45 protein-coding genes and 1 pseudogene (1 of these 46 only partly in view) are annotated in these 45,476 nt (G+C 65.0%); 23 read left to right on the top strand and 23 right to left on the bottom strand.

The window, feature by feature from the left end:
* The coding region (locus NOV72_RS25205) for a citrate/2-methylcitrate synthase (RefSeq protein ID WP_281261824.1) at positions 1–197 on the bottom strand (197 nt) is incomplete at its 3' end.
* Positions 198–218: 21 nt separating this feature from the next.
* Positions 219–1,115, bottom strand: coding sequence for a methylisocitrate lyase (gene prpB / locus NOV72_RS25200; protein WP_106857271.1), 897 nt, complete (start codon positions 1,113–1,115; stop codon positions 219–221).
* Between the two features lie 189 nt (positions 1,116–1,304).
* Here prpB and prpR point away from each other — a divergent pair, with 189 nt between their 5' ends.
* Positions 1,305–3,251, top strand: coding sequence for a propionate catabolism operon regulatory protein PrpR (gene prpR, locus NOV72_RS25195; RefSeq protein ID WP_106857283.1), 1,947 nt, complete (start codon positions 1,305–1,307; stop codon positions 3,249–3,251).
* Here the strand turns inward: prpR and NOV72_RS25190 are convergent.
* The 3 genes from NOV72_RS25190 to NOV72_RS25180 all read right to left on the bottom strand — a co-directional run bounded on the left by NOV72_RS25190 (position 3,235) and on the right by NOV72_RS25180 (position 6,390).
* Positions 3,235–5,031 (bottom strand): ABC transporter transmembrane domain-containing protein, encoded by a 1,797-nt coding sequence (locus NOV72_RS25190; RefSeq protein ID WP_106857270.1) that lies wholly within the window; start codon positions 5,029–5,031, stop codon positions 3,235–3,237. The genes prpR and NOV72_RS25190 overlap by 17 nt on opposite strands.
* Positions 5,032–5,118: 87 nt before the next feature.
* The gene (locus NOV72_RS25185; RefSeq protein ID WP_106857269.1) at positions 5,119–5,388 is read right to left on the bottom strand and encodes a hypothetical protein; all 270 of its coding nucleotides are present in this window, start codon (positions 5,386–5,388) and stop codon (positions 5,119–5,121) included.
* A 105-nt stretch (positions 5,389–5,493) separates the two neighbouring features.
* Positions 5,494–6,390 (bottom strand): LysR family transcriptional regulator, encoded by an 897-nt coding sequence (locus NOV72_RS25180; protein WP_106857268.1) that lies wholly within the window; start codon positions 6,388–6,390, stop codon positions 5,494–5,496.
* Between the two features lie 132 nt (positions 6,391–6,522).
* Here NOV72_RS25180 and NOV72_RS32840 point away from each other — a divergent pair.
* Positions 6,523–6,642 (top strand): annotated as a pseudogene (locus NOV72_RS32840) (MFS transporter); the annotation flags it as partial.
* On the opposite strand, the gene NOV72_RS25175 reads toward NOV72_RS32840, so the two are convergent.
* Positions 6,596–6,955, bottom strand: coding sequence for a hypothetical protein (locus NOV72_RS25175; RefSeq protein ID WP_106857267.1), 360 nt, complete (start codon positions 6,953–6,955; stop codon positions 6,596–6,598). The pseudogene NOV72_RS32840 and the gene NOV72_RS25175 sit on opposite strands and share 47 nt — an antisense overlap.
* An 85-nt stretch (positions 6,956–7,040) precedes the next feature.
* On the opposite strand from NOV72_RS25175, the gene NOV72_RS25170 reads away from it, so the two are divergent.
* The 8 genes from NOV72_RS25170 (at position 7,041) to NOV72_RS25135 (ending at position 15,163) form a co-directional block, all read left to right on the top strand.
* Positions 7,041–7,670: a TetR/AcrR family transcriptional regulator gene (locus tag NOV72_RS25170; protein ID WP_106857266.1), complete on the top strand. Its 630-nt coding sequence runs from the start codon at positions 7,041–7,043 to the stop codon at positions 7,668–7,670.
* Positions 7,671–7,689: 19 nt separating this feature from the next.
* On the top strand, positions 7,690–8,601 hold the full coding sequence (locus NOV72_RS25165; protein ID WP_106857265.1) for a LysR family transcriptional regulator: 912 nt from the start codon (positions 7,690–7,692) through the stop codon (positions 8,599–8,601).
* Between the two features lie 231 nt (positions 8,602–8,832).
* Positions 8,833–10,014 carry an acetyl-CoA C-acyltransferase gene (locus NOV72_RS25160; protein ID WP_106857264.1) on the top strand — a complete coding sequence of 394 codons (1,182 nt, stop codon included), beginning with the start codon at positions 8,833–8,835 and terminating at the stop codon, positions 10,012–10,014.
* A gap of 33 nt (positions 10,015–10,047) precedes the next feature.
* Entirely contained in the window at positions 10,048–10,860 is an 813-nt protein-coding gene (locus NOV72_RS25155; RefSeq protein WP_106857263.1) for an oxepin-CoA hydrolase, alternative type, read from the top strand.
* Between the two features lie 12 nt (positions 10,861–10,872).
* Positions 10,873–12,081: a CaiB/BaiF CoA transferase family protein gene (locus NOV72_RS25150; protein WP_106857262.1), complete on the top strand. Its 1,209-nt coding sequence runs from the start codon at positions 10,873–10,875 to the stop codon at positions 12,079–12,081.
* 20 nt (positions 12,082–12,101) lie between these two features.
* Entirely contained in the window at positions 12,102–13,088 is a 987-nt protein-coding gene (locus tag NOV72_RS25145) for an NAD(P)H-dependent flavin oxidoreductase (RefSeq protein WP_106857261.1), read from the top strand.
* A 69-nt stretch (positions 13,089–13,157) separates the two neighbouring features.
* A complete protein-coding gene (locus NOV72_RS25140) occupies positions 13,158–13,475 on the top strand; it encodes a DUF485 domain-containing protein (protein ID WP_106857260.1) in 318 nt (105 codons plus the stop codon).
* Positions 13,476–13,477: 2 nt separating this feature from the next.
* Entirely contained in the window at positions 13,478–15,163 is a 1,686-nt protein-coding gene (locus NOV72_RS25135; RefSeq protein WP_106857259.1) for a cation acetate symporter, read from the top strand.
* On the opposite strand, the gene gcvA (NOV72_RS25130) is transcribed toward NOV72_RS25135, so the two are convergent.
* On the bottom strand, positions 15,144–16,061 hold the full coding sequence (gene gcvA, locus NOV72_RS25130) for a transcriptional regulator GcvA (protein WP_106857258.1): 918 nt from the start codon (positions 16,059–16,061) through the stop codon (positions 15,144–15,146). The genes NOV72_RS25135 and gcvA (NOV72_RS25130) overlap by 20 nt on opposite strands.
* A 174-nt stretch (positions 16,062–16,235) precedes the next feature.
* On the opposite strand from gcvA (NOV72_RS25130), the gene NOV72_RS25125 reads away from it, so the two are divergent.
* On the top strand, positions 16,236–17,474 hold the full coding sequence (locus NOV72_RS25125; protein WP_106857257.1) for a CaiB/BaiF CoA transferase family protein: 1,239 nt from the start codon (positions 16,236–16,238) through the stop codon (positions 17,472–17,474).
* Between the two features lie 9 nt (positions 17,475–17,483).
* On the opposite strand, the gene NOV72_RS25120 is transcribed toward NOV72_RS25125, so the two are convergent.
* Together NOV72_RS25120 and NOV72_RS25115 are read right to left on the bottom strand one after the other, a co-directional pair.
* Positions 17,484–17,933: a MaoC family dehydratase gene (locus NOV72_RS25120; protein WP_106857256.1), complete on the bottom strand. Its 450-nt coding sequence runs from the start codon at positions 17,931–17,933 to the stop codon at positions 17,484–17,486.
* Positions 17,934–18,008: 75 nt separating this feature from the next.
* On the bottom strand, positions 18,009–18,497 hold the full coding sequence (locus NOV72_RS25115) for a MarR family winged helix-turn-helix transcriptional regulator (RefSeq protein ID WP_106857255.1): 489 nt from the start codon (positions 18,495–18,497) through the stop codon (positions 18,009–18,011).
* 161 nt (positions 18,498–18,658) lie between these two features.
* Between NOV72_RS25115 and NOV72_RS25110 the strand changes: the two genes are divergently transcribed.
* Positions 18,659–19,060 carry a tautomerase family protein gene (locus NOV72_RS25110; protein ID WP_106857254.1) on the top strand — a complete coding sequence of 134 codons (402 nt, stop codon included), beginning with the start codon at positions 18,659–18,661 and terminating at the stop codon, positions 19,058–19,060.
* Positions 19,061–19,065: 5 nt separating this feature from the next.
* Here the strand turns inward: NOV72_RS25110 and NOV72_RS25105 are convergent, their stop codons facing one another.
* The gene (locus NOV72_RS25105) at positions 19,066–19,761 is read right to left on the bottom strand and encodes a TetR/AcrR family transcriptional regulator (protein WP_106857253.1); all 696 of its coding nucleotides are present in this window, start codon (positions 19,759–19,761) and stop codon (positions 19,066–19,068) included.
* Positions 19,762–20,046: 285 nt separating this feature from the next.
* Between NOV72_RS25105 and NOV72_RS25100 the strand changes: the two genes are divergently transcribed.
* The 6 genes from NOV72_RS25100 to pstS all read left to right on the top strand — a co-directional run bounded on the left by NOV72_RS25100 (position 20,047) and on the right by pstS (position 27,243).
* Positions 20,047–20,811, top strand: a complete 765-nt coding sequence (locus tag NOV72_RS25100; protein ID WP_106857252.1) for an enoyl-CoA hydratase/isomerase family protein — start codon at positions 20,047–20,049, stop codon at positions 20,809–20,811.
* Position 20,812: 1 nt separating this feature from the next.
* Positions 20,813–22,048 carry a CaiB/BaiF CoA transferase family protein gene (locus NOV72_RS25095; protein WP_106857251.1) on the top strand — a complete coding sequence of 412 codons (1,236 nt, stop codon included), beginning with the start codon at positions 20,813–20,815 and terminating at the stop codon, positions 22,046–22,048.
* Complete coding sequence (fahA, locus tag NOV72_RS25090) at positions 22,038–23,351, top strand: fumarylacetoacetase (protein WP_106857250.1); 1,314 nt, start codon at positions 22,038–22,040, stop codon at positions 23,349–23,351. Before NOV72_RS25095 ends, fahA begins: the two co-directional genes overlap by 11 nt.
* A gap of 46 nt (positions 23,352–23,397) precedes the next feature.
* Positions 23,398–24,762: an MFS transporter gene (locus NOV72_RS25085; protein WP_106857249.1), complete on the top strand. Its 1,365-nt coding sequence runs from the start codon at positions 23,398–23,400 to the stop codon at positions 24,760–24,762.
* Between the two features lie 75 nt (positions 24,763–24,837).
* Entirely contained in the window at positions 24,838–26,025 is a 1,188-nt protein-coding gene (locus tag NOV72_RS25080; protein WP_106857248.1) for a porin, read from the top strand.
* Positions 26,026–26,211: 186 nt separating this feature from the next.
* Complete coding sequence (gene pstS, locus NOV72_RS25075) at positions 26,212–27,243, top strand: phosphate ABC transporter substrate-binding protein PstS (protein ID WP_106857247.1); 1,032 nt, start codon at positions 26,212–26,214, stop codon at positions 27,241–27,243.
* A gap of 81 nt (positions 27,244–27,324) precedes the next feature.
* Here the strand turns inward: pstS and NOV72_RS25070 are convergent, their stop codons facing one another.
* The 9 genes from NOV72_RS25070 to NOV72_RS25030 form a co-directional block, all read right to left on the bottom strand.
* Positions 27,325–27,771, bottom strand: coding sequence for a YjjA family protein (locus NOV72_RS25070; protein WP_106857246.1), 447 nt, complete (start codon positions 27,769–27,771; stop codon positions 27,325–27,327).
* A 73-nt stretch (positions 27,772–27,844) separates the two neighbouring features.
* Positions 27,845–28,690, bottom strand: a complete 846-nt coding sequence (locus NOV72_RS25065) for an NAD(P)-dependent oxidoreductase (RefSeq protein WP_106857282.1) — start codon at positions 28,688–28,690, stop codon at positions 27,845–27,847.
* A gap of 19 nt (positions 28,691–28,709) precedes the next feature.
* Positions 28,710–29,666: a D-2-hydroxyacid dehydrogenase gene (locus NOV72_RS25060; RefSeq protein WP_106857281.1), complete on the bottom strand. Its 957-nt coding sequence runs from the start codon at positions 29,664–29,666 to the stop codon at positions 28,710–28,712.
* A 23-nt stretch (positions 29,667–29,689) separates the two neighbouring features.
* Positions 29,690–31,669 carry a transketolase gene (tkt, locus tag NOV72_RS25055; RefSeq protein WP_106857245.1) on the bottom strand — a complete coding sequence of 660 codons (1,980 nt, stop codon included), beginning with the start codon at positions 31,667–31,669 and terminating at the stop codon, positions 29,690–29,692.
* Between the two features lie 55 nt (positions 31,670–31,724).
* The gene (locus tag NOV72_RS25050; RefSeq protein WP_106857280.1) at positions 31,725–33,584 is read right to left on the bottom strand and encodes a TRAP transporter large permease; all 1,860 of its coding nucleotides are present in this window, start codon (positions 33,582–33,584) and stop codon (positions 31,725–31,727) included.
* A 5-nt stretch (positions 33,585–33,589) separates the two neighbouring features.
* Complete coding sequence (locus NOV72_RS25045) at positions 33,590–34,630, bottom strand: TRAP transporter substrate-binding protein (protein WP_106857244.1); 1,041 nt, start codon at positions 34,628–34,630, stop codon at positions 33,590–33,592.
* A gap of 85 nt (positions 34,631–34,715) precedes the next feature.
* A complete protein-coding gene (locus tag NOV72_RS25040) occupies positions 34,716–35,480 on the bottom strand; it encodes an SDR family NAD(P)-dependent oxidoreductase (protein ID WP_106857243.1) in 765 nt (254 codons plus the stop codon).
* A 45-nt stretch (positions 35,481–35,525) separates the two neighbouring features.
* Positions 35,526–36,524 carry a transketolase family protein gene (locus NOV72_RS25035; protein WP_106857242.1) on the bottom strand — a complete coding sequence of 333 codons (999 nt, stop codon included), beginning with the start codon at positions 36,522–36,524 and terminating at the stop codon, positions 35,526–35,528.
* Positions 36,521–37,291, bottom strand: coding sequence for a transketolase (locus NOV72_RS25030; RefSeq protein WP_245933146.1), 771 nt, complete (start codon positions 37,289–37,291; stop codon positions 36,521–36,523). Before NOV72_RS25030 ends, NOV72_RS25035 begins: the two co-directional genes overlap by 4 nt.
* Positions 37,292–37,513: 222 nt before the next feature.
* On the opposite strand from NOV72_RS25030, the gene gcvA (NOV72_RS25025) reads away from it, so the two are divergent.
* On the top strand, positions 37,514–38,407 hold the full coding sequence (gcvA, locus tag NOV72_RS25025; protein WP_106857240.1) for a transcriptional regulator GcvA: 894 nt from the start codon (positions 37,514–37,516) through the stop codon (positions 38,405–38,407).
* Here the strand turns inward: gcvA (NOV72_RS25025) and NOV72_RS25020 are convergent.
* The 4 genes from NOV72_RS25020 to NOV72_RS25005 all read right to left on the bottom strand — a co-directional run bounded on the left by NOV72_RS25020 (position 38,371) and on the right by NOV72_RS25005 (position 42,061).
* On the bottom strand, positions 38,371–38,595 hold the full coding sequence (locus tag NOV72_RS25020) for a cysteine hydrolase family protein (RefSeq protein WP_245933144.1): 225 nt from the start codon (positions 38,593–38,595) through the stop codon (positions 38,371–38,373). The genes gcvA (NOV72_RS25025) and NOV72_RS25020 overlap by 37 nt on opposite strands.
* Positions 38,596–38,665: 70 nt before the next feature.
* Positions 38,666–40,135, bottom strand: coding sequence for an aldehyde dehydrogenase family protein (locus tag NOV72_RS25015; protein WP_106857239.1), 1,470 nt, complete (start codon positions 40,133–40,135; stop codon positions 38,666–38,668).
* On the bottom strand, positions 40,132–41,103 hold the full coding sequence (speB, locus tag NOV72_RS25010) for an agmatinase (RefSeq protein ID WP_106857238.1): 972 nt from the start codon (positions 41,101–41,103) through the stop codon (positions 40,132–40,134). Before speB ends, NOV72_RS25015 begins: the two co-directional genes overlap by 4 nt.
* 112 nt (positions 41,104–41,215) lie before the next feature.
* On the bottom strand, positions 41,216–42,061 hold the full coding sequence (locus tag NOV72_RS25005; protein ID WP_106857237.1) for a helix-turn-helix domain-containing protein: 846 nt from the start codon (positions 42,059–42,061) through the stop codon (positions 41,216–41,218).
* Between the two features lie 201 nt (positions 42,062–42,262).
* On the opposite strand from NOV72_RS25005, the gene NOV72_RS25000 reads away from it, so the two are divergent.
* The 4 genes in view from NOV72_RS25000 to NOV72_RS24985 are tightly spaced (at most 59 nt apart) and all read left to right on the top strand, a layout consistent with a single transcriptional unit that may run on beyond the window.
* Complete coding sequence (locus tag NOV72_RS25000) at positions 42,263–42,607, top strand: cupin domain-containing protein (RefSeq protein ID WP_106857236.1); 345 nt, start codon at positions 42,263–42,265, stop codon at positions 42,605–42,607.
* A gap of 53 nt (positions 42,608–42,660) precedes the next feature.
* The gene (locus NOV72_RS24995) at positions 42,661–44,133 is read left to right on the top strand and encodes an NAD(P)/FAD-dependent oxidoreductase (protein WP_106857279.1); all 1,473 of its coding nucleotides are present in this window, start codon (positions 42,661–42,663) and stop codon (positions 44,131–44,133) included.
* Positions 44,134–44,148: 15 nt separating this feature from the next.
* Positions 44,149–45,102 (top strand): LysR family transcriptional regulator, encoded by a 954-nt coding sequence (locus tag NOV72_RS24990; protein ID WP_106857235.1) that lies wholly within the window; start codon positions 44,149–44,151, stop codon positions 45,100–45,102.
* A 59-nt stretch (positions 45,103–45,161) separates the two neighbouring features.
* Positions 45,162–45,476, top strand: the beginning of a protein-coding gene (locus NOV72_RS24985) for a purine-cytosine permease family protein (RefSeq protein WP_106857234.1). 1,194 nt of this gene lie beyond the right edge of the window; 315 of the gene's 1,509 nt are visible here — the first part of the coding sequence; the start codon lies at positions 45,162–45,164; its stop codon lies beyond the right edge, outside the window.

Raw genomic sequence — 45,476 nt, 5'->3', positions numbered from 1 at the left:
ACGAGCAGATACGCGATCTCTTCGAATTCGGAAGTGGTCGCGACATCGAGAATGTCGTAGCCGCGATAGTGCAGGTCATTGCCGGTCTTGCCGACCGTGCAGAGCGCGGTATTGCCCGCCGTCACGCCGGACAGCGCGACGGATTTCTTCGGCTTGAATGCGCCTGCGGATGCGTTGCTGTTGTCTGCTTCGCTCATCGATTTCGTCTCCTTCAAGGGTTATTTCTTTGCGGCAAAAAGCTGGTCGAGCTTGTCTTCGTAGGCGTGATAGCCGAGATACTTGTACAGGTCGGCGCGCGTCTGCATCGTTTCGACGGCGGCCTTTTGCGTGCCGTCGCGCTTCACGGTCTCGTAGAAGTTGAGCGCGGCCGCGTTCATCGCGCGATACGCGCCGCAGCAATACAACGCGATATCGACGTTCGCATCCTTCAGTTCGTCGACGGTGAAGAACGGCGTCGAGCCGAACTCGGTCAGATTCGCGAGGATCGGCACGCGCACGGCGGCCTTGAAGCGGCGATAGTCGTCGAGCGTCTTCATCGCTTCGGGGAAGATCATGTCGGCGCCCGCTTCCACATAAGCGATGGCGCGCTCGATCGCCGCATCGATGCCTTCCGCGGCGGCGGCGTCGGTGCGCGCCATGATGACGAACGTCTCGTCAGTGCGCGCATCGACGGCGGCCTTCACGCGATCGACCATTTCGCTCGCCGGCACGACTTCCTTGCCCGGCCGATGCCCGCAGCGCTTCTGCCCGACCTGATCTTCGATATGCACGGCCGCCACGCCCGCCTTGATGAACGAGCGGATCGTGCGCGCGATGTTGAAGGCGCCGCCCCAGCCCGTGTCGATATCGACCATCAGCGGCAGCGACGAGGCGTCGGTGATGCGGCGCGCGTCGATGAGCACGTCTTCCATCGTGCTGATGCCGAGGTCGGGCATGCCGAGCGAATTGGCGGCCACGCCGCCGCCTGACAGATAGAGCGCCTTGAAGCCGACGGCCTCGGCCATCTTCGCGGCGTACGCGGTGATCGCGCCGACGACCTGCAACGGCGATTCGTCGCGGACGGCCTGGCGGAACCGCGCGCCTGCGGTCTGTGCGGACTGGATTTCGGAACTCACGATTTCTCTCCTGATGAACTCGCCCCCTTGATGCAAGTTGCTTGCCAGGCCGATTTTCGGGCGTAAGTCCTTGATTTTGCAGAATCGCGAAAATGTGACCGAACGTCAGTGCTTTCACGGATGAAATCCCGAGTTTCGAACCTGAAACGGATGCTGCATACTCGACGCGTTCCCTCGGGTCAAAAAATCATGCAAACGGAAATCGCGTCTCGCCCGCGCATATGGGCCATCGGCATCAGCCGGCTCAGAGCGTTGTTCATCGACATCGCCGGCGCCTATGCCGATCGCGCCGAACTCGACGTCGTCCCGCTCGGCTACGAGGACGCCGCCAACAGCATCGAAGGCGCGCGCGACGAGCGGCCGGATGTCGTCGTCGCCGGCGGCTCGAATGGCGCGTATCTCAAGAATCGCGTGTCGGTGCCGGTCGTCGTGATCAGCCCGACCGGTTTCGACGTGATGCACGCGCTCACGAAAGCGCGGCGCGAGGGCGCGAGCGTCGCGCTCGTCACGCATGGCGACACGCCCGCGGAAATACGCCGGTTTCTCGCCGCATACGGCATCGACGTGATCTGCGAGTCGTATCGCTCGGCGCAGGACGCGGAGAGTCTCGTGCTGGATCTGCGCGATCGCGGCGTCGATGTCGTGGTCGGGCCCGGCCTCGTCGCGGATCTGGCGGCCGAGGCGGGCATGAGCTCGGTGTTTCTGTATTCGCGCACGTCGGTCGTCGCGGCGTTCGAGACCGCGCTGGAAGTCGCGCAGGCGACGCGCCGCGAAGTCGCGCGGCGCAACCGTCTCGACAACCTGTTGCAGCATCTTCGCGATGGCGTCGTCGCGGTCGATGCGGGCGGACGCATCGAAGCGATCAATCGGCGGCTCGCGTCCGCGCTCGGCATTCCCGATGCATCGCGCGCGGTCGGCCGGGCGCTGCTCGATGTCGCGCCCGAACTCGACGGCGTATTGCCCGTCGCCGACGGCGACATATTCGGCGCGGTGCGCGGCGTGAGCTACGCGATTCACCGCGGACCGCTGGCGAGCGACGGCGCATCGGGCGGCACGATCTTCACTTTCCAGGAATCGCGCGCCGTCGAGCGCCTCGACCGCACGCTGCGATCGCGGCAGGGCGCACAGGAATTCGTCGCGCGCTATCGGCTGGAGGATGTCGTCGGGGAATCGGAGCCGATCGAGCGCGTGAGAGCGCTCGTGCGCCGCTACGCCAAATCCGACGCCACCGTCCTGATTCTCGGCGAAAGCGGCACCGGCAAGGAAATGGTCGCGCAGAGCATGCATCGGCTGAGCCGTCGCAAGGACTTTCCGTTCGTCGCGATGAACTGCGGCGCGTTTCCCGAAGCGCTGCTCGAAAGCGAACTGTTCGGCTACGAGGAGGGCGCGTTCACGGGCGCGCGCAAGGGCGGCAAGGCCGGTTTGATCGAAGCGGCGCATCGCGGAACCTTGTTTCTCGATGAAATCGGCGAGATGCCGCCCTCGCTGCAAAGCCGTCTGTTGCGTGTGCTGCAGGAAAGGGAAGTGATACGCCTCGGATCGACGGAGCCGACGCGCGTCGATATCCGCGTGATCGCCGCGACGCATCGCTCGCTCGCGGAGGGCGTCGCCGATGGATCGTTTCGGGCCGACCTGTTTTATCGCATCAACATTCTGAGCGTCGCGTTGCCGCCGTTGCGCGCGCGATCCAGCGACATCCTGCCATTGGCGGCCGAACTGCTGATGCAGGCCGCGAGGCGCGACAAGGCGCTCGCGTTGCGCGTGCCCGGCCCCGACGATGCCGTGCGCTTGCTCGCGCCGCTCGCGCAGACGCTGCGGCGTTATCCGTGGCCGGGGAATGTCCGCGAGTTGCAGAACATCGTCGAGCGCATTGCCGTGGAGATTCCGGATATGGATGCCGGCAAGGATCGGGCCGCTGCGCTGACGCTGGACGACTTGCAGGCGATCGCGCCCGAACTGTCCGAGGTCGAGAGCGAAGCCGGCGCCGATCTCTCGCTGCGCGACCTGAGCCGTTCGGTGGAAGCCGATCAGGTGCGTGCATCGCTCGCCGCGTTCGGAGGCGATCGGGACGCCGTCTGCAAGGCGCTCGGCATCAGCAAGACGACCTTGTGGCGAAGGCTCAACGCGAAGCGTTGAAGTCGCGCAATGCGGCGATGGCCGGCTCGCCGAACTGCAGCGCCGCGAGCTGCGCATACAGCGGCGAGCTTCGCAGCAGCTCGGCGTGACGGCCTTGCGCGACGATCCGCCCCTGTTCCATCACGACGATGCGGTCGGCTTGCTGCACGGTCGCCAGCCGATGCGCGATGACCAGCGTCGTGCGATTCTGCGCGGCATTGTCAAGCGCCGTTTGCACGAGCCGTTCGCTCGCCGCGTCGAGCGCGCTGGTGGCTTCGTCGAGCAGGAGGATGGGCGGATCGCGCAGAATCGCCCGCGCAATCGCGATGCGCTGACGCTGCCCGCCCGACAGCCGCACGCCGCGCTCGCCGAGAAACGTGTCGTAGCCCTGCGGAAGCTGCTCGATGAAACCGGCGGCGGCGGCCATGTCGGCGGCGCGTTGCACTTGCGCGAGCGTCGCGTCGGGCATGCCGTAACGGATGTTGTCGAAGACGCTGCCTGAAAAAATCACCGAGTCCTGCAACACGACGCCGACCGCGCGGCGCAACGTGCCGAGCGACATGTGACGTGTCGCGACGCCGTTGATCGAAATGTTGCCGGACTGCGGGTCGTAGAACCGCAGCAGCAATTGAAACAGCGTGGTCTTGCCCGCTCCCGATGGCCCGACGAGCGCAACATGCTCGCCGGGACGCACATGCAGCGAGAAGCCGGAAAGCGTCGCGATGCCCTCGCGGGAAGGGTAGGAGAAGCTCACGTCGTCGAAGCGGATGCCTTCGCCGGCGGCGGGCATCGGCACCGTGGTCGCGGCCTCCGTGACGGGCGAGCGCGCGGACAGAAGCTGCATCAGCCGTTCGGTTGCGCCGGCGGCGCGCTGCAGATCGCCCCACACTTCCGCGAGCGCGCCGACGGCGCCCGCCGTGAACACCGCGTAGAGGATGAACTGCGACAACTGGCCCGCCGTCATCTGCTTCGCGAGCACGGCCTGCGCGCCGAGCCAGAGCACGAAGACGACGGCGGCGAACACGAACACGATGACCACGGCCGTCAACCCGGCGCGGGCGCGAATGCGCGTGAGCGCGGTATCGAAGGCGGATTCCACCGCCGCGCCGAAGCGCCGCGCCTCGAATGCTTCCTGTGTGTACGACTGCACCGTCGGCATGGCGTTGAGCACTTCGCCCGCGAGCGCGCTCGCATTGGCCACCTTGTCCTGGCTCGCGCGCGAAAGCCGCCGCACCCGCCGGCCGAAGATGACGATCGGCGCGACGACCACGATCAGCACGGCGATGATGTAGCCCGACAACACGGGGCTCGTCGTGATCAGCATCGCGATGCCGCCTATCGTCAGCAAGGCATTGCGCAAGCCGAGCGACAGGCTCGTGCCCACGACCGTCTGGATCAGCGTCGTGTCGGTGGTGAGACGCGAGAGGACTTCGCCTGTCTGTGTCGTTTCGAAGAACTGCGGGCTCATTCCGACGATGTGATCGTAGACCGCGCGACGCAGATCGGCCGTCACGCGCTCGCCGAGCCACGATACCCAGTAAAAGCGCAGCGCCGTCGCGCCCGCGAGGACGAGCGAGACGACGAAAAGCGCGATGAAATAGCGGTCGATATGCGTCCGATCGCCGCTGGCGAAACCGCGGTCGATCAGATATCGGAAGGCCATCGGCAGCGCCAGCGTCGCGCCCGCCGATGTCACCAGTGCGAGAAACGCGAGCGCCCAGCGCCCGGCATACGGGCGCAGGAAGGAAGCGAGGGAGAAGAGCAGGCCGACGCGCGGCAAGGGAGCTGCTGCAGAAGACATGGAATCCTGGCGGAGTGGAGAGCCAAGCCAGATTATCGTCTCGTGGCGGCGCTTCTTCCGGGAAGCGTGTTTTGTCGGGGCGGCGCGTCACCTGCGCGACGAACGCACGCGCTCCGGCGACCTGCCCGCGCAACGCAGCAGGCGCCGTGGCGAGTTCCCTCTCGATTCGCGAGGATGCAGCGATCCGGACGCCGACATGGCGTACGCGTTGGCGGCGAATTCCTCGCGCTCGAACCACGGGGGAATCGTGCAGGGCGGGACGTCATCGGAGGCGGACGGCTTGAAGTGGTGCGCGAGGATCGCATACACGCAGATCACGACCCACAACGCGCCGAAGGCAATCAGGAAATCGTCCATGACCACTCCTTTCTGTCAGATGCAAAGCGGCGTCACACGAAAGCATCGTATGGCCGGCGATCATTACAATCAAAAAATTGTCATGGTTACACTTCGCGGGCGCGTTCAGTGCGCCGTCAACGCATCGCGCAACGTCGAGCGGAATTTCTGCACGACCGGCGACAGATACGTTTTCCTGCGATAAAAAAGCCGGATCCTGCTCTCGAACAGTGCCGTTTCGTACGGCAGCGCGGCGAGATCGCGGCCCGCATAGGTCTTGAGCATCTGCTCGGTCAGGATCGTGATGAGGTCGCTGTTGCGCAGCAGGGACGTCAGCAGCGAGATCGATGCATCCGTTTCCACGACGGTCTGCGGCGGCGTGAGGCCATGATCGTCGAAATAGCGATCGACGATCTGCCGCAATCCGTGACCCGGCAGCGGCAGCAGCCATTTCGCCGCTTGCAGCATGCGCGGATCGGTTGGCGCATGGGCCAACCGATGGCCCTGGCGCGCGACGATCCGATAACGGTCGACGCCGATCTCGTCCGACTGGAGTTCTTCGTCGACGACGCTGTCTTGCATGAAGCAAAGCGCGAGGTCGAGTTGGCCGTCTTTCAGTTCGTCGAAGAGAAGCGCCGAAACCTGCACGGAAAGCCGGAAAGAAACGGCGCTCTCGCGCGCCGTATAGCGCGCGAGCGTCGGCAGCAGCGCGGATTCGAGCAGCGCCGGCACGACGCCGATGCGAATCTTCCCCGCCGACGCGGACTTCGCCGCCGCCATTTCCGCGTAGGTTTGCGCGACCGACGCGCCCACGTCGGCGGCACGCTCGACGAGCACGCGCCCCGCCGCGGTGAGCTCGACGCCGCGCCCTTTGCGATCGACGAGCCGCGTATCGAACTCGGCTTCGAGCCGCTGCAGGATCTTCGACACGGCCGATTGCGTGAGCCCGGTTTTCTGCGCAACGCGATGCAGATTTCGCGTCTCCGCGAGCACGGAGAAGACGCGCAAGTCTTCGATTCTCATCCTTTTCCCGCCAGCCGTTTTTTAATTCCAACTCTAGCGGAAATCGTTTCGCCGTTGCGCCGGTATTCCTCGCGGGAATCAAACGGCGCCGCGTTTTCCGAGCGGCGCGCCGAACAATGAAGACATCGGGAACCGTCCGTGTACGGCATCGCGGCGCGAGTGGCGCTCTGCGGAGCCGGTTTCGGCCTGTTCCAGTCGCCGAACATCAAGGCGCTGATGACGAGCGCGCCGCACGCGCGCAGCGGCGGCGCTCGCGCTGGCATGCGGCGCGATGTTCGCGGCTGCCGGATCGCTCGAAGTGAACTACCCGCGACCGATCCACGGCAATGTCAGCCGGCGATGAAACGGGCGTTGAATTCAGCGCGCATTTCGACCGATGGACCGACATGATCGATTCGCTTACTGCGGAAAGCGATGGCCGAACATCGGCAGTCCGCTGCGCGCTGTGCTGAATGTAGCCGGGCGACCAGAAGCGCCCGGCGGCGGCGTAGTCGCGCTGCTTGAAGAGCGTGTCGAAAGCCTCGAGCACGAGGCTCTTGTTGGCGGCTTCGGTGGATGTAGTCATGACGGCTTCCCAAGACGATGGTGATCGACATTGTATTTTTTTAAGGGCGCTATAATCGATCGATGAACGATGCGGAGCCTTGACGATGGGTGTCTCGAAACAGCAGGCGGCGGAGAATCGCAAGGCGATCATCGCGGCGTCGGAGAAGTTGTTCCGTGAACACGGCATCGACGGCGTCGGGCTGAGCGCGCTGATGAAAGCCGCAGGGTTTACCCAGGGCGGCTTCTACAACCACTTCGAATCGAAGGAAGCGCTGGCCGCCGCGGTCGTCGCGAATGCGATGGACAAGGCGAATCGCGACCTGAAGGAAGCCCTCGACGCACCGGTCGGGCGCGGCGGCAATCGCCTGAAACGGCAGGTGGACTTCTACCTGTCCGGCGCGCATTGCGGCGATATCGAGCAGGGTTGCGCGGTGGCCGGACTCACCGCCGACGTGCGCCGCCTCGGGCCCGAGGCGCAATCGCACTTCGCGAGCGGCTTCGAGACGATGATCGGCACGCTGACCGCGCTCATCGCCGAACAGCGCGGCGAAGGCGCGCAACACGACGAAGCCCGCCGCAAGGCGCTCGCGTTCTATAGCGAGATGGTCGGCGCGCTCATTCTGTCGCGGGCGACCGGCGGCGCGAATCCGGCGCTCGGCGAGGAAATACTGGCGGCGAGCCGGAAAACGCTGCTCGGGAACTTCGCGCTGGACGGACGGCGCCGCAAGCGCTGACCCTGAGAAAACGTTCCTCATGGACCTGAACCTCATCGGCCTGTTCGTCGAGATTGTCGATTCACGCAGCCTGAGCGCCGCCGCGCGCAAGCTCGGCATGACGCGCGCGAACATCAGTCAGCGGCTCAAGTTGCTGGAACGCGAAACGGGCGCGCAACTGCTGCGCCGCTCGACGCGCAACCTCGAACTCACGCAGGCCGGCCACACGCTCTACGATTGCGGCCTGCGCATGCTGGAAGATCTCAAGGCGGCGCGCGCATCGATCGACGATCTCGGGCAGTCGCTGACCGGGCGTGTGCGCGTGAGCGTGCCGACGGGCTTCGGCAGAATGTTCATCGGACCGAAGCTGCTCGAATTCGCGCACGCGCATCCGGGCATCACGCTGAACGTGACGTTCAACAACAGCATCGAGGATCTGATCGCATCGGAAGTCGACGTGGCGTTGCGGATCACGCGCACGCCGCCGCTGGACTGCGTGGCGCGCAATATCTGCTCGTTCGACTGGAGCCTGTACGCGTCGGCGGATTACGTCGAAAAACACGGGCCGATCGAATCGCCCGCCGATCTCGAAAGGCTCGCGCTCGTCGCGTCGCCGCATCCGGACCGGCGCATCACGATGACGCTCACGCATCGGCAGAACGAAGCCGACGTCCACGCCATCACGATGCAGCCCGCGCTGCAGTCGTCGGACTTTCCCTTTCTCGCGGAAGCGACGTGCGCCGGTATGGGCGTCGGCCTTCTGCCGGCCTATGTGCCGCATGCGCCTTCGAGCCGCGGGCTCGTGCGCCTCCTGCCGCAATACCGTGTCGCGGGACCGCTGAACACGCTTTATATCGTGACGCTGCCCAACCGCTTTCCGTCGCCCGCGACGCAGGCGCTGATCGACTTTCTGCGCACCGAAATCACGGCGCTCGCGCAGACCTGGTCCTGAGTTCGATCGGGCCGCGCGGCCGTCGATGTCAATTCTCAGTTAACAGTTCGTCAATTGCCACTTGGATTGGCAAGGCGAAATTCGCATTCCACAATCGCCTCACAGCAAATACACGGAGACAAGGGCGATGACCCCGGAAGCGATCCATCGCGCGGGAAGCCCGATTTTCTGAAAGCCTTCGCCTGATCCGTTCGAGTTTTATCTTTCGTTATCGACTTAGGATTACTACGCATGCGAGAAGCCGTCATCGTATCCACCGCGCGCACGCCGCTCACCAAAGCGCATCGCGGCGAATTCAACGTCACGCCCGGTCCCACGCTCGCTTCGTTCGCCGTGCGCGCCGCCGTGGAACGCTCGGGCGTCGATCCGGAGATGTTCGAGGACGCGATCCTCGGCTGTGGTTATCCGGAAGGCATCACGGGCCGCAATATCGCGCGCCAGACCGTGATCCGCGCGGGTTTGCCGCTGTCGATCGCGGGCACGACCATCACGCGCTTCTGCGCGTCCGGCCTGCAGGCGATCGCGATGGCGGCGGGCCGCATCGTCGTCGATGGCGCGCCGGCGATCATCGCCGGAGGCGTCGAAAGCATCTCCGGCCTGCGCACCCGCGAGGACGGCGTGAGCGGGCTCGATCCGTGGATCGTCGAGCACAAGCCCGAGGTCTATATGGCGATGATCGACACCGGCGATATCGTCGCGCGGCGCTACGGCATCAGCCGCGAAGCGCAGGATCGCTTCTCGGCGCAGAGCCAGCGCCGCACGGAGGAAGCCCAGCTCGCCGGACGTTACGCCGACGAGATCGTGCCCGTCACGACGACGATGGCCGTCACCGACAAGGAAACCGGTGCCGTCAAATACCGCGAGGTGACCGTATCCGGCGACACCTGCAACCGCCCCGGCACGACCTGCGAAGCGCTCGCTCATCTCGCGCCCGTCAAAGGCCCGGACAAGTTCGTCACGGCGGGCAACTCGTCGCAACTGTCCGACGGCGCATCCGCCTGCGTGATGATGGAAGCCAAAACCGCCGAGCGCGCGAACCTCACCGCGCTCGGCGCATTCCGCGGTTTCGCGGTGGCGGGCTGCGAGCCGGACGAAATGGGCATCGGTCCCGTGCTCGCGGTGCCGAAGCTGCTCGCACGCCACGGTCTCACGGTCGACGACATCGGCCTGTGGGAACTCAACGAAGCCTTCGCTTCGCAGGCGCTCTACTGTCAGCAGCGGCTCGAAATTCCGTCGGAACGTCTCAACGTGAATGGCGGCGCGATTTCCATCGGCCATCCGTTCGGCACGACCGGCGCGCGCCTCGCGGGACACGTGCTCATCGAAGGCCGTCGTCGCGGCGTGAAGTACGCCGTCGTCACGATGTGCATCGCCGGCGGCATGGGCGCCGCCGGGCTCTTCGAAATCTATTGAGCGCTTTCCATCAATTCGGCAGGAACTGAAGCCATGAACGAACCGATTCTTGCGCGCCGCGACGGCGCGGTGCAGGTGCTGTCCTTCAACAATCCGGCCGCGCGCAACGCGCTCACCGGCGAGACGTACAAGGCGCTTCCGGCGGCGCTCGACGCGGCGCAGCGCGATAGCGGCGTCGGCGCGATCGTGCTGACGGGCGTAGGCGCGACGTTCTGCGCGGGCGGCGATCTGAACCGCCTCGCGCAACGGCGCGCGATGACGCCGTCCGAGCGGCGCGAAGGCATCGAAAGTCTGCACGGCATGATCCGCGCGATCCGCGATTGCGGCAAGCCGGTGATCGCGGCCGTGGAAGGCGCGGCCGCCGGCGCGGGCCTTTCGATCGCGCTCGCGTGCGACATGCTGGTCGCGGCGCGCAACGCGTCGTTTTCGGTGGCGTACGTGAAGGTCGGACTGTCGCCCGATGGCGGCGCGACCGCGTTTCTGTCCGGGGTCGTGTCGCGGCAATTGCTCACCGAACTGTGCCTGACCGGCAAGCCCGTGACGGGCGAACGCATGCAGGCGCTGGGCGCGGTGAATCGCCTCGCGGAGCCGGGCGCCGCGCTCGCGGAAGCCCTCGGTTTCGCCCGGACGCTCGCGGCCGGTCCCGAGCGCGCGATCAGCCGGATCAAGGCGCTGTGCCGTCGCGCGGGCGAGAACTCCGTCGATGCGCAACTGGACCTCGAAGCGCGCTACATGGTGGAGTCGCTCGGCGACGACGAGGCCGCCGAAGGCATCAACGCCTTCTTCGGCAAACGGCCCGCCGATTTCGCCGCGTTGCGTCTCGGCGCCGTTGCGCAGTCCGACTGAGAGGAATTCGCCATGTCGAAAATGAATGCCGCTTTACCGCTCGCCGGCGTGCGCGTGCTCGACCTGTCGCGCGTGCTCGCGGGACCCTGGTGCGCGATGGTGCTCGGCGATCTCGGCGCCGAAGTCATCAAGGTGGAGCACCCGACGCGCGGTGACGACACGCGCGACTGGGGCCTGCGCGTCGGCGCGACGGAGACGACGTATTTCAACAGCGTCAATCGCAACAAGCGTTCGGTGTGCCTCGATCTGCAAACGGCGGAAGGTCAGCAAATCGCGCGGGACCTCGCCAGGCAAAGCGATGTCGTGCTGCAGAACTTCAAGTTCGGCGGCGCGGAAAAGCTCGGTCTCGGTTACGAGCAGCTCAGGGAAGGACGCGACGATCTCATCTATCTGTCGATCGCCGGATACGATCGCCACGGACCGGAAGCGGCGCGTCCCGGCTATGACATCGTGGTTCAGGGCGAGGCGGGACTGATGGCGATGAACGGCAACGCCGACCAGCCGCCGCTCAAATTCGGCATCGCCGCCGTCGATCTGTTCACCGGCATGTATTCCGCGCAAGCCGTGCTCGCCGCGCTTTTCGAGCGCCAGAAGACCGGCGCAGGACGTCACATCGAGATGGCGCTCTTCGATTGCGGACTGATGATCACGTCGTACTGCGGGCTGGAGTCGATGAAGCTCGACAGCGACCCGCCGCGCTACGGCAACGCGCATCCGTCGATCGTGCCGTACGGCGTGTTCGACGCGCAAGACGGGCCGCTCGTGATCGCGGTCGGCACCAATCGCCAGTACGAGCGCTTTTGCCGCGAGGTGATCGAACGCCCGGATCTCGTCGATGACGAGCGCTTTCGCACGAACATCGTCCGGGCCGCGAATCGCGACGTGCTCGTACCCGAGCTCAAGCGCGCGATCGGCATGCACGCGCGGCAAGTGCTGCTCGAGCGTCTGGTCGGCGCGGGCATTCCGTGCGGCGAAGTGCTCGGACTTCACGAGGCGCTCACGTCGAAACGCGCGTCGGAAGCCGGACTCGTGACGACCTACGCGCATCCCGAAGCCGGCGACACGCACGTGCTCGCGCCGCCGTATCGCTTCGACGGAGCGCGTCTGCCCGTGCGAAGCGGGCCGCCGCAACTCGGCGAAGGTACCGATGACGTTCTCCGGTCGCTGCTCGGGCTGTCCGAAGAACGACTGTCGCGACTGAAATCCGAAGGCGTCGTCTGAGCGTTCAAGGAGAACACACCATGAATCAGCCTGTTTTTTCGAACGCCGTCACCGAGCTTTTCGGCACACGCCTGCCGATCGTCGCGGGCGGCCTGATGTGGCTCGCCGACGCGGACTATGTCGCCGCTGCGTCGCGTGCGGGCATCATCGGCTTCATCACGGCGGCGAGCTTTCCCGAGCCGCAAGCGTTGCGCGACGAAATCCGCCGATGCCGCGATCTGTGCGAAGGCGGCCCGTTCGGCGTCAACGTGTCGATGCTGCCGAAGCTCGTGCCCGGCGAAAAGACGCAGGAAGTTTTCGAGCTGATCGTCGATGAAGGCGTGCGGTTCGTCGAAACGTCCGGCCGCAATCCGCATGAATTCATGCCGTTTCTGAAAAGCGCCGGCGTGAAGGTGCTGCACAAGGTGCCGTCGGTGCGATTCGCGGTGAAGGCGGCCTCGGTCGGTGTCGATGCGGTCGCGATCGTCGGCGCGGAATGCGGCGGGCATCCGGGGCTCGACATGGTCGGATCGTTCGTGAACGCGGCATGGGCCGAGAGCCATCTGGAGATTCCTTACCTCATCGGCGGCGGCATCGGCCGTGGCTCGCAACTCGCCGCCGCGCTCGCGATGGGCGCATCGGGCGTGGTCGTCGGCACGCGTTTCGCCGTGGCCGAAGAGATCTGGGCGCACGACGACTACAAGCGCCGGCTGGTGGAAGCCGGTCCCACCGACACCGATCTGTGCATGCATTCCGTGCGCAACACGGTGCGCTCGCTGCGCAACGAAACCACGGCCGCCGTGATCGAGATCGAGGCGCGCAATCCGAACGTGACCATTCAGGATTTGCTGCCGTTCGTCGCCGGGAAGATCGGCCGCGATGCCTACGTCACCGGCGACTGGTCGAAAGGCTTGCTGTCGGCGGGGCAATCGCTCGCGTTCGTCGATCGTATCGAACCGCTCGCGGACATCGTGAATCGCTTCGAGCGCGACATGCGGCAGGCATTGGCGCGGGTGGCGATCGGGTGAGCGGCGGTAAGGCAAAAAAATAATAATTCGATATCCGAAACATTATCAGAAAGCAGGAAGGAGACATCCATGCAGCAAATCCACATCGATCAGACGAAGGCGAGTTCCGCTTACAAGCGGCTCGTCGCCTCGCGCCGGCGCTTCAGCTTCATGCTGACCGCCCTGATGATTCTCACGTACTACAGCTTCATCCTGTTCGTCGCGCTGGCGCCGCATATGCTGGCGCGTCCGCTGTATGCGGGCGCCACGACGAGCATGGGCATCGTCGCGGGCGTCGGCGTGATTCTCATCGCCGTCAGCCTGACCGGCTGGTATGTTCTGCGCGCGAACCGCATCTTCGATCCGTCGATGCGCGCGCTGATCGCCGCCGCACCGCAAGGAGACTGACCATGAAATTCGGTCGCTTTCTTCAGGGCGCAACGCTCGCTTCGATGTCCGCGCTCGCTCATGCTTCATCCATCGAAGGTCCGGTGCCGGATCATGTCGATCTGAATCCCGTCGCGATCGGCACGTTCCTGCTGTTCGTGCTGGTCACGCTCGGCATCACGCGCTGGGCCGCGCGCAGGACGCGCACCACGAAGGATTTCTATAGCGCGGGCGGCGGTATCACGGGCTTTCAGAACGGACTTGCCATCGCCGGCGATTACATGTCGGCGGCGTCGTTCCTGGGCCTTTCCGGCATGGTGTTCCTGTTCGGTTTCGATGGGCTCATCTATTCGATCGGCTTTCTCGTCGGCTGGCCGTTCGTGATGTTTCTGCTCGCCGAACCCTTGCGCAATCTCGGCAAATTCACTTTCGTCGATGTCGTTGCGTATCGCTTCGAACAGGCGCCGATCCGTTTGTTGACCGCCAGCACATCGCTCGTCGTCGTGATCTTCTATCTCGTCGTGCAGATGGTCGGCGCGGGGAAGCTGATTCAGTTGCTGTTCGGCTTGCCGTACTGGATGGCCGAAGTCGCCGTCGGCGCGCTGATGGTGGTCTACGTGTTCTTCGGCGGCATGACCGCGACCACGTGGGTACAGATCATCAAGGCCGTGCTGTTGCTGGGCGGCGCGACGTTCATGGCGATCATCGCGCTTGCGCAGTTCGGCTTCAGTCCGGAGGAGATGTTCCGGCGCGCAGTCGAGGTTCATCCGGGCGAACTGAGCATCATGGGGCCCGGCAAGCTGCTGAAGGATCCGCTCAACGCGCTGTCGCTGGGCATTGCGCTGATGTTCGGCACCGCCGGATTTCCGCACATCCTGATGCGCTTTTTCACGGTGCCGAGCGCGAAGGAAGCGCGCAAGTCCGTGTTCATCGCGACCGGGTTCATCGGATATTTTTATCTGCTGACGTTCATCATCGGCTTCTCGGCGATCACCTTGCTCGCGCAGCATCCCGAGTTCTTCAAGACCGCCGTGGACGGACACTTCAGCCTCACGCGCGATCTGCTCGGCGGCTCGAACATGGTCGCGGTCAAGCTTGCGCAGGCCGTGGGCGGCAATCTGTTCTACGGCTTCATCGCCGCCGTCACTTTCGCGACGATCCTCGCGGTTGTCGCGGGCCTCACGCTCTCGGGAGCGACCACGGTCTCGCACGATCTCTACGCCTGCTGGCTCGCGCGCGGCAAGGGCACCGAAGCGCGGGAAATGCGCATCTCACGCATCTCGACGCTGATGTTGAGCGTCGTGGCGATCGGGCTCGGCATTCTCTTCGAGCACGTGAACGTGGCGTTTCTCGTTGGCCTCGTGGCCGCCGTTGCGGCGAGCGCAAACTTTCCGGTGCTGGTCTCGTCGATATTCTGGCGCGGCATGACGACACGCGGAGCCGTTGTGGGCGGCGGTCTCGGGCTCGTCTGCGCCGTCTTGCTGACGCTGTTCTCGAAGTCCGTATGGGTCGACGTGCTGCATCAGACGCACGCGCTGGTGTCGCTCGACAATCCCGCGCTGATCTCGGTGCCGCTCGCCTTCGCCGGCATCTGGATTTTCTCGATGCTGGATCGCGGCGCGCGCGCGCAGCGGGAGCGCGAAGCCTTCGCGATGCAGGAGTTCTACGCGCAGACGGGCATGCTGGCCATCAAGGCCGTCGAGCATTGAGCGCTTGCCTGTGCCGTTCCGCCTGCCGCGCGATCCATGATCGGAACGCGAGCAGCGCGGAGTCGTGCACCTTGCTTTCGGGCACGATCAAGTAATACGAGCGATCGCCCGGCATTTCATGCGCGGCGGCTTGAACGAGCACGCCGCGCCGCAACTCGTCGTCGATGAGCAAACGCGGAATCAGCGCGATGCCCATGCCGTGAATGGCCGCTTCCGTCAGCATGGAGAAGAGTTCGAAGCGCGGGCCGGACATGTCGCCATCGACGGACATGCCGCGCGAAGCGAACCATTCGCGCCACGCATAAGGGCGCGTGCTCTGCTGGAGCAGGGTATGACGCCGCCAGTCCGCGGCCGTCAGCTTTTTTCGCGGCGCGACGAGTTGCGGGCTGCACACTGCGATCAACGTTTCCTGCATCAGCCACTCGCTCTCCGTTCCCGGCCAGGGCGCGGTGCCCGGATGAATCGCCGCGTCGAACCCGGTGTCGGCGAAGAGAAACGGCCGTGTGCGCGCAGTCAGGTTGATCGTGATGTCGGGATGCGCTTCGATGAAGTCCGGCAAGCGGGGCAGGAGCCACTTCGTCGCGAATGTCGGTACGACCGCGAGTTCGAGCGTGCCGCCCTGACCGCCCTTGGCCATCAACTCCAGCGTGTCGCGCTCGGCCTCGTCGAGCAGCGCCGTCACCTTGCGGCTGTAGGCCAGTCCCGCCTCCGTCAGCGCGACGCCGCGCCGGTCGCGTCGAAACAGCCTGAGGCCCAGGAAGTCTTCGAGTGAAGCGATCTGCCGGCATATCGCGCTTTGGGTCACGGCGAGTTCGTCGGCGGCCTTGGTAAAGCTCTGATGGCGCGCCGCCGTTTCGAACGCGGAGAGCGCAGCGGTGGAGGGGATCTTTCGGCGCATGATGACGAGGGCGTTTGTTCTATTGTGCGATCTTCGCACAGGTCAATGAAAACAAGTCGGTTGTGATGCGCGTGTGTTCGCCTTAAATTGCGGGAAAGACTTCTCGTTGTCGCACATGACTTGCGATTTCCGCACAGATCGCACGTCCAATCCGATGAAATACAAGACCACGCCATGAATCCATCCTTGCAAGAAGGCGCGCTCGCGGGCCTGCGCGTTCTCGATCTCTCCCGCGTGCTCGCCGGACCTTGGGCCGGACAGTTGCTCGCGGACCTCGGCGCGGACGTGATCAAGATCGAGCGTCCGCGAACCGGCGACGATACGCGCGCCTGGGGACCGCCCTGGCTCGCCGGCGCCGATGGCGAACCGACAGGCGAATCCGCCTACTATCTCGCCGCGAACCGGAACAAGCGCTCCGTGACGATCGACCTCGGTCAGCCGGAAGGACAGGCGCTGATTCGCCGTCTCGTCGAGAAGGCCGATGTGCTCATCGAGAACTTCAAGGTCGGCGGTCTTGCGCAATACGGGCTGGATTACGCGAGCCTTATCGAAGTGAATCCGCGCCTTGTCTATTGCTCGATCACGGGCTTCGGACAGACCGGCCCGTATGCCGCCCGCGCGGGCTACGACTTTCTGATGCAGGGCATGGGCGGGCTCATGAGCCTCACCGGCCGCGCCGATGGCAGCGCCGGCGAAGGCCCGGTGAAAGTGGGCGTGGCGCTCACGGACATCATGACCGGTCTCTACGCGACAGTCGCGATCCAGGCGGCGCTCGCGCATCGCGAACGCACGGACAAAGGTCAGCACATCGATCTCGCGTTACTGGACGTGCAGATCGCGTGCCTCGCGAATCAGGCTGCCAACTATCTGATCGGCGGCGTGGTGCCGGGGCGCATGGGCAACGCGCATCCGAGCATCGTGCCGTACGAGGATTTCCCCACTGCCGATGGTTACATGATTATCGCGGTCGGCAACGACGGCCAGTTCGCCCGATGCTGCGAAGCGCTGGGCAAACCCGAATGGGGCCGCGACGAGCGCTTCTCGCGCAATCCGCAACGCGTCGAGCACAGGGCCACATTGATCGCGTTGATGCGTGACGTCACGCCGACTCGCACGACGAGCGAATGGATCGGAATCATGGAAGCGGCGGGCGTGCCGTGCGGGCCGGTCAATACCATCGACAAGGTATTCGCGGACGAGCATGTGCGCTCGCGCGAGATGCGCATCGAGATGGCGCATCCGTTATCGCAGACGATGCCGCTCGTCGCGAATCCGATCCGGCTGTCCGAATCTCCCGTGCAGTATCGTCATGTTCCGCCGACGCTCGGCGCACATACCGACGAAGTGCTCGACGCCTGGCTCGACCTGTCCGGCGCGAAAGTGGAAACGCTGCGCAGCAACGGCGTCATCTAGATCGCGCAGTTATGCGTCGCGCGCCGTGACGAGCAGTTTCGACACGAGGCGCTGCACGACTTCGCCGGATTCGTCCATCGTTTCGGACATCACGGTCGCGATGCCTTGCGACGGCTTCGATCTCGATCGCTGCACATCTTGCACGGTGCTGACGACGCGCAGCACGTCGCCGGGACGCACCGGCCTGAGCCATCCGAGTTCCACGCTCATGCCCACGATACCGCCCGCGAGCGGCAATCCGCCCGACACGAGCAGACGCATCGTGAGCGCCGCGGTATGCCAGCCGCTCGCGGCGAGGCCGCGAAACACGGATGTTTTCGCGGCGGTTTCGTCGAGGTGAAATGGCTGCGGATCGAATTCCGATGCGAAGCGGCGAATGTCTCCTTCGCTCACGAGGAATGTCGGCGAGTCGAACTGCATGCCCGCTTTCAGATCGTCCAGATAGAGAGGTTCGGTCATCGCGTGTGCTCCGGGTGTCTATTCGATCGCGCTCGATCGGCGATCATCTTCGAGTACGTCTCGGCTGCGCGCTTCTTATTCATTGGATGCTGCGGCGGCGGTTTCGCTCTCGCCCCAAGGATCGAAGCCGCTCGTCAGCACCTTGCGCAGCGAGTTGCGCAGTGCGGTCGCACGTTTTTCGCCGTACTGGCTTTCGAACTCGTCCTGCACGGCCTGCCAGAGCGGAAACGCCTGACGATACCGCGCGATGCCCGCATCGGCGATCACGACCTTCTTCACCCGCCGATCCTCGCCGGGCACCATGCCGAGCAATCCCTCGCGTTCGAGCGGCTTGAGATTCGACGACAACGTCGTGCGATCCATCGCCATGACGGCCGCGAGTTCGCCGATTGTCAGCGGCCCATTCCTGGCGAGCTTGTAAAGGATGGAGAACTGCGTCGCGCGCAGGTTCGCGGGCGCGAGCGCCTGATCGTAAATAGCCGTCAAATAGCGCGATGCCTTGCGCGCGGCAAGGCAGTTGCAGAGTCCGTCGATGTCTTCAATCGGCTGTCGTCGTGTCGTCATGTGATCTCGCTCGCGGATGAACCCGGATCGTCGAGGTGCTTGTCAAACCGGATTCACGATCATAATATGCGCATATCAACGTATTGACAAGATAGAGGGCGCAACCGCGTTCCATATCGAACGACGGTGTCATCGAAACTTCATGCACACGGAGACTTCGCATGCCTGTATTTCACGCTCACATTCCGAAGGGCCGCTTCACGCGCGAGCAGAAGATCGCGATGGGCAACGCGCTCAATCAGTCGCTGGTGGATGCGCTGAACATTCCGAAGGGCGACCGCTTCATCGTGCTCAGCGAACATGGCGACGACGAACTCTTCATCGACCCCACGTTCATGGAGATGAAGCGAAGCGAGAACGCGATGATCGTCACGGTGATGATCGGCGCGCATCGGCCCGCGTCGGACAAGAAGGCGCTGCTGGCCGCGATCACGCGGCTCCTCGAACGCGACGTAGGCGTGTCACCCGACGATGTGTTCATCGCGCTCGTGCCGGTGCCCATCGAGAACTTCTCGTTCGGGCGCGGCGTTGCGCAACTGGCGGACGTCGCGCCGAGATGGTGAGCGAGTCACGTTTTTGATGCGGCGGCGCGGGCGTTGCCGTTCATCGCGGGAAGCTGGTCGAGCATGCTTTCCAGATGCGCGGGTCCGGCCGCGACCGCGCTCAGGAACATGCCGATCGAAAAGTGAATGATGTGATCGATCTGCACCGGAAGATCCGAGCGCGGCACGCGATCGGAAAGAATGAGCGTGGCGAGGCCGTGCTCGATGCTCCACGCCGCGTGCGTGACGAGCGTCAGCGTGCTTTCGGGCCAGCCGTTTTCGCGCGCGGCCTGCTCGACCGACGAGGCGAACAGCCTGAACGAAATAGAGCCTTCCTCGGTGAGCTCGGGATACGAATCGCGCGCGACGATGCGCGGTCCCACCATCAGGTCGAACAAACCTTTGTGGCTCTGCGCGAACTCGACATAAACGCGCAGCATGCGATACGCGGCGGTCATCGCGGTATTGTCGGCGCCGAGGATTTCGCGGCGCAAAGCGGCGAGATCGCGCCAGCCGTCGGCGGCGATCGCGGCCAGCAAGCCTTCCTTGCCCGCGAAGTGACGCGACGGCGCCGCTTCCGAAACGCCGACCGCGCGGGCGAGATAGCGCAGGCTCAACTCATGCGCGCCGACATCCTCCAGCGCACGCCGGCCTTCGGCAATCAGGGCTTCGCGCAGGTTTCCGTGGTGATAGGGCACATCGGCGGAGATTTTCGGGCTCACGATTCGGCGGCATCTCGTTCATGGACGGGAAGAAATTATAGGTGCGCGCCTTCGCTGACGGCAACGTGCGGCAAGCGTGACGAAATCGCGGGATTACCCTGATTTGCTTCCAAGTTAACACTGTTATCATCACCTCCAGATCGATCCGGTTAACGCGAGCGAAGAGTCAGATACGCAAGTCCTCGCGCCCGGCTGGCGAGACGATCATTCGGAATCCTACTGGACATCGGGATCGTTTCAATCCGTTCGCCCGACGTGAAGTCGGACTCACATGCAGGAAGACAAATGAGCACGGTCGTGTTTGAAAAGGACGGCGCGGTCGGCGTCGTCACGATGTCGAAGCCACCTCACAATCTGATTGAGGACACATTCCTCAGAGATCTGCTCGATGCTTACGGAAAGGCGGTCGAGTCGGGTTGCCGGTCGATCCTGTTGCGCAGCGGCATGCGCCATTTCTGCGCGGGCGCGGATGTCGCGGGCTTCGCCAACGGCGGCCGCCGGCGCGATCAGGCCGGTCTCGACGCGCTGCTCGACGCGCTCGAAAACGTGCCGCTTCCTTCCGTTGCCGCCGTGCATGGCGGCGCCCTCGGCGGCGGCTTCGAACTCGCGCTGACCTGCGACATGATCGTCGCGGCCGACACCGCCTTCTTCGGCATGGCCGAAGCCTCGCTCGGCCTGCTGCCGCTGTTGGGCGGCGTGCAGCGTGTGGTGCAGCGCGTCGGCCCGGCGCGCGCGAAGGAAATGGCGATGTTCGGACGCCGCCACGATCCCGCGGCGCTCGAACGCTGGGGTGTCGTCAATCTCGTCGCGGCGGAAGCGGAGCTGCCGTCCGTCTCGATGTCGTGGGCGCGGCAACTGGCTTCCGGCCCGACCGTCGCGCTGCGCGGCATCAAGACGCTGGCGAATCTGTCGGCGCGTCATGGCATCGCGGGCGCGGACGCGCAACAGACCGACGTGAACAACATGATGTGGGCGAGCGCCGACCAGAAACGCGGACTCGCCGCATTCGCGAAATCCGGCCCCGGTTCGGCCGTCTTCGAGGGGAACTGATATGGGCGCGCCTCTTGACGGACTGAAAGTCATCGACTTCACGCGTGTTCTGGCGGGCCCCTTGTGCACGAAGACGCTGCGCGACCTGGGCGCCGAAGTCACCAAGATCGAGCCGCCCGGCGGCGATTCGGGACGCGGCGGCGTACCGCACATCGGCACGATGTCGGTCTATTACGCGCAGCAGAACGCGGGCAAGCGCAATCTGAGCCTCGACCTCAACTGGCCCGAAGCCCGCGCGATCGTGACCGACCTGTGCCGCGAAGCGGATGTCATCGTCGAAAACTTCCGGCCGGGCACGCTCGCGCGCTTCGGCCTCGGCTACGAGCAGGTGCGCGAGTTCAATCCGGCCGTCGTCTATGTGTCGATGAGCGGTTACGGGCAATCGGGCCCGTGGCGCAACCGTCCGGCGTTCGCGCCGACCGTGCAGGCGGAAACCGGTCTCACCGATATCCTGCGCGAGCACTACGGCCACGCGCCCGACGCGCTCATGAACGACGCGTGCAGCCACGCCGACGTCTACACCGGCCTGCATGGCGCGATCGCCGTGCTCGCCGCGCTCGCGCAGCGGGACCGCACGGGCGAGGGCCAGCACGTCGACGTGTCGATGGCCGCGACCATGCTCGCCGTCAACGAACGCGCCGGCGCGCAACTCGCGGGCGTCGACACGAACGGCGAGCCGCCTGCGCTGAGCGCGCCGGAATCGCACATCTTCACGCTGCCCGACGGACGTCAGGTGACGATCGCGGCAAGCCCGATCTATTCGCCGATGTTCGTGCGTTTCTGCTCGATGATGCGCCGCACGGACCTCCTGGGCGATCCGCGCTTCGCGACCGCGCTGCTGCGCCGTCAGAACCTGGAAGCGCTGCTCGCCGAAGTGCGCGCGTGGATTCTCACCTTCAACGATCTCGACGAGCTTCAGGCGCAGGTCAGCGAGCAGGGACTGGCCATCGGCGTGGTGCGCAGCACGCGCGAGCTGGCCGAGTCGGAGTGGGCCGCCGACTGGGGCGCGATCGTCAATGTCGACGACCGCACGGGCGGCACGATGCGCATGCCCGGACCGCCCTGGCGCTTCAGCGGCGCGACCTTGCCGCAGCCGGGCATTCCGGCGTTTCAGGGCGAGCACAACATCGAACTGCTGATGGAGCGCAATGTCGATCCGGCGATGATCCACGCGCTCAGACAACGCAAGATCCTGCTGAGCCGCAAGAGCCTGCGCGGTGAGTTCGATGAAGTCTGACCATTCGCACGACATCGGCGCGAAAAGCTGGCTCGCATCGGCCAACGACGCCGGCACGCCGTTTCCGTTGCAGAACCTGCCGTTCGGCGTGTTCCGCCGCGCGGGGACGAACGAGGCGTTTCGCGGCGGCGTCGCGCTGGGCGATCAGGTGATCGACCTCGCCGCGCTGAGCGAAGCCGGCGTCTTCTCGGGACTCGCAGCCGATGCCGCGCGCGCCTGCGCGCAGCCCGCGCTGAACGCGTTCTTCGACATGGGCAAGCACGCGTGGCGCGCGCTTCGCCATGCGCTCTTCGCGCTGTTCGGCTCCGGCGGTCCGCAAGACGCGGCCAAACGCTGCCTCGTGCCGCAAGCGAGCGTGGAATATGGCCTGCCCGCGCGGATCGGCGACTACACGGACTTCTATACGTCGATCGATCACGCGCGCAACATCGTGAAGCTGTTGCGTCCGGACGGCGCGGTGTCGCCGAATTTTCAGTGGATGCCGGTCGCGTATCACGGGCGCGTGTCGAGCATCGGGCTTTCCGGCCAGAAGGTTCGACGGCCCTGCGGTCAACGCATGGCGGCGGGTGCGCACGTGCCGGACGTCGGGCCGTGCGAGCGGCTCGATTACGAGCTCGAACTGGGCATCTTTATCGGCGTGGGCAACCCGCAGGGCGAACGCATTCCGGTCGCGTCGGCCGAGGACCACGTGTTCGGACTGTGCCTGCTCAACGACTGGTCCGCGCGCGATATCCAGGCGTGGGAATCGACGCCGCTCGGACCGTTTCTCGCGAAGAGCTTCGCGACGACCTTGTCGCCGTGGATCGTCACGATGGATGCGCTCGCGCCGTATCGCACGTCGTGGACGCGGCCCGCCGAGGATCCGCAGCCGCTGCCTTATTTGTCGTCGGCTGTGCTTGAAGAAAGCGGCGCGCTCGATATCCGGCTCGAAGTCGCGCTCGAAACCGCGATGCATCGCCGCGACGCCCTGCCGCCAACGCGCCTCTCGCGCACCAGCTTCCGCCATCAATACTGGACGCTCGCGCAGATGGTCGCGCATCACACGGTCGCGGGCTGCAATCTTCGGAGTGGCGATCTGCTCGGAAGCGGAACGATCTCCGGCCCGTCGCGCGACGAGGCGGGCGCGCTGATCGAATTGACGCAGGCGGGCCACGCGCCGATCCATCTGCCGACCGGCGAGACGCGCGCCTTCCTCGAAGACGGCGATGCGGTCGTGATGAGCGGATGGTGCGAGCGTCCCGGTTACGCGCGCATCGGCTTCGGCGAGAACCGCGCGCAAGTGCTGCCGGCGAAATGGGACTGACCGCCTCCGGACGACGAGACGGACCTGCAAATCAGGAGACAAATCGATGAATGCGGTATTCGAAACAGACGCGCCGCTCGCCGGCAAGGATGCGGACCGGGCTTTGCGCGACGCCTATCGCGCCACGGAATGGCGCATCATGCCGATTCTGTTCGTTCTATGGCTGCTCGCGTGGGTGGATCGCGCGAACGTCGCCTTCGCCAAGCTGCAGATGCTGTCGGACCTGCGCTTCAGCGAAACCGTGTATGGCCTCGGCGCGGGTTTGTTCTTTCTCGGCTACGTGGTGTTCGGCGTGCCGAGTTCGATGATCCAGCAACGCGTCGGCGCGCGCACGACCATTTCGGCGATCGCGCTGGGCTGGGGCGTCACCAGCGTCGCGATGATGTTCGTTCACGACACGACCACGTTCTACGTGCTGCGTTTTCTGCTCGGCGCCTTCGAAGCGGGCTTCTATCCGGGCGTCATCCTGTACATGAACCAGTGGTTCCCGTCGCAGCGGCGCACGCGCAACTTCAGCATCTTCCATTCGGCGGCGATCTGTTCGACCGTGGCGGTGGGCCTGTCCGGCGGCTTCGTGCTGGAGCACATGAGCGGCCTGTTCAGCATCGCCGGCTGGCGATGGATGTTTCTGCTGCAAGCGGTGCCGACGGTGCTGATGGGATGCATCGCGCTCGCCGTGCTGACGGACGGACCGGGCAGCGCGCGCTGGCTGTCGCCGCAGCAACGCCGTCTCGTGCAGGCCGACCTCGAACGCGACCGTGGCGACGCGCCTCCGAGCACCGCGCGCGCCGGTTCGCTGCTCGCGAATCCGCTCGTGTGGACGCTGTCCGCCGCGTACTTCTGCATTCTGACGGCGAACTCGGCGCTCAGCTTTTTCATCCCGACGATTCTTCACGAAGCGGGCTTCGGTGGCTACAGCGCGATCGGCAACGCGATTGCGGCGATCTGCGTGCTCGGCGCGCTCGGCAACATCGCGCTTTCGACCTTCGCCAGCCGCTATCGCGATGTCCGGGCGCATTGCGCAATCGCGTCGCTGATCAGCGTCGCGAGTCTGCTGGTGCTCGTCTTCGTGTGGCATAGCAGCCGGTCGTTCACGTTCATCACGCTCGTCCTCGCGCTTGCCGGAACGGGTGCGGGCATCTCGCTCTTCTGGCAGATTCCCGTGCGTTATCTGCAAGGCAACGCGATGACGCTCGGCGTGCCGTTCATCAGCTCGGTGGCAAATCTCGCGGGCTTTCTGACGCCCTGGCTCACGGGCTATGTGCGCGACGTGTCCGGCAGCTATACGAGCGGATTCGTGACCGCTGCGCTGGTTCAGTCGCTTGCCGCGATCGTGCTCGTCGTCGGCGTGCCGATCGCCGCACGCAGACGAAGCACGCGCGCCGCGACGACGGAACACGAACCCGCCTGATTCATCGGCAAGGCCGTTCGTCGAAGAACGGCCTCGGCCAAAAATAATTAGACATACGAATCAAAGGAGATCGGAATGAAGAAGTTCATGCGGCTGACGGGCGCACTCGTCGCGCTGTCGCCGATAACCGCGTTCGCGCAAAGCAGCGTCACGCTCTACGGCCTCGTCGATGCGGGCATCAGCTACGCCAACAACGTCGCGCCGAAGGCGGGCGCCGTCGGCGGACGCAAGATTCAGGAGACGAGCGGCGTCGGCGTGCCGTCGCGCTGGGGCTTGCGCGGCGTCGAGGAACTGGGCGGCGGGAACACGGCGGTCTTCGTGCTGGAAAATGGCTTCAGCGTCGCGAACGGCACGATGCTGCAAGGCTCACGCCTCTTCGGACGGCAGGCGTATGCCGGGCTCGGCAACAAGGAACTGGGCACGGTCACGTTCGGGCGTCAGTACGAATCCGTCGTGGACTTCGTCGGGCCGTTCGTGTCGGCGCGGCAGTGGGGCACGCAATACGGCGCGCATGTCGGCGATATCGACAATCTCTACACGACGTTTCGCATCAACAACGCGGTGAAATATCAAAGCGCGACGCTGTGGGGCATCACGCTGGGCGGCCTGTACGCGTTCAGCAATCAGGCTGCGGGGCCGGGCGGCACGGGCTTCGCGAACAACCGGGCGTGGAGCGTCGGCGGCAACTATACGCACAATGCCTTCTCGTTCGGCGTCGGGCATTTTCATCTGAGCAACCCGTCGGCGGGCGGAACGGATGGCAACAATACATCGGGCGCGGTGGTGGGAGATTATTCGAATCCGACGGCCATCTTCTATACGCGGCCGGTGACATCGCATGAAGTGACGGCGGTGGGCGCCGCCTATGCGCTCGGCGCGTTCACGCTGGGCGGCGCCTATACCTACGCGCACCTGCGCTATGCCGATCACACGAGCTTTTCGATGTCCAACTACGAGCTCAATGGCCGATACCGTTTCACGCCGGCGCTGGTGGCGGGCATCGCGGCGATCTACAGCATCGGCGATGTGGGCGGCGCGTCGTCGATCGCCAATATCAGCGAAGGCCCGCATCCGCATTGGCTGCAGTTCAACGCCGGTCTGCTCTATTCGCTCAGCAAGCGCACGGATGTCTATGGCGCCGTCGTCTACCAGAAGGCGTTGAACGGCGCGCTGACCGCCGCGATCGTGAATGTCGGCGGCCCGAGCGGGACGAACTCGCGCTATCAGATTGCAACGACCGTCGGCGTGCGGCACAGGTTCTGACGATTTCCTCTGCAAATACGAGCGTTCGTTCGATTCGGGCACTCTTCCCGATCGTGCGATCGAAAACGCAATGGCATTGGGAAAATCGTCCGCACATCCTAAGATCAGAGACAGTGACTTTGAGGGCGCAACCTTATCCGGAACGCATCGCTCCGTACCGCGCAAAGCATGTCGAGGGTCTCAACGATGAACACGAAACTGACCGGGTCGAAGCGGCTATTTCTTGCTTTCGCGTTTTGCGTCGCCGCGTGCCACGGAGCGGCCGCATTCGCTGCGGAGATTTCCGGCGCGGGTTCCACATTCGTCTATCCGCTGTTGCTGAAATGGGCGGACACGTACCATTCGAAGACCGGTCAGCGCGTCGCTTATCAACCGACCGGATCGGGAAACGGCGTCCGGCAGATCAAGGCCGCGAAAGTGACGTTCGGCGCCTCCGACATGCCGCTCACGCCCGACGAACTGAAAGCCGCGGGCCTGGCGCAGTTTCCGGTCGTGATCGGCGGCGTGGTGCCCGTCGTCAATCTTCCGGGCGTGGGTCCGGGTCAGCTTCGCCTGACCGGGCCGCTTCTCGCCGGCATTTATCTCGGCAAGATCGTGAGCTGGGATGATCCGGCCATCGTCGCGCTCAATCCGGATGTGAGCCTGCCGAATCTCAAGATCGTCGTCGTGCATCGCAACGAGAGTTCGGGCACGACGTTCAACTGGGTGAGCTTCCTCTCGCAGAGCAGCGCTTCGTGGAAGGGCAGCGTGGGCGTGGGCACGTCGGTGAAGTGGCCGATCGGCGTCGGCGCCGCCGGCAACGATGGCGTCGCGATGTACATCAAGAATGTGGAAGGCGCGATCGGTTATGTCGAGCTGACCTACGCGCTGCAACGGAATCTCGCCTTTACGGCCGTGCGGAACAAGAGCGGGGCGATCGTGCAGCCGTCGCGTGCGACCTTCAGCGCGGCCGCCGCCGAAGCCGACTGGACTCAACAGCCCGACTTTTATCAGATCGTGACGGACGCGCCCGGCGAAAACGCATGGCCGATCACCGGCGTCGTGTTCGTTCTCGTGCCGCGAGAGGCGAAGGATCCGGCGGCGTCCAAAGCCGCGCTCGCGTTCTTCAAATGGGCGCTCAACGAAGGGCAGGCCGACGCCGACGCCGAGCACTACGTCTCCTTGCCGCCCACGCTCGTCAAGCAGATCGAGACTTACTGGGACGAGAACATCAAGTGAATTCCGCGAAAGCCGGCGTTGCGCAGTCGCAGTGCGGCGCAGCAATGCCGGACAGACACCGCTGCGCGTCGCGCGTGGCGGTTACAGCAGGGATTTGCCCTGAGCGAGAATCTTGTCGCAGACCTGCTTCGTGACTTGTTCCTTCAGGCCGCCGCCGCTCAGATCGAGCTGCTTGCCGTTGCCGCTGTCGAGGATGCCTTTGGCGCCGCTCGTGTATCCGCTGTCGCTCGACGCCGAACCGCCGAGCTTGCTCATCAGCCCGTCCTTGACGGACGATGCGCCGCCGCCGAGATAGTTGTTCTTGATGCAGTATTCGAGCACGCCCGCGACGTTGCTCGTACTGCCGGAGCTTAGCGAGTCCAGCGACATGCCGCTGCTCAATCCGCCGAGATTGCCGAGCGCGCCGCCGGCTCCACTGCTCTTGCCCTGATCGAGCAGGTTGCCGAGCTGGGCATGGGTAAGCGGAACGTAAAGCAAGGACGCGGACAAAATTGCACGGACCCAGAAATGACGTTTGCACGGGAACATGGTGCCTCCGTTTTTGTGAGCCTTAACTATAGTGCTTCTGGAGGCCGCGATCAGCCGGCGTGTCACGCCGATCTCATTTCCAGGTATCGATGACCCGGCTGTCGTCCCGCGCGCCGAGCCCCGCGTCCGCCGCCTCGCGATAGCGCGCATTGGCGACGGCGAGCAGCGGAACGTCCGCGCCGCACATCCGCGCGGCCGCGGCCACGAGATCGCTGTCTTTCACGAAGATGTCGATGGCGCTCGTCACTGTCACATCGATGCCTTGAAGCATGCGCGGCCCGCGATCGCTCAGCATCCACGAACCGGCCGCGCCTTTTTCGACGAGATCGAGCACGGCGGACGGATCGAGGCCGAGCGAGCGCGCCAGATTCAGCGCCTCCGCCGCCGCCACGATATGCACCGAGCACAGGTGCTGGTTCACGAGCTTGATCGCCTGGCCGTCGCCGAGCTTGGTGCCTGTGATGCGCACGCTGCCCATCGCGTCGAGCACGGGGCGCGCGTGGTCGATCTCGCCTTCATCGCCCGCCGCGAAGATCACGAGTTCGCCGCGCTTCGCGCGCGCGGTGCCGCCTGTCACGGGCGCGTCGATCACGCGCGCGCCCGCCGCCGAGAGCCGTTCGCCTTCCCGACGCACGGCGTCCGGGCCGACCGTCGACATGATGACCCACGTCTGGCCGGAAAGATTCGCACCGACACTATCGACGAGCGATGCCAGTTGTTGCGGCGTCGCCACCATCGCGACGGCCACGTCGGCGGCGGGCGCGGCCTCGAAGCCATCGACGGCGGCGAGGCCGCTTTCCTGCGCAAGCCCGCGCGCGCGGTTCGACAGATCCACGCCCGTCACGGCGTGGCCCACGGCTTTGATCCGCTGCGCCATCGGCAAGCCGATCGCGCCGAGGCCGATGAATGTCACGTTCATGGCAGCGCTCTCCTGCGGTTCAGCGCACGACATTGACGGGCGCGCCCGCGACGAACGCCGCGATGTTGTCGATCAATTGATCCGCGAGCGTCTGTTGCGCTTCATCCGATGCCCACGCCACATGCGGCGTCACGATCACGTTCGGCCGGCCCGCGACGCGCATCAGCGGATTGCCGGGCGCGGGCGGCTCGGTCGACAGCACATCGAAGCCCGCGCCGCTGATCCAGCCTTCGTCGAGCGCCTCGACGAGCGCCGCTTCATCGACGAGCCCGCCGCGCGCCGTGTTGATGATGAGCGGCTTCTTTTTCATCGCGCGAAACTCGGGCGTCGAGAGCATGCCGCGCGTTTGCGGCGTGAGCGGACTGTGAATGGTGATGACATCGCTCGTCGCGAGCATGTCGTCCCACGGCGTATAGAGCGGCCCGAGCCCTTCGCGTCCCTTGTGCGCGGCGAAAATCGGCCGCATGCCGAACACCTTGGCGATCTCCGCGACGCGCTGCCCCAGCACGCCTTCGCCGATGATGCCGAGCGTCGCGCCGCCCAGATCGCGAATCGCGTGATTGAAGAAGCAGAACTGTCCGGCCTTCTGCCATTCGCCTTCGAGCACGTCGTCGCGATAGGCGATCAGATTGCGCCGCAGCGCGAGCATCAGCGCGAACGTATGTTCGGGCACCGTGTTCACCGCATAGCCGCGAATGTTCGAAACCACGATGCCGCGCTGCTCGCACGCACGCTTGTCGATGCAATCGGTGCCCGTCGCGGCCACGGCGATGAGCTTCAGTTCCGGCAACTGATCCAGCACTTCGGCCGTCAGCGCGACCTTGTTCGTGATCGCGATGCTCGCGCCCGCGAGATGCGTCACGACTTCATCGGGCGCGGTGCGGTCGAACTCGACGAGTTCGTGCTCGAACGCGGGCCGCTTCAGGCGGATTTGCGGCGCGAGCGTCTCGCGGTCCAGAAAAACGATCTTCTGCATGCTCTTTCCTTGCTGTTCGGGATTCAAAGATGCCGCTTCACTTCCTCGACGATATGCCGCGGCGTGATGCCGAAATGTTCGTAGAGCGCATCGGCCGGTCCCGAAGCGCCGAAGCCCTTCATGCCGACGAAGCCGCCGCGCTCGCCGACGTAGCGTTCCCAGCCGAAACGCACCGCCGCCTCCACCACCACACGCACGGTGTTCGCGCCGAGCACGTCCGATCGATACGCCGCGTCCTGTTCGTCGAACAGTTCGCAGCAAGGCATCGACACGACCGCCGTCGCGATGCCCGACGCCTGCAACTGCTCGCGCGCCGCGAGCGCCGGCGCGACTTCGGAGCCGGTCGCGACGAGCGTCACGCGCCGCGCGCCGCCTTGCGCCTCGGCGAGCACGTAGCCGCCGCGCGCCGAGCGGTTGTCGTCGTCGTGCGTCGTGCGCACGAGCGGCAATGCCTGACGCGCGAAGACCATCGTGCTCGGGCCGTTCGTGCGCTCGTAGGCGAGCACCCAGCATTCGGCGGCTTCGACCGCATCGGCGGGACGGAACACGTGCATGTTCGGCATCGCGCGCAGCGACGCGAGAATCTCGACGGGCTGATGCGTCGGCCCGTTCTTGCCGACGCCGATCGAGTCGTGGCTGAAGACGAACTTCACCGGCAGGCCCATGAGCGCGGCCATGCGCATCGCGGGGCGCTCGTAGTCGGAGAAGGCGAGATAGGTGACCGTGAGCGGAATCACGCCGCCGTGCGCGGCCATGCCGTTCGCCATCGCGCCCATGACGTGCTCGCGCACGCCGCAATGCACGTAAGCGCCGCCACGGTCTTCGGCGGTGAACGCGCGCAGGCTGCGCTTGTGGCTCGTCGGCGCTTCGAGGTCCGCGCAGCCCACCATGCGCTCGGGCAGCACGTTCGCGAGGAGATCGTTGATCTCGGCGGAAATCATGATGCCGCCCGGCGCTTCGTCGCGCGTCGCGGCATCGCGCTTGTACGCTTGCAGCGTCTGCCGCCAGCCGTCGGGCAATTCGCCTGCCTGGATGCGGTCGAATTCCGCGCGCGCTTGCGCGGACAGCGAAGCGACACGCTCACGCCACGCGCGATATTCCTCCTCGCTGCGCCGCCCCGCTTCGCGCCACGCGTGCAGCACGTCGTCGGGAATCTCGAAGGGCGCATGCGGCCAGTTCATCGCGTTGCGTGCGGCGTCGGCGTCCTTGTCGAAGAGACGTCCGCTGTGGCCGCCGCGCTGACCTTGCAGACGCGCAATGCCGCGGGCAATCGTCGTGCGGCATGCGAGCATCGAAGGGCGCGGATCGGCTTTCGCTTGCGCGAGCGCATCGGACACGGCTGCGAGATCGTGCCCGTCCACCTCGATCACATGCCATCCCGCCACGCGAAAGCGCTCGCTCACGTTCTCGCTGATGGAGAGTTCGGTGCTGCCGTCGTCGGTGATGCGGTTGTCGTCCCAGCACAGAATCAGCTTGCCGAGCTTCAGATGCCCGGCGAGCGAGATCATTTCCTGTCCGACGCCTTCCTGTAGACAGCCATCGCCGACGAACGCATACGTGTAGTGATCGACGATGCCCGCGCCGAACTTCGCGTTGAGATACGCCTCGGCCACCGCCATGCCGAACGCGTTGGCGATGCCCTGCCCGAGCGGGCCGGTCGTCACTTCGATGCCCGAAGCCGTGTCGAATTCCGGATGGCCCTCGCAATGCGAGCCCATTTCGCGGAACGTCCGGATCTGCTCGATGCCGAAGTTCGCATAGCCCGTGAGATGCAAGAGCGCGTAGAGCAGCATCGAGCCGTGGCCGTTCGAGAGCACGAAGCGGTCGCGGTCGGGCCATTGCGGATCGGCGGGATTGAACTTCATGTGCCGCGTGAACAGCGCCGTGGCGATTTCCGCCATGCCGAGCGGCACGCCCTGATGACCTTCGCCCGCCCGCACGATGGCGTCGATGGCGAGAAAGCGGATGGCGTTCGACAGCCGTTCCGTGTCGTCGAAAGACATGAGATCTCCTTGCCGCTCCGTCGAAGGAGCGGCATCAGTGAACGTTGAACGGGATTTACTTCAGGAAGCCCGTGGAAATCCACGGAATGGCGGCGACGAGAATCAGCCCGACGATCAATGCCGCGATATAGCCGATGATCGGCCGCATGCCTTCGTCCGGATGGATGCGGCTCACCGCGCAGGCCGAGTAATAGCCGACGCCGAACGGCGGCGCGAAGAGGCCGACGCCCATCGAGAGGATCACGACCATCGCGTAGTGCACGTCGTTGATGCCCATCTGGCGCGCGATCGGGAACATCAGCGGGCCGAACAGCACGATCGCGGGAATGCCTTCCAGCACGCTGCCGAGCACGATGAACACGAGGATCGACGCCGCCATGAACATCCACATGCCGCCGGGCAGCGCGCTCATGGTGCGCGCGAGCTGGCCCGAGAAGCCCGACTGCGTGAGCGCCCACGCCATGCTCGTCGCCGCGCCGATGATGAGCAGGATCGCTCCGGAGAGCGCGGCGGTATCGATCAGCATCGGCTTCAGGCGCGCCCATTCGAAGCGCCGATAGATCAGGAGGCCCGCGATCACCGCATACGCGATGCCGATGGTCGATACTTCCGTCGCCGTCGCGATGCCTTCGACCACCGCCGCGCGAATCACGAAGGGCAGCGCGAGCGCGGGCAGGGCGATGGCGAGCTTGCGCACGATCTCGCCGCGGCTCGCGCGCTTCACGCCGGAGAGATCGTCGGTGCGATAACGCCACCAGACGACCGCGCACAGCGTCACCGCAAGCACGATGCCGGGCAGCATGCCGCCCGTGAAGAGCGCCGAGATCGACACGCCCGTGACCGAGCCGAGCGTGATGAGCACGAGGCTCGGCGGGATGGTTTCGGTCTGCGCGCCGGTTGCCGCGAGCAGCGCGACGAGATCGCCGGGTTTCGCGCCGCGCGCCTTCATCTCGGGAAACAGCACGGGCGCGACCGCCGCCATGTCGGCCGCTTTCGAGCCGGAGATGCCCGACACGAGATACATCGCGCCGACGAGCACATACGAGAGGCCGCCGCGCACGTGACCGAGCAGACTCGCGAGGAACGCGATCATCGCGTTGGCCATGCCCGTCATCTCGATCAACTGGCCGAGAAACACGAAGAGCGGCACGGACAGCAGGATCAGATGCGACATGCCTTCGTCCATGCGCCCGACGACGACGACGAGCGGCGTGCTCGTGGTGAGCGCGAGATAGCCGAAGGTCGCGAGACCGAACGAGAACGCGATGGGCACGCCCGAGAGCACGCACAGCGCGACGAGGCCGACGAAGAAGATCAGCAGGTTGAGATTGCCGAGGCCTTTCAGCACCGGACTGGCCGCATAGAACGCGACGGCGATCGCGGCGACGAGCGCGAGCGCGCCGATCGTGAGCTTCCAGTTGCCCACGCGCACGAGCCGCAGACCCGCGACGAGCAGCATCAGACCCGCGCCGATCGGCAACGCGGCCGCGCGCCACGAGTTGGAGATATCGAGCGCGGGCGTCGTGATGAACGATTCGTCCTGCGCGAAGTCCACCGCCGGGCCGATCACCATCAGCAGGAAGGCGAGCGGCGCGGCGATCGCGATGACGTCGAGAAACGCGCGCACGCCCGGCGAGGCCATGCCGACCAGCGCCGTCATGCGCATGTGCTCGCCGCGCCGCAGCGCCACGACCGCGCCCAGCATCGCGAGCCACAGGAACAGCATCGACGCGAGTTCGTCGGACCAGACGAGCGGCGTATGCAGCGCGTAGCGGCTCGTCACGCCGGCGAACAGCACCACGATCTCGGCCAGCACCAGCAACGCGGCGGGAATCTCCACGAAGTGGCCGAGCCAGGTATCGAGAAACGCGGCGACCCGGTGTGGCGCCGCATGCGGAAGCGGGATCGTGTGCATGGCTTTCATACCAGTTTTCCGGTGTACTTTTCGAGCGTGCCCCAGCCCTGATCGCCGTACTTCGCTTTCCAGTCGCTATAGAAGCTCGTCTTCTTGAGCGCGCCGCGGAAGGCTTCACGATCCACATCAACAATGTTGATGCCCTTGCCCTTCAACTGGTCGCGCAGCGTGCCGTTGAGCTGGGCGATGTCCGCGCGCTGCAGCATGCCGGCGGCGTCGAACTCGCGCGTGACGATGGCGCGCATGTCGGCCGGCAGCGCCTGCCACGCGCGGCGGTTGCCCAGAATCCAGTACGCGTCCCACACGTGCGAAGTCAGGCTGATGGACTTCTGCACTTCGTAGAGCTTCGCCGTCGCGATGATCGGCAGCGGATTCTCCTGGCCTTCCACCACGCCGGTTTGCAGCGCGGAGTACAGCTCGTTGAAGTTGATCGGCGCCGGGCCCGCGTCGAGCGACTTGAAGAGCGACGTGAGCATCGGCGCCTGCGGCACGCGAATCTTGAAGCCCTTCAGATCGGCGGGCGTCTTGACGACGCGCGTGGACGAACTGATCTGGCGAAAGCCGTTGTCCCACGGCTTCGACACCGCGAGAATGCCGGACTTCTCGACTTGCGAGCGGACATAGCCGCCGAGGTCGCCGTCCATCGCTTTCCAGACGGCGGGGTAGTCGGGGAACGCGAATCCCGTGTTGACGATGCCCGCGGCGGGCGTGAGCGTGGCGAGAATCGACGAGGCGAGATTGAAGAACTCCACGCCGCCGCTGCGCACTTGCGAGAGCAGGTCGGTGTCGGAGCCGAGCTGGTTCGCGGGGAACAGCTTGATGTCGAGCTTGCCGCCGGTCGCTTCGCGGATCTTGTCGCAGGCCTGCTGCGCACGGATGTTCACCGGATGCGTCGGGTCCTGGCCCGTCGCGAGCTTGTACGAGAAGTCCGCCGCCTGCGCCCGGCGCGTCGTGAGGCTCCAGAGCGGCGCGGCCGCGGCGATGGTCGCGCCCGTCTTCAGGAACGTGCGCCTGTCGATGCCGCTTTTGATCGAGCGGGTTGTCATGTTGTGCTCCTCCAAACCTGGTTATGGCGATCGGTTTTGCCTGGGTCGAGCACGCGCTCTGGCGGCGCGTGTCTTCACTACTTGGTCAGCCGTGGATCAGCATGCCTCCATTCACGTCGATCACGGCGCCGGTGATGTAGGACGAAATCGGCGCGGCGAGAAAAAGGAACGCGCCCGCCACGTCGTCCGGCGCGCCGAGACGGTTGAGCGGAATGCCCGCGAGAATCTCGACGCGCTTGTCGTCGCTGATCTTGCCCGCGTTGATGTCGGTCTGGATGAGGCCGGGCGTCACGCAGTTCACGCGGATGCCGTCGTTGCCGAGTTCGCGCGCCATCGCCTTGGCGAGACCGAGCACGCCCGCCTTGGCCGCCGAATAGTGCGGGCCGCCGAGAATGCCGCCGCCGCGCTGCGCCGACACCGACGACATGCAGCCGATCGAGCCGCTGCCCTGACGCTTCATCTGCGGCACGACCGCCTGCGAGAGATACAGCACGCCGCGCAGATTCACGTCGAGGATGCGGTCCCAGCTTTGCGCGTCGATGTCGAGCAGCTTCACGGCCTGCGTGATGCCCGCGTTGTTGATGAGCACGTCGATGGCGCCGAAGTCCGCGACGACTTGCTCGACGGCTCTGTCGCACGCGGCGCGGTCGGTCACGTTGCACGCGTAGCCGCGATGCTCCGGTCCGATTCCGCTGGCGGCTTCGCGCGCGGCGGCTTCGTCGAGATCGAGAATGGCGACTTTCGCGCCGTGCTTCGCGAACATGCGCGCCGTCGCCATGCCGATTCCGCGCGGCGACGCCGCTCCGGAAATGACGGCGACCTTGCCTTCGAGAAGACGCGACTCTGACATGATGTGTTTCTCCTGATCTGGATATGAACGTGCGATGGAGGCTCTTTAGCCGAGCCAGCCTTTGATGGTGTTGCACATCGCTTCGGTGGAAATGCCGTAGCGATCGTGCAGCGTGGGCAAGGCGCCTGCATCGAGGAAGGCGTCGGGCAATGCGATCTGACGGAACGCCGGCGTCACGCCCGCGCCGAGCAGCGTGCGCGCGACCGCTTCGCCGAGGCCGCCGATCACCGTATGGTTTTCCGCGACGACGACCATGCGCCCGGTGCGCTTCGCCTCGCGCAGAATGGTGGCGGTATCGAGCGGCTTGATCGTCGGCACGTGCAGCACGGCGACATCGACGTTGTCCTCTTCGAGCGCTTTCGCGGCTTCGAGCGAGCGCATGGTCATGATCCCGGAGGACACGAGCAACACGTCGGCGCCGTCGCGCAGCAGCTTGGCCTTGCCGAGCTCGAAGCGATAGCCGTATTCGTCGAGCACGGCCGGCACGTTGCCGCGCAGAAGCCGCGCGTAGACCGGACCTTTGTGCGCGGCGATGGCGGGCACCATCTGTTCGATATCGAGCGCATCGCACGGATCGATCACGGTCATGTTCGGCATCGCGCGCATCAGCGCGAGGTCTTCGGCGGCCTGATGGCTCGGGCCGTAGCCGGTCGTCAAGCCCGGCAATGCGGCGACGATCTTCACATCGAGATTGTCTTCCGCGATCGTCTGGTGAATGAAGTCGTATGCGCGGCGCGTCGCGAACACGGCATACGTCGTGACGAACGGCTGCGCGCCTTCATGCGCCATGCCCGCCGCCGCGCCCATCAACAGTTGCTCGGCCATGCCCATCTGATAGTAACGCTCGGGAAATTCCTTCGCGAAGATGTGCAGGTCGGTGTACTTGCCGAGATCGGCCGTCATGCCGACGACGTTCGCGTTGCTGCGCGCCAGTTCCGCGAGCGCATGGCCGAACGGCGCGGAACGCGTGATTTGTCCTTCGCCCGCGATGGACGCGATCATCGCGGAGGTCTTCAGGCGCGGCTTCTTCGCTACGGTGCTCATGCGTTTCTCCCGGCTTCCAGTGCTTCGAGCGCGAGCTTCCACTCGTGCGGATCGACGCGGATGAAGTGATTCTTTTCGCGCTCTTCGAGGAACGGCACGCCGCAGCCCATCTTCGTATCGCACACGATGATGCGCGGCTTCGCGTCCTTCAAGTTGCGCGCGTTGTCGAAGGCCTGCTTCACGGCGTCGATATCGTTGCCGTCGATGCGCTGCACGTACCAGCCGAATGCTTCGAGCTTTTCGACGAGCGGCTCGAACGCCATGACTTGCGTCGAAGGGCCATCGGCTTGCTGATTGTTCACATCGACCATCGCGATGAGGTTGTCGAGCTTCCAGTGCGCCGCCGACATGAGACCTTCCCAGATCGCGCCTTCGTCGAGCTCGCCATCGGAGAAGAGCGTGTAGACGAACGACTTCGAGCCTTTGCGCTTGAGGCCGAGACAACGGCCCACGGCGATCGTGAGTCCTTGCCCGAGCGATCCGCCCGACATCTCCATGCCGGGCGTGTAGCTCGCCATGCCGGACATCGGCAGACGGCTGTCGTCGCTGCCGTAGGTTTCGAGTTCGTCTTGCGGCAGGATGCCCGCTTCGAAAAGCGCGGCGTACAGCGCGATTGCATAGTGGCCGTTCGAGAGAAGAAAGCGGTCGCGCTCTTCCCAGTCGGGATCGTCGGGGCGATAGTTCATTGCGCCGAAATAGGCGACGGCCAGCACATCGGCGATATCGAGCGCCTGCCCGATATAACCCTGGCCTTGCACTTCGCCCATCAGAAGCGCGTTGCGGCGGATGCGATGTGCATGTTCCGCGAGCTGCGTGATGCTCGTGTTCACGGCGAAATCTCCTTGTTTGCTTTCGTCGGCTGCGCGAGCGATCCGGGTATTCCCTCGTTCGATGCGTCAGGCCCATGTATCAAGCGTATTCGCTTGATGACTCGCGCTCAAACGAATTAAAGTGGCTTATCGTTGAACTCAATTCATGCGATCACTGCAATGCAACATCGCGTCACGCTCAAGTCCATACAGGCTTTCGAGGCTGCGGCGAGGCTTTCGTCGTTCGCGCTTGCTGCGGAAGAGCTTTTCGTGACGCCATCCGCGATCAGTCATCAGATCAAATTGCTGGAGGAGCAGTTGAGCGTGCGGCTCTTTCATCGCATGCATCGGACGGTGATCCTCACCGATAGCGGGCGGCACTATGCGGAGGAGATCGGCGCGGCGTTCGCGCGTATCGAGAAGGCCACGCGCGATATCGGGCGCGTGGCCAAGAGCGACATCCTCACGCTGCATTCGACGCCGAGCTTCGCGACGCAATGGCTGATGCCGCGGCTCGCGCGCTTTTCCGCGCTGCATCCGGATATCGATTTGCGGCTGAATGCATCGAACGATGCGGTCGATCTGACGCGCGAGGCGGTGGATATCGATTTGCGTTATGGCGCGCGCCGCTTGCAACCGGCGGGAACGATGGTGCTCGATCTGCCTACGGAAACGATCGTGCCGCTGTGCTCACCGGTGCTGCTCGAAGGCGAGCATCCGATACGCACGGTCGCGGACCTGCGGCATCACACGCTCATTCACAGTGAGGGCTGTCTGGTCGGCTGGCGCGACTTCATGAGGCTGCATCGCAAGACGCCGATCGATATTTCGCGCGGGCCGCGCTTCGATCGCTCGTTCATGGCGATCAGCGCGGCGGCGGATGGCGGGGGCGTGTGTCTGGAGAGTTTGCTGCTGGTGCAGCGTGAGCTGGAGACCGGAAGGCTCATCGCGCCGTTCGGGTTCGATGGGCTCAAGGTCAACGGCTACACGTTGAATCTGCTCAAGTCGTATGCGGATTTGCCGAAGGTGAGGAGTTTTCAGGACTGGTTGTTTGGGGAGCTGGAGGGGAGTTGAAGGTCGATTTCGCTGCTTTCGATGACGCCGCCCGCGCGGCCCGGCGCTCTTTGATTGCGCCAGTACAGGTTGGTGTGGGGTATCACGGCTTCCGGCGGCGGCGCGCCCCATTGCGTCATGTCCTCGGTCGTGTGGGCGTCGCTAACGAGGATCGTGTCGTAGCCGCGTGTTTTCACGGAATCGTCCACCGCATACTCCTACAGTCGCTAAGCTGTAAAATCGATTTACAGCTTATCGACTGTAAGCGCTTATGCGACGCTATCCGCGCGACACGATCGTATGACGCAATTCCTGATAGCTCCGCAACCCGGCCACACCGAGTTCACGACCGACGCCGCTCAAACCGAGTCCGCCCCAGCACACTTGCGGAAAGATCAGTTGCGGTGTGTTGATCCATACGAGGCCCACGCGCAGCGCATCGCGATAGCGGCGTGCCGCTTCGTCATCGCGCGTGACGACCGTCGCCACGAGACCATAGCGCGTGGCGTTGGCGAGCGCGATGGCTTCATCGTCGGTCCGGAACGATTTCACGCACGCGACCGGCCCGAACACTTCCTCCGTCCACACTACGTTTGCCGTATCCGGTTCGGCGATGACGACCGGCGCCATGAAAAAGCCTTCCGCACAGGCACTGTCGAGCGTGCCGCTGAACGCGATCTTCGCACCGTCGGCGACGCCTTGCGCGAGCAGCGCTTCGACGCGCGTGCGCTGCGCACGGGAAACGAGCGGACCCATCGCGACGTTTTCCGTTTGCGGCGACGCCACCACGAGCGCGCGCACCGCCGCTTCGAAGGCGGCCATGAACTTGCGATAGACATCGTCGTGCACGATGATGCGCGACGTGGCCGAACACATCTGCCCCGCGTTCGTGAACGCGCCGCCCACCGCGAGCGCGACCGCATGTTCGATGTCCGCGTCGGCGCGCACGATCAGCGCCGATTTCCCGCCGAGTTCGAGCGTCACGCGCTTCATGTCCTGCGCCGCCGTCTGCATGACCATGCGGCCCACGGCCGTGCTGCCCGTGAACGAAATCTTGTCGATGAGCGGATGCGCCGCGAGCCGCGCGCCCACTTCGCCGCCGCCGTTCACGAGATTCACGACGCCGTCGGGCACGCCCGCCGCCGCCATGATCTCCGCAAGCCTGTGCTCGACCGGCGAGGTGAATTCGGACGGCTTCAACACCACGGTGCAGCCCGCCGCGAGCGCGGGCGCGATCTTCCACGAGGTCGTGACCATCGGGAAATTCCACGGCACGATCAGCGCGGCCACGCCGACTGCTTCGTAATGACGCTCGCCGGTCACGGTGTGGTCGGGCAAGGCGAGCGTGTCGGCGGCGAAGAGCGAACCGTCCGCGCACAGGTCCGCGTAGTACTCGAACGTGGCGATGGCGTCGCTGACGTCGGTGTCGGCTTCGAACGGCGGTTTGCCGCTCACCTGCTGCTGCATCGCCGAGAGACGCGCGCGGTCCGCCGCGAGCAGTTCGGCGATCTTGCGCAGCACCGCGCCGCGCGAAGCAGGCGTGCGGTTTCGCCATGCATCGAGCGCGGCGCGCGCCGCACGCACGGCGGCATCGACTTGCCCGGCATCGGCGTGTTCCTGCCAGCCGATGACCTCGCCCGTCGATGCATTGTGAATCGCGTTACCCGCGTCCCGGTTCGGTGCGCCATGGCGCGTACCCGCGATCGTCGCGGCGGGCAGCAGGATCGAGTGATTGTCGCGAATGTTCATGATTGTCCCTGGATGGCGCGACGGTAGTTGACGCCCGGCATCACGCAGAGCATTTCGAACGCGAGATTCGCGCCGACGAGCGCCGTCGTGCCGGCCTGATCGTAAGGCGGCGACACCTCGACGAGATCCGCGCCCACGACGTTCAATCCCTTCATGCCGCGCACGATTTCGAGCCCTTGCTGCACCGTCAGGCCGCCCACTTCGGGCGTGCCGGTGCCGGGCGCGAACGAGGGGTCGAGTCCGTCGATATCGAAGCTCAGATAAACGGGCGCGTCGCCCACGCGCGCGCGCACTTCTTCCATCAGCGGCGCGAGCGACCTGTTCCAGCACGCTTCGGCCTGCACGACCGTGAAGCCCTGTTCGCGGCACCAGTCGAAGTCGTCGGCGTGATAACCGGTGCCGCGCAAGCCGATTTGCGTGACCTTGTCGCATTGAAGCAGGCCATCTTCCACCGCGCGGCGAAACGGCGTGCCGTGCGCGATCTTCTCGCCGAACATCGTGTCGTTGACGTCGGCGTGGGCATCGACATGCACGACGGCGACCTTGCCGTACTTCTTGTGCAATGCGCGCAGGATCGGCCACGCGATCGTGTGATCGCCGCCCAGCGTGATCGGCCGGCAGCCGTTCGCGACGATCGCGTCGTAGGCCGATTCGATCAGGCGGATCGAGTCCTTCAAATCGTAGGGATTGGTGGCGACGTCGCCGATATCGGCCACTTGCAGCGAATCGAACGGCGCGGCGCGCGTCGCCATGTTGTAGGGACGCAGCAGCACCGATTCCGAACGGATCTGGCGCGGGCCGAAGCGCGCGCCCGAGCGGTTCGACGTGCCGATATCGAGCGGCACGCCGACGAAACACGCGTCGAGACCTTCGGTGCTGTTCGCCTGAGGCAGGCGCATCATGGTTGCAATGCCGCCGAAGCGCGGCATGTCGTTGCCGCCGAGCGGCTGGTTGAGTTCGCGCTGCATGGCACGTCTCCCGTCATCGTTATGTGGACGGGGCGATGTTAGGCGACGGGACAGCCTCGCAAATCACGAAGTCGAAATGTTCACATCGAGCCGGTTCGATGTGAACGGCGCTTCACGTGACCGTCAGACGGGGGCAAGCCTGGCCCCACGCGATGAGGTCGCGCTTGGTGCGCACGCCGAGCTTCGCGAACGCGCGCTTCACATACGACTCCGCCGTGCCGATGCGCACGCCGATGATCTCCGCCGCTTCCGGCACCGTGCGGCCCGTGATGAGATGCGTGCAGATTTCGTATTCGCGCTTGGACAGGCGCACGTCGTCGGCGGCGATGCGGGCGTCGAATTGCGCGAGCGGGTGCAGGAACGAAGTCGGATGCGCGACGCGTTTCGCGGCGCTCGTCGATGCGTGCAACTCCAGCAGCGGAAACAGGAACTCGCTCACGTTGCGAAAGCGGTTCATCTCGGCGAGCGTGAACGGCGGCGCGTCGAGTGCGCGTTCGAGCGCGATGGAATCCTGCGCGTGAGGCGTGCCGCGCGCGAGCACGCATTCGTGCGCGATGAGCGCTTCGTCGAAGAGGCGCTGGCGAAATTCGCCCGGCGGTATCGCGCCGATGTCGCGCACCACGAGCAGCGTGCCGATCTTGCCGCGAATGCCCGCGAAGAGCGGATCGCTGTCGTAGAAGCGGTCGTAGTAGAGCGTCATGACTTCGGAGATCACGCCCGTGTCCATGCCCACGCCGCTGCTGCCGATCCATTCGCAGCGAAAGCCCGTGGGCTTGCTGCGATCGACACGCGAACGCTCGATATGCACGACATTGAGCGGCACGACTTCGTTGAGAAGCAGCGTGAGACGCGGCACGAAATCCGGTGTGCCGACAGCTTCGATGACTTTGCCAAGCGTCTTGAACGAGAGCGGGAACTCGGCTTGATCCTGATTGAGCGGGGGTACGTTGAGCAGCATGGCGCGCCGCGAAGAAAAGTCCCTTCGATTGTAGACCATGCGTTATAGCCCCTGCCACAAGGGGTTTTCAGCAAATCTAGGTATTTACCCGCGCTTTGCTAAACGCAGCTTGTCCCCCCCGCGGGGGGGCATACCGGGGCGTCGTGAATCGGTAACTTTGGCGCACCGATTCATTGATAACCGACGCAACAAGGGAAGCACATGAGCAAGCTGATTCAGGACATCGCGCCGCTGGGCGAAGGCATTGGGCAGTTCACGCGGCTCGACTACGGCATGGACGAAAGCGACTGGCGCGCGGCCGAAGGCCAGAGCGGCAATTACGTGATCGGCTGGTGGGAAGGCAAGGTCGGCGCCGTCGATTTCCCCGCGACGACCGCCGACGAAGCGGTCTGGCTCGTCGAAGGAAAGGTCGCGCTGATCGACCTGAACGGCGGACGCAAGGAATTCACGGCGGGGCAGGGCTATCTGCTGCCCGCGGGCTTCGCGGGGCGCTGGGAAACCATCGAAGACGCGAAGAAGTTCTACGTCGTGCTCGAACCGCGGTAATCACCGTCGCAGGCGGCGCGGTGTGCGCACCGCGTCCGAAGAGGAAGTCCATCATGAATGAAAGCGCCCAATTTTTCGAAGCGGACATCGCCGCGCCTACGCCCGTCTCGTCGAGAGCCGCGCGCCGCGTGCCGGTCAAACTGAGCGTCGAAGAAGCGCTCGCCCGCACGAAGCTCTTTCCTTACTGGCTCGACAATCCCGCCGAGCCGCCCGCCGAGCCGGCGCTCGTGGGCGACACCCGCGCGGATTTGCTGATCGTCGGCGGCGGCTTCACGGGTTTGTGGGCCGCCGTGCAGGCGAAGGAACAGATGCCCGCACTCGACGTCGTGCTGATCGAAGCGGGCCGGGTCGCGCACGGCGCGTCGGGGCGCGCGGGCGGCATCATCTCGACTTCGGTGATGCACGGCCTGCCCAACGCGGTGCGCGTGTTCCCGGACGATATCGCGGAGCTCGAAGCGTTCGGCCAGCGCAATCTCGACGGCTTCGAGGACACGCTCAAACGCTATGGCATCGACGCCGATATCGAATGGAACGGCGAGATGACGGTGGCCGTCGATCCGGAGCACATCGAGCATCTGCGCGCCGATCACGATCTGCACAAGTCGTATGGCCACGACGTCGTGTTGCTCGATGCGGCGGCCACGCGCGAACAGCTCGATTCGCCGCTGTTCGCGGGTGCGCTCTGGTCGCGCAATCGCAGCGGCATCGTGCATCCGGCCAAGCTCGCGTGGGGTCTCAAGCGCGCGGCGCTCGCACTCGGCGTGCGGCTCTACGAACACAGCCCGTTGACGAGCGTCGGCGACGAAGGCGAAACCGTCTTCGTGAAGACGCCCGAAGGCAGCGTGCGCGCGCCGCGCGTCGTGTTCGGCAGCGGCACCGCGAAAGTGGGCATTCCCGACATCAACCGGCGCGTATTGCAGGTGCGCGATCACGTGCTCGCGACCGAGCCGCTCACCGACGAGCAACTGTCGCGCATCGGCTGGAAGCAGCGCCAGGGCATCTACGACACGCGCACGCAGCTCAACTATTTCCGCCTCACGAAGAACAACAACATCATCTTCGGCGGTCTCGTGAGCTATCACTTCGACGGCGACCCCAATCCGCCGCGCGACCAGAAACGCGACACCTACCACCGTCTCGCGCAAGCGTTCTACAAGACCTTTCCGCAACTGAGCGACGTGCGTTTCTCGCATGCGTGGGGCGGTCCGATCGACTATTGCTCGCGCGGTTCGGTGTTCGCGAAGCGCTATCTCGGCGACAAGGCCGTGTTCGTCGCGGGCTATACGGGTTTCGGCGTGGCCGCGAGCCGCTTCGGCGCGTTCATGGGCCTCAACATCCTGTTCGATCGCGAAAGCCCCGAGCGCACGCTCGACATCGCCAATCAGAGCCCGACGTACATCCCGCCCGAGCCGGTGCGATGGCTGGCCGCGAAGGTGACGTTCCACGCCTTCGATGGCGCCGATGCCGAAGGCGGCTGGAAGCGCGCGTGGATAAAAGGCATCAAGGCGATGGGCTTTCCCATGTGACGGCGGCGTAACCGTATGTTCTCCAATACCTCCGATCTCGACCTGCGCCTCGTGCGCGTCTTTCTCGCGGTCGTCGACGCGCGCGGCATCACCGCCGCCGAGGCGACGCTCGGCGTGCGCCAGTCGACCATCAGCTCGCAGTTGTCGGCGCTGGAAGCGCGCATGGGCTTCCGGCTCTGCGAACGCGGGCGCGGCGGGTTCCGGCTCACGTCGCAAGGCGAGCGCTTCGTGACGTCGGCGCGGGCGCTGATCGCGGCGACATCGCAATTCGTCGCTCAGGTGCGCGATATCGACCGCAAGCTCGTCGGCACGCTGTCGATCGGCTTGATCGGGCAGGCGTCGCATGTGGAGAACACGCGGCTCGCCGAAGCCATCGGCGCATTTCGCAAGCGCGATCAGGCCGTGCGTTTCGCGATGCATGTCGCGCCGCCGCAGGAGCTCGAGGAAAGCCTCGTCAATCAGCAGCTCGATATCGCGATCGGTTACTTCTGGCATCGCGTCGCGGGGCTGTCGTACAGCAGGCTTTTCAGCGAGCGGCAAGTGATTTGCTGCGGGCGCGGGCATCCGCTTTTTCACGCCGATCCGCACGTGACGTTCGACGATCTGCGCGCGCACGACTGGATCTGGCGCAGCTATCCCGTGCCCGAAGAGCTGGCGGGCATCGGCGAGCGCCGCGTGACGGCCATCGCGGACAACATCGACGCGGCCACGGTGCTGATTCTGTCGGGCAGTCATATCGGCTATCTGCCCACGCATCACGCCGAACCTTTCGAGCAGCGCGGACTGATCCGCGTGCTGGGGCGCACCGCGTTCGGCTTCGACGTGCCGCTGCATCTCGCGATGAAGCGCGGCATGGCCGACAAGCCGATCGTCCGCGCCTTCTGTGAAGACCTTTTCGGCGTCTATGGCATGCGCTCGAACGAACGCGAGTGCCGCCTGGATCAGCCGGAACATGCAGTAGAGACGTGACCGATAACGAAAGTGCGTCAGCCGGCCGATGCCGGACGGCGCCTCAAAGGAGTGAGACGATGGCAGACAACACCAGTATTACGCAGGTCGAAACATTCGGTTTCGAGCGCATTCCCGACGCTTCGCGATACGCGCGGCCAATCGATCTGTTCCGGCTGCTGTTCGGCGGCTGCAACACGTTTTCGACGTCGGTGCTCGGCAGCTTTCCGATTCTCGTCGGGCTTTCGTTCGAGGCGAGCCTGTGGGCCATCGTGCTCGGCGTGCTCGCGGGCACCTGCATTCTCGCGCCGATGAGCCTGTTCGGGCCGCGCAACGGCACGAGCGATCCGGTGTCGTCGGGCGCGCACTTCGGCATTCACGGACGTATCGTCGGC

The sequence above is a fragment of the Caballeronia novacaledonica genome, from assembly GCF_900258035.1.
GTDB classification, from domain to species: Bacteria; Pseudomonadota; Gammaproteobacteria; order Burkholderiales; family Burkholderiaceae; genus Caballeronia; species Caballeronia novacaledonica.
Note: the sequence above shows the minus strand (reverse complement) of the source record. Positions and strands in the feature narration are given on the sequence as shown.

What these genes read in the sequence shown, in the direction of transcription:
- prpR (WP_106857283.1), top strand. Translation starts at nt 1,305, where the DNA reads ATGCAAACGGAAATCGCGTCTCGCCCGCGCATATGGGCCATCGGCATC.
- NOV72_RS25190 (WP_106857270.1), bottom strand. Translation starts at nt 5,031, where the DNA reads ATGTCTTCTGCAGCAGCTCCCTTGCCGCGCGTCGGCCTGCTCTTCTCC.
- NOV72_RS25185 (WP_106857269.1), bottom strand. Translation starts at nt 5,388, where the DNA reads ATGGACGATTTCCTGATTGCCTTCGGCGCGTTGTGGGTCGTGATCTGC.
- NOV72_RS25180 (WP_106857268.1), bottom strand. Translation starts at nt 6,390, where the DNA reads ATGAGAATCGAAGACTTGCGCGTCTTCTCCGTGCTCGCGGAGACGCGA.
- NOV72_RS25175 (WP_106857267.1), bottom strand. Translation starts at nt 6,955, where the DNA reads ATGACTACATCCACCGAAGCCGCCAACAAGAGCCTCGTGCTCGAGGCT.
- NOV72_RS25170 (WP_106857266.1), top strand. Translation starts at nt 7,041, where the DNA reads ATGGGTGTCTCGAAACAGCAGGCGGCGGAGAATCGCAAGGCGATCATC.
- NOV72_RS25165 (WP_106857265.1), top strand. Translation starts at nt 7,690, where the DNA reads ATGGACCTGAACCTCATCGGCCTGTTCGTCGAGATTGTCGATTCACGC.
- NOV72_RS25160 (WP_106857264.1), top strand. Translation starts at nt 8,833, where the DNA reads ATGCGAGAAGCCGTCATCGTATCCACCGCGCGCACGCCGCTCACCAAA.
- NOV72_RS25155 (WP_106857263.1), top strand. Translation starts at nt 10,048, where the DNA reads ATGAACGAACCGATTCTTGCGCGCCGCGACGGCGCGGTGCAGGTGCTG.
- NOV72_RS25150 (WP_106857262.1), top strand. Translation starts at nt 10,873, where the DNA reads ATGTCGAAAATGAATGCCGCTTTACCGCTCGCCGGCGTGCGCGTGCTC.
- NOV72_RS25145 (WP_106857261.1), top strand. Translation starts at nt 12,102, where the DNA reads ATGAATCAGCCTGTTTTTTCGAACGCCGTCACCGAGCTTTTCGGCACA.
- NOV72_RS25140 (WP_106857260.1), top strand. Translation starts at nt 13,158, where the DNA reads ATGCAGCAAATCCACATCGATCAGACGAAGGCGAGTTCCGCTTACAAG.
- NOV72_RS25135 (WP_106857259.1), top strand. Translation starts at nt 13,478, where the DNA reads ATGAAATTCGGTCGCTTTCTTCAGGGCGCAACGCTCGCTTCGATGTCC.
- gcvA (WP_106857258.1), bottom strand. Translation starts at nt 16,061, where the DNA reads ATGCGCCGAAAGATCCCCTCCACCGCTGCGCTCTCCGCGTTCGAAACG.
- NOV72_RS25125 (WP_106857257.1), top strand. Translation starts at nt 16,236, where the DNA reads ATGAATCCATCCTTGCAAGAAGGCGCGCTCGCGGGCCTGCGCGTTCTC.
- NOV72_RS25120 (WP_106857256.1), bottom strand. Translation starts at nt 17,933, where the DNA reads ATGACCGAACCTCTCTATCTGGACGATCTGAAAGCGGGCATGCAGTTC.
- NOV72_RS25115 (WP_106857255.1), bottom strand. Translation starts at nt 18,497, where the DNA reads ATGACGACACGACGACAGCCGATTGAAGACATCGACGGACTCTGCAAC.
- NOV72_RS25110 (WP_106857254.1), top strand. Translation starts at nt 18,659, where the DNA reads ATGCCTGTATTTCACGCTCACATTCCGAAGGGCCGCTTCACGCGCGAG.
- NOV72_RS25100 (WP_106857252.1), top strand. Translation starts at nt 20,047, where the DNA reads ATGAGCACGGTCGTGTTTGAAAAGGACGGCGCGGTCGGCGTCGTCACG.
- NOV72_RS25095 (WP_106857251.1), top strand. Translation starts at nt 20,813, where the DNA reads ATGGGCGCGCCTCTTGACGGACTGAAAGTCATCGACTTCACGCGTGTT.
- fahA (WP_106857250.1), top strand. Translation starts at nt 22,038, where the DNA reads ATGAAGTCTGACCATTCGCACGACATCGGCGCGAAAAGCTGGCTCGCA.
- NOV72_RS25085 (WP_106857249.1), top strand. Translation starts at nt 23,398, where the DNA reads ATGAATGCGGTATTCGAAACAGACGCGCCGCTCGCCGGCAAGGATGCG.
- NOV72_RS25080 (WP_106857248.1), top strand. Translation starts at nt 24,838, where the DNA reads ATGAAGAAGTTCATGCGGCTGACGGGCGCACTCGTCGCGCTGTCGCCG.
- pstS (WP_106857247.1), top strand. Translation starts at nt 26,212, where the DNA reads ATGAACACGAAACTGACCGGGTCGAAGCGGCTATTTCTTGCTTTCGCG.
- NOV72_RS25070 (WP_106857246.1), bottom strand. Translation starts at nt 27,771, where the DNA reads ATGTTCCCGTGCAAACGTCATTTCTGGGTCCGTGCAATTTTGTCCGCG.
- NOV72_RS25065 (WP_106857282.1), bottom strand. Translation starts at nt 28,690, where the DNA reads ATGAACGTGACATTCATCGGCCTCGGCGCGATCGGCTTGCCGATGGCG.
- NOV72_RS25060 (WP_106857281.1), bottom strand. Translation starts at nt 29,666, where the DNA reads ATGCAGAAGATCGTTTTTCTGGACCGCGAGACGCTCGCGCCGCAAATC.
- tkt (WP_106857245.1), bottom strand. Translation starts at nt 31,669, where the DNA reads ATGTCTTTCGACGACACGGAACGGCTGTCGAACGCCATCCGCTTTCTC.
- NOV72_RS25050 (WP_106857280.1), bottom strand. Translation starts at nt 33,584, where the DNA reads ATGCACACGATCCCGCTTCCGCATGCGGCGCCACACCGGGTCGCCGCG.
- NOV72_RS25045 (WP_106857244.1), bottom strand. Translation starts at nt 34,630, where the DNA reads ATGACAACCCGCTCGATCAAAAGCGGCATCGACAGGCGCACGTTCCTG.
- NOV72_RS25040 (WP_106857243.1), bottom strand. Translation starts at nt 35,480, where the DNA reads ATGTCAGAGTCGCGTCTTCTCGAAGGCAAGGTCGCCGTCATTTCCGGA.
- NOV72_RS25035 (WP_106857242.1), bottom strand. Translation starts at nt 36,524, where the DNA reads ATGAGCACCGTAGCGAAGAAGCCGCGCCTGAAGACCTCCGCGATGATC.
- NOV72_RS25030 (WP_245933146.1), bottom strand. Translation starts at nt 37,291, where the DNA reads ATGGGCGAAGTGCAAGGCCAGGGTTATATCGGGCAGGCGCTCGATATC.
- gcvA (WP_106857240.1), top strand. Translation starts at nt 37,514, where the DNA reads ATGCAACATCGCGTCACGCTCAAGTCCATACAGGCTTTCGAGGCTGCG.
- NOV72_RS25015 (WP_106857239.1), bottom strand. Translation starts at nt 40,135, where the DNA reads ATGAACATTCGCGACAATCACTCGATCCTGCTGCCCGCCGCGACGATC.
- speB (WP_106857238.1), bottom strand. Translation starts at nt 41,103, where the DNA reads ATGCAGCGCGAACTCAACCAGCCGCTCGGCGGCAACGACATGCCGCGC.
- NOV72_RS25005 (WP_106857237.1), bottom strand. Translation starts at nt 42,061, where the DNA reads ATGCTGCTCAACGTACCCCCGCTCAATCAGGATCAAGCCGAGTTCCCG.
- NOV72_RS25000 (WP_106857236.1), top strand. Translation starts at nt 42,263, where the DNA reads ATGAGCAAGCTGATTCAGGACATCGCGCCGCTGGGCGAAGGCATTGGG.
- NOV72_RS24995 (WP_106857279.1), top strand. Translation starts at nt 42,661, where the DNA reads ATGAATGAAAGCGCCCAATTTTTCGAAGCGGACATCGCCGCGCCTACG.
- NOV72_RS24990 (WP_106857235.1), top strand. Translation starts at nt 44,149, where the DNA reads ATGTTCTCCAATACCTCCGATCTCGACCTGCGCCTCGTGCGCGTCTTT.